This window comes from Caulobacter segnis (genome assembly GCF_019931575.1).
Taxonomy (GTDB): domain Bacteria; phylum Pseudomonadota; class Alphaproteobacteria; order Caulobacterales; family Caulobacteraceae; genus Caulobacter; species Caulobacter segnis_C.
Window position 1 is genome coordinate 2,201,501 of the sequence record NZ_CP082923.1, and the last position, 57,671, is coordinate 2,259,171.

A 57,671-nucleotide genomic window follows, 5' to 3' on the forward strand; every position below is an offset into this window, starting at 1 on the left:
TCGAGGACAAGCTGGGCGTGCGCCTGACGGGTCTGCAGCGCTTCGACGCCGGCTTCCTGGACAACCCGGGCACCAAGGAGGACGGGGTCAACGATTTCCGCACTCGCGGCCTGCGCGGCTCGCTGGTGTTCACCCCGGCCGAAGGGACCAAGCTGACCTTCCTGTCGGCCTATCAGGACAGCCTGCTGGACGACCAGACCTACCTGTCGCACGACTACGTCCGGAACACCGCGCGCGCCGAGCCGCAGGAGACCGACTTCTGGCTCAACAGCCTGCGCCTGGACCAGGACGTCGGCTTCGCCGACCTGACCCTGTTGGGTTCGACCAACCACAAGACCAACACCACGACCTATTCCTATCCGTACGCCTACGTGACCGGCGTCACGACGGGCTCGGGTTCGGCCTACAGCACTGGCGCGGCCAAGGCCGACATCGACACCTTCGAAGGCCGCCTGGCTTCCAAGGAGGACGACCGCCTGAAGTGGCTGATCGGCGCCAGCTACATGCGCGCCAAGAAGTCCAGCGCCGACCGCATCTACCAGCCCGGCGCGGCCGCCTACATCAACGCCCACCCCGGCGACTTCGGCGGCTACAGCGGTTCGGTCCTGGCCCCGAACGACGCGATCTACGGCTACATCTCCGACACCCTGAACAAGGACTTCGGGATCTTCGGCGAGGTGTCCTACAAGTTCACGCCGCAGTGGGAGATCACCGTGGGCGGCCGTTACTACGACACCAAGAACACGGCCACGATCACCAACGCCGCCGGCAGCCTGGGCGCGGGCAGCTACTCGCCGACCGCCTCGAGCTTCGGCACTTCGCAGAAGGAAGACGGCTTCACGCCCAAGGTCACCCTGGCCTTCCGTCCGCAGAAGGGCGTCATGGCCTACGCCACCTATTCGCGCGGCTTCCGCGTGGGCGGCCCGAACCCGAACGCGGCGATCCTGGCGGGCATCCCGACCAGCTACGGCAGCGACACGGTCGACAACTACGAGGCCGGCCTGAAGACCACCTTGCTGGAGAACCGCCTGTCCCTGGACATCTCGGTCTTCCATCTGAAGTGGAAGGACATCCAGGCCCGCCTGTTCACCGCCGCGCCGTACTACTATTCGTACGTGACCAACGCCGGCTCGGCCAAGGTCGACGGCGTCGAGTTCGCCGGCCAGTTCAAGGTCAGCCAGCACATCGCCTTCAGCAACAGCACCACCTATCAGGAAGCCAAGCTGACGACGATGCTGCCCGACAGCTTCGCGGTCGGCGGCGGCTACGCGGCAGGCACGACCCTGCCGGGCTCGTCCAAGTGGTCGACCTCGAACACCCTGTCGTTCGAGTTCCCCGAGGTCTCGCTGCAGCCCACCTTCGAGGTCGCCCACCGCTACCTCTCGAAGGCGCCGGTGGCGTTCGGCAATCCGAACACGCGCGGTAACTTCAACATCTTCGACCTGCGGGCCTCGATCGCCCCGACCGACAAGATCCGGGTGCTGGGCTTCGTCAACAACTTCACCAACGAATACGGCATTCTCAACGCGCCGTTCACGGACCAAGCCGCTCCGGCCTATTCGATCGTGCGGCCGCGGACGGCGGGCGTGCGCGTGGACGTGACCTTCTAACGACCGAGTAGCGAGTACCATGCGGCGAACCCTTCAAGCTTCGAAAGCGGTTCGCCGCGCCCTCCTTCTGACGACGGCCGTGCTCGCTGCAACGGGGATGGCGTCCCAGTCGTCGGCGGCGACGCCGGCGCCCGGGCTCAGCCTGGCGCCGGCGCGCACGCTGGATCTGTCGCTGAGCGAGGCGACCTGGATGCAGCCGGACGTCTCGCCCGATGGCAAGACGATCCTCTTCAACCTCCTGGGCGACATCTACGCGGTCGACGTCCTGGGCGGGCAGGCGCGGTCGGTGCTGACCGGCCAGGCCTTCGAGACCGCACCCGTCTATTCGCCCGATGGCAAGTCGATCGCCTTCGTCAGCGACCGTTCGGGCGTCACCAACCTGTGGATCGCCGACGCCGACGGCGGCCATCCGCGCCAGATCAGTCGCGAGGACAGGCTCACCGTCTTCGCCACGCCCGCCTGGGCCCCGGACGGCTCGGGCGTCTACGTCTCGCGCATGAAGCACCCGGTGCTGGCCTTCGAGTTGTGGCGTTTCCCGCTGGCCCAAAACGGGGAGGGCGGCGAGGGCAAGGTCATCGTGAAGGCCCAGCCGAACGGCGAGGACTGGGACAACCGCATCAACGCCATGGGCGCGGCGATCTCGGGCGATGGCCGCTACGCCTACTACGCCCGCAAGACCGGTCACACCTGGACCGAGAAGGCCCCGCCGAACTGGTCGATCGCCCGCCGCGACCTCAAGACCGACGCCGAGGACGTGATCATCCAGGGGCAGGGCGGGGCGATGAGCCCGGCCCTGTCGCACGACGGTCGCTTCATCGCCTATGCCAGCCGCTGGAAGAACCAGACCGGCCTGCGCCTGCGCGAGCTGGCGACCGGCGCCGACCGCTGGCTGGCCTTTCCGATTGATCATGACGGCCAGGAGCAAGGCTACTATGCCGGCTTGACGCCGCGCTTTTCCTTCACCGCCGACGACAAGGCGCTGATCGCCAGCGTCGAGGGCAAGCTGCGGCGCATCGATGTGGCCACCGGCGCGGCGACGCCGATCCCGTTCACGGTCCACGCCAAGGTCGACCTCGGACCCCTGACCCGCGTCAGCCAGGTCGAGGAGATCGGTCCGGTCCGCGCCCGCCTGATCCAGGCTCCCAGCGTCTCGCCGGACGGCAAGCGCTTCGCCTTCACGGCCCTGGGCGGCCTTTACGTCCAGGACCTGAAGCCGGGAAGCAAGCCGACGAAGGTGAAGGGCGCGCCGGACAAGGCGTTCCAGCCGCGCTGGTCGCCGGACGGCAAGGCGCTTGTCTTCGTCACCTGGGATCCCCGCGAGGGCGGGGCGATCTGGCGGGTTCCGGCGACGGGCGGCAAGGCCGCGCGCCTGACCGATGACGGCGCCTTCTACACCGAGCCGACCTTCTCGCCGGATGGTGCGGCGGTCGTGGCCCTGAAGTCCAGCCAATACGACCGACTGCGTCGCGCCAGCGAAGCCTCGCCGGAGTGGCCGACCGACATCGTGAAGCTACAGGCCGCCGGTGGGGCGCAGCAACTGGTGACCCACACCTCGGCCGCCCGCCTGCTGGCCTTCGGCGCCGATCCCAGGCGCGTGCGGTTCTATTCAGGCGCTGGCGTCCAGTCGGTCGCCGTGGACGACGGCGAGAAGCCGAAGGTCGAGTTCGTCGGTAAGACCCGCGCCTGGTCGCAATATGTCGGCGCCCAGGTCCCGGCCGAGGAGATCAAGCTCAACCCCGCCGGCGACAAGGCCATCGTCCGCACGGCGTCGGAGCTCTATCTGGTCGATGTCCCGACCGCGGCCGACGGCAAGACGCCCGAGGTCAATCTCGAGACGGCGACCTCAGGCGTCGTGAAGCTGACCCGGATCGGCGCGGATTTCTTCGACTGGGCTGATGGTGGCAAGTCCATCGTCTGGTCAGTTGGCGCGACCCTGCGGAAGATCGCCCTGGCCGATGTCGATCGCGCCTCGCCAGGCGCCAGCGAGGCCAAGGCCGTGGCGGTCAGCGCGCCGGTCGAGGTTCCGCGCGACACGCCCCAAGGCGCGATCGTGCTGCGCGGGGCCACGGTCGTCACCATGCGCGGCGACGAGGTGATCCCGAACGCCGACGTGGTCGTCTCGGGCAATCGCATCGTCTCGGTCGGCAAGGCGGGATCGGCGCCATTGCCCAAGGGGGCGGTGGTCCGTAATGTTTCCGGCAAGGTGATCACCCCCGGCTTCATCGACGCCCACGCCCACTGGTTCGACATTCGCCGTCAGATCCAGGATCCGCAGCCCTGGTCATTCCTGGTCAGCCTTTCGTATGGCGTGACCAGCAGCCTGGATCCGCAGACCTTCACCAACGACCAGTTCGTCTACCAGGACATGGCCGACGCCGGTCTGACCCTGGCGCCGCGCCTCTACTCGACCGGGCCAGGGGTGTTCACCGCCAGCCGCATCGACTCTCAGGCCGAGGCCGAGGACGTGCTGCGCCGGTACCGGGACGACTACCGGACGCGGAACATCAAGTCGTACATGGTCGGCGACCGCGCCCAGCGGCAGTACATGGTCGAGGCCGCCAAGGCCCTGGGCATGATGCCGACCACCGAGGGCGCATCCGACCTGAACCTCAATCTGACCCACGCCCTGGACGGTTTCTCGGGCAATGAGCACGCCCTGCCGGTGTCGCCGCTGCGCGAGGACGTCGTGCAACTGTTCGCCCAGTCGCGCACCAGCCTGGTGCCAACCCTGAACGTACTCTATGGCGGCGAGCCGCCGCTGTTCGACCTGATCATCACCCGCCGGCCGCAGGACGAGCCGCGCTTGAAGCGCTTCATGCCGCCGGGGATCATGGGGGCCAAGCTGGGCGACCGTCATTGGACGCCGCCGGAGAACATGTCCTACGCCAGCTTCGCCAGGGACGCCCTGGCCATCCAGCGCGCCGGCGGCGTCGTGGGTCTGGGCAGCCACAGCGAGGTCCAGGGCCTGGGCTTCGCCTGGGAGATGCAGCTGTTCGCCTCGGGCGGCGCGACGCCGCTGGAGACGATCCGCGCGGCGACCATGGGCTCGGCCGAGGCCATCGGCCGGACCCACGACATAGGCAGCCTGGAGCCCGGCAAGTTCGCCGACCTGCTGATCTTCGACGCCGATCCGCTGGCCGACATCGCCAATGTCGAGAAGCTGGGCCAGGTGATGAAGAACGGCCGGCTCTACGAGGCCGCGACGCTGGACGAGGTCTGGCCGGTCAAGCGGCCGCTGCCGAAGCAGTGGTTCGCCGACGAGGGGCCGACCGGCGCGAAGTAGCTAGCCCGCCGGGCTGAGGGAGATGTCGACCATGATCTCGGCCGAGATCGCCTCCAGCGCCGCCTGGACGTCCTCGGCCTTGAGGTGGGCCGGTAGACGCAGAATCGCGTCCATGTGGAAGAGCGGAGCGCCGGAATGGGGTTCTACGCTGATGCGGGTGTCGAAAGCCTCGATATTGGCCTCGAGACCGCTGAGGGTTCCCGTCACCTGATGGACGATGCCGGGGCGGTCCTGGCCGACCAGACTCAGGCGCACGGTGTCGCCTGTGGCATCCGCCGTCTCGACCGTGGGCGCGATCCGCACCTCCAGTCCCTGGGCGTCTACCTCGGCGACGGCCGCGCGCAGGCGCTCGACGTCGTCGGTCTCCAGTTCGACGAGGACGGATCCGACATAGAGGCCGCCCAGCCGGCTGAGATGGCTCTCCAGCCAGTTGCCGCCGGCCGACAGCACCGCGCGCGCCAAGGCCTGGGTCAGGCCCGGCCGGTCGCTTCCGATAACGCTCAGGATCATGGTCGCCATGGGCGCGAACGAGCCATGCCCGTCGGCCCCAGTCAATGCTCGGCGTCAGGACCGTTTGGCGCCGATCTCGTCCAGATAGTTGTAGATGGTGAACTTGGTGACCCCCAGGCGCGCGGCCACCCGTTCGACCGAGCCTCGGATCACGAACAGGCCGCGCTCGTGCATGATCGAGACGGCGGTCTTCTTCTCGGCCTTGGACATCCGTTCGACCGGGACGCCGGCGCCGTCGAGGGCCGAGACGATGATCTCCTCGATCAGGTCCTCGATATTGGTCTCGGCGCGCGGGGCGGGCAGGGGCGGCAGCACGGTCGGGATCAGCGCGCCCTGGATGTCGCGTTGAAGGCGCTCGATCGCGCCCATGTCGACGTTCACGCACAGCGCGGCCGCCGGCACGCCGTCGGCGTCGAACATGACGACCGAGGACGAGCGGAGCGACCGGCCGTCGCTGGCCTTGGACGTGTAGTTGGCGACGACGCGCACCTCGTTGGGATGGGCGGCGGCCTTGCTGGCCACGAGGGTGTCGAAGGCCTTGTCCTCGGCGGGGCCGGCGATAATCGCCGAGCCCACGTGGCGGCCGCTGACATGGCCGTTGATGATCTCGATGATCGAGGCCTCCGGTTGCCGCAGATTATGGACCACCACCTCGGTGTGCTGGTTCACGGCGCATTCCAGCGCCTTGGCCACGCCTTGGAGGACGCCCAGCAGGGCCTGTTCGTCGTGCACTGGAGCTGGATCCTTCATGCGAGCATCTGGTCGGGCCGGCTGGCGCGACCCTTCAACGAAACGTTGATATTTAAACCTTGGCTTGGGGTTAACACGATCGGCGATCCCGGTCGATCGTTGACGGTATGCTCCGATTTTGGCCGCTAGTGACCGGATTCACAGCGAAAAATGATCGGGGTCAAAGCTTTGTTTTGTAGATCAACAAAATGTTGAATGCGTCTTCGTTCTGTTGCAAAGCTCCTGGCGAACATTGATCTCGGGGAGGCGGCGCTCGCGCCATTCTCCACGTCTAGGGGGATTGCGATGCGCAACGGTTTGAAGCTTCTGCTGCTGGCGGGTTCGGGTGGCGCGTGCCTGTTGGCCGCTTCGGTGGTCCAGGCCCAGGAGGCCGCGAATGATGGGACGACGATGAGCGAGATCGTCGTGACCGCCCAGAAGAAGTCCGAGCGTTCGCTGGATGTGCCGGTGTCGGTGGCGACGGTGACCGGCGACAGCTTGGTGCAGCAGAACCTGGTGCAGCTGCGCGATTTCTATAACCGCGTGCCGGGCGTGTCGCTGAGCGGCGGCGGCACCGAGCAACGCGCCAACGGCGTGGCCATCCGTGGCGTCACCACCGGCGGCGGCACGGCCGCCACGGTCGCCTTCGTCCTCGATGACGTGCCGCTGACCTCGGGCGCGGCCTCGGCCCAGTCGCCGCTGATCGACATCGATCCGTCCGACCTGCAGCGGGTCGAGGTCCTGCGCGGCCCTCAGGGCACGCTGTACGGCGCTTCCAGCCTGGGCGGTCTGGTGAAGTACGTGACGGTCGGCCCCGACGCTTCCCAGTTCAGCGGCCGCGTCGAGGCCGGCGCCAACAACATCGCCGGCGGCGGCCTGGGCTATTCACTGCGCGGCGCGGTCAACGTGCCGATCGTGGAGGACAAGGTGGCGCTGCGCGTGAGCGCCTTCACCCGCCGCGATCCGGCCTATCTCGACAACATCAACGCGACGGCCCAGGGCGTCGACGTCAACAAGAACCGCGTGAAGGGCGGTCGCGCCGCGCTGCTGATCAAGCCGACCGAAGCGTTCTCGCTGGACCTGTCGGCCGTGCGCCAGCGCGCCCACTTCTTCGGCAGCCCGCAGGTCCGCGTCTGTCCGTCCTGCGGCACAGGCGCCTTTGCCGGGACGCCGACCTTCCAGCCGTATTTCGGCGACCTGACGCTGAACCTGGCGCCGACCAAGCGTGACGTCAGCTTCACGCTCTATCAGGGCCGCGCCAACCTGGACCTGGGCTTCGCCGACCTGACCTCGATCAGCGCCTTCGATCGCGTGAAGTCGGCCTCGGATCTCGACCAGACCAACACCTTCCGCTTCCTGCTGTCGGCCTTTTCGGCCGCCGGGGGCAGCGTCTCGCTGATCAACGCCGACGAGACCGAGAAATTCAGCCAGGAAATCCGCCTGGCCTCGAAGTCGGACGGGCCGCTGGAGTGGCTGGTCGGCGGCTTCTACACCCACGAGAAGATCGCGGTGGATCAGGTCCTGGTCGTCCATTCCGTAGGCGGGACCAGCACCACGGCCTACACCTCGGCCGCGCCGGCCAAGTTCGAGGAAAAGTCGGTGTTCGCCGACGCGACCTATCACTTTACCCCGAAGTTCGACGTGCAAGTGGGCGCGCGCTATTCGTCCAACGATCAGGACAGCGGCTCGACGACGACGGTCGCCACGCCGGCCCAGCGCTTCTTCGGCCCCAGCTCGTCGGAGCCGACCTCGAAGTCCTCGGATGACGCCTTCACCTGGCTGTTCACGCCCCGCTACAAGATCTCGCCGGACACCATGGCCTATCTGCGGATCGCCACCGGCTATCGTCCGGGCGGTCCCAACAGCTCGGGCGTTACGGGCATCCCGCTGTCGTTCAAGTCCGACAGCGTGGTGAGCTACGAGGCGGGCCTGAAGGGCGTGCTGCCAGGCCTGAACGCCACCTACGAGGCGGCCCTGTTCCAGATCGACTGGGACGACATCCAACTGCTGACCACTGACGTCGTCTCGCAGTTCACCTACTATACGAACGGTTCGACCGCCCGCAGCCGGGGCGTCGAGCTTTCGGGGCGCTGGTCGCCGGTCCGCGGCTTCTCGATCGACGGGGCGATGACCTATCTTGACGCTAAGCTGACCGACGCCCTGCGTTCGCCCGCCGGCGCCTCGCCGATCTACGGTGCGAAGGGGGATCGCCTGCCGGGTTCGGCAAAGCTCTCGGCTAGCCTGTCGACCGAGTACGACTGGTCGATCGGCCATGGCTTTTCGGCCTTCGCCGGCGCCAGCCTGGCCTATGTAGGCGAGCGCTACGCCGAATTCGCCAACGTCCTGCCGACCACCACCGGCAACACGGCCTATGGCGCGCGGGTGAAGCTGCCCTCGTACACGACCGTCGATCTGCGCGCGGGCGTCTACAGCGACGACTGGCGCCTGACCGCCTACCTGAAGAACGTCGGCGACAAGCGCGGCGTCGTCGAAGCGACCACGCGGGGCGGCACCAGTTCGCCGCAGGCCATCTTCCTGCAGCCACGCACCGTGGGCGTTTCCGTGTCCCGCAGCTTCTAGGCATGAAGCTCCTCGACGAAGCCGCTGTTCTGCGAGGTCTCGACATCGAGGGCTGCCGGACGGCGGTGCGGCGGGCGATGATCGCCCTGTCTGCGGGGGAGACCCGGCAACTGCCCCGCTCGATCATTCCGATCGGCGCGGGCCGGCTGTTCGGCCAAATGCCGGGCGCGCTGCTCTCGGACGGCTATTTCGGGGCCAAGCTGGTCAGCGTCTTCGCCGAGCCCGACCGTCCCGGGCGCACCGCGCACCTGGGCGTGGTGGTGCTGTTCGACGCCGAGAGCGGCCAGGCGGTATGCGTCGCCGACGCCGGCGCGATCACCCTGATCCGCACCGCCGCCGGCACGGCCGTGGCGACCGACGCCCTGGCGGTTCCGAACGCCGAGCGGTTGACGGTCATGGGCTATGGCCATCAGGCCAGCGCCCATATCGAGGCCCTGGCGCGCGTGCGGCCATTGCGCGAGGTCAGGGTCTGGGGCCGCTCGATCGAACGGGCCCAGGCGTTTTGCGCGGCGATGGCCGAGAAGACCGGCCTGGCGATGATCGCTGTCGCCGATCCTCGCGCGGCGGTCGCGGACGCCCAGATCGTCTGTACGGTCACGGGCGCGGTCGAGCCGATCCTGTTCGCCGACTGGCTGACGCCCGGGACCCATGTGAACCTCGTCGGCGCCAGCGTCGCTTCGGCGGCCGAGGCCGAGGCCGCTGTCGTCTCGGTCGGCCGCTATTTCGTCGAGAGCCGGGAGTCGGCTCGCAACGGCGCGGGCGAGTTCCTGCGCGCGGTCGCCGCCGGACTGGTCACCGACGACTGCATCCAGGCCGAGATCGGCGAGGTTTTGGCCGGAACCCGTCCGGGGCGCCAGTCGGACTCGGACATCACCGTCTACAAGTCCATCGGTCACGCCGTGCAGGACCTGGCGGCCGCGGCCTATCTTCACGAGCAGGCGCCATGACCCTTATCCACCGTCTCAGCGGCGTGACCGCCGCCCTGGTTCTGACCGCCTGGAGCGCGAGCGCCCAAGCCGATCCGTCGCTGGCGGTCCTGCTGAAGCCCAGCGCCATGGACGACGCCAAGGGCGCGGGGACGGTGGAGATCGAGATGCGGTTCTCGGCGCTGCCCGCCACCGCCGGCGCGCCGCTGCTGAGCCTACCCATCGTCATCGCCAATACGGCCACGATCGCCGAGACCCTGACCGGTCTGAAGGCGACCGACGCTGACGGAGACGTCCCTCTGACGGTGCGGGACGATCCGGCCCAGGGGCTGGTCTGGTCGCGCCACTGGCTAGCCGGCCGGGCCACGCGCGGGTCGGTCGTCGTGCGCTACGTCGCGCCTGTCGACAACACGCCGCCCAAGCGCGGCTCGGGTCCGCCCTACGCCCTGCGCACCGAGGGCGGCGGTGTCTCGGGCGTGGGCAACACCTTCGTCCTGCTGCCGGAGGAGAAGATCGCGCGGAAGATCACTCTGCGCTGGGATCTGGGCGCACTGCCCAAGGGTTCGACGGCGACTTCCAGCTTCGGGGAGGGCGATGTCGCCTTGCCCGACGGTCCCGTCGATCAACTGGCCTCGACCGTGTTCATGGCCGGGCCGATGAAGCGCGAACCGACCGTGGTGTCCGAGGCCGGCTTCTCGTCGGCCTGGCTGGGAACGCCGCCGTTCGATCCCGCGCCGCTGATGGCCTGGACCAACCGGCTGCACGGCTGGATGAGCGGCTTCTTCCGGGACAAGGGCGTCCCGCCGTACCGGGTGTTCCTGCGCTACAACCCGATCAACGCCGGTGGCGGCACGGCTCTGACGCGCTCGTTCCTGACCACCTATGGCGCCGACACCCAGGGCGACAGCCTGAAGGGCACGCTGTCTCACGAGATGGTCCACACCTGGACCGACTCCAATGCCGGCCAATGGTACGGCGAGGGCGTGGCGGTCCACTACCAGGGTCTGCTGCCGTTCCGCGCGGGGCTGCTGTCGCCCGAGGAATTCCTGGAAGACCTCAACGACACCGCGCGACGGTATTACGCCAATCCGCTGAACGACACGCCCGACCAGGAGATCGCGCCGCGCTTCTGGGAGGACACCCGCATCCGCGTGCTGCCCTACGACCGGGGCGGGCTCTATTTCGCGGTTCTGGACGGCCGCATTCGCCGCGCGACGGGCGGCAAGCGCTCGGTCGATGACCTCGTGCTGGAGATGAACCGCCGCTACGCCGCCGGCCAGACCACGGACGATGGGGCTTGGATCGACCTGGTCGTGAAGGAACTCGGCGAAGACGGTCGCAAGCTGCACCAGTCGATGCTGGCTGGCGCCCTGATGCTGCCCGAGCCCGACGACTTCGGACCGTGCTTCACGCGGACGACAGCCAAGGTCCGCCGTTTTGAGCTGGGCTTCGAGCCCAGGTCGCTGGTGGGGACCACCAAGACGATCCGGGGCCTTATCCCCGGTTCGGAAGCCGCCAAGGCCGGACTGAAGGACGGTGACGTCGTCACCTACGCCGTCGCCATGGACGGCGTGCAAGGGGACCCTTCGGCGACCCTGACCCTGAAAGTGACGCGCGACGGCAAGACCTTCCCGCTGACCTATCTGCCGCGCGGCGAGGCGGTCGCGGTCTATCAGTGGGCGCGTAAGCTGGGGACGGAGAGCCTGAAATGCGTCTACTGACCGCCGCGATCCTGGTCGCCGCCTTGGGTGGAACCGCTCACGCACAGGCGCCGGCGACCGTGAAGAACGGCTTCTCGCTGGCGGTGACGGGTGACCTGATCGGGCCCGAGAAGCCGATCACGGGTTACGGCGATCCCGGAACCCTGCGGATCCAGAAGCTGTTGTCGGGCGCCGACGCCGCCTTTGGCAACCAGGAAGGCGCGATCTTCGACCTCGACAAGTTCCCCGGCTATCCGGCGGCCCAAAACGGCGGGGGCACGCCGATCAACGACGCGGCCGTGGCCTTCGATCTGAAGGCCATGGGCTTCAAGATCATGTCGATGGCCAACAACCACGCCACGGACTTCGGCGTCGACGGCATGCTGGAGACCCATAGGTCGCTGGACGCCGCCGGCGTGGTTCATGCCGGCACGGGCGACAGCCTGACGGCGGCGCGCAGGCCGGCCTATGCGATGACGCCCAAGGGCGTGGTCGCCCTGGTGTCGTTCGCTGGCACCTATACCGACCTCTCGCTGGCCGCCGACGCCAATCCAGCCCGAGGCTTCCGCGCCCGTCCGGGTCTGGCGCCGTTGCGCTCACGCGAGCTGCAGCTCGTCACGGCCGACCAGATGCGGACGCTGCGCGGGATCGCCGCCCGCTCGGAAACGCCGGACGCCGCCAAGAATCCCGAGGTCTTCACCGCCGCCAAGACGGGCGAGGAGCTGACCATCGGTCGCACGACCTTCCGCGTCGAGGACCGCTCGGGGCTCAGCTACGATGTCAACGCCGACGACCGCGCCGCCGCCCTGGCCAGCGTCAAGGAGGCCCGGAGCAGGGCCGATCTCGTCGTGTTTTCGATCCACGCCCACGAGACGGCGTCGTCGGATCCCGAGGATGTTCGTCCGGCCGACTACATGGCGCCGCTGTTCCACGAACTGATCGACGCCGGCGCCGACGCGATCGTGCGCCACGGCCCGCATGCCCTGCTGGGCGTCGAGATCTACAACGGGCGGCCGATCTTCTACGGCATGGGCAGCCTGATGTTCCAGGTCGGTGACAAGAACCGGCAGTTCCGCGGCTTCACCCTGCCAGAAGCTTGGTACGACGGGGCCGTGGCGGTCAGCGAGTACCAGAATGGCCGCGTCGCGGTGATCCGCATCCATCCGTTCGTCCAAAACCTCGAGGATGATCGCCTGATCGGCACGCCCCGGTCGCCGTCGCACGACGAAGCCCAGCGGATTCTCAAACGCATCCAGGCCGCCTCGGTCCAGTTCGGTACGAAGATCGACATCGAGGGCGATGTCGGCGTGATCCGGGTGGCGGCGAAATGAAGCTGGCGCGACGGCAGGCGCTGGTCGGCCTGGGCGCGCTGGCCTTCGCCCGTCCGGCCTCCGCGCGCGCCGCCCAGACGCCGGACCTCGCCCTCTACCAGGCGATCCGCGACGAAGGACTGAAACACGGCCAGGCCATGACCTATGCGACCGGTCTGGTCGACGGCGTCGGCGCCCGCCTGATGGGCTCGCCGAACATGCGCCGGGCCTACGACTGGACGCTGGCGCGGATGCGCGAGATGGGGCTGAGCGATCCTCGCCTGGAGCCGATCGGACCGTTTGGCCTGTCGTGGCGACAGGTTCGCGCCTGGGCTCGAATGATCGCGCCCAGCGACGCCGCCTTCACCGCCGTGGCCTCGCCCTGGTCTGTGGCGACGAGAGGGGCGATAGAGGCGGAGGCGATCGCCGTGCGCCTGGACACCGACGAGGACCTGCGGGCCGCCAAGGGGCGTCTAGGCGGCAAGATCGTGCTGCTGGGGCCGCCGAAGACCCTGTCGGCTGCCGACCCCGCGATCGTTCGCTACACCGACGAGCAGGTCCTGAAGGGCGACGCCGCCGAGGCCGTGCGCGCCTACTACCGCACGGTCACGGAACGCCGCGTGCGTCAGGGGCGGGAAGGGCTGTTCAAGGCCCGGCGTAACGCTTTCCTGGCGGCCGAGCGCGTGGCGGCGGTGGTTCTCGACGGAGGCGGCGGCGAGCCCGACGTCATGGTGGTCGACGGCTCGGACCTGGGCGGCCGACCCTGGCTGACGGCCGAACGTCCGGTATTCCCCGTGCTGCACCTCGCGACCGATGGCTATGCCCGCTGCTGGCGTATGGTGGCGAGTGGCGTCCCGGTGCGCCTGGAGCTCGAGATCGTCACCGAGGAGGGCGACCCTGCCGAGCCGGGCTACAATGTGGTCGCCGAACTGCCCGGGACGGATGCGGCGCTGAAGTCCCAGATCGTGTTGGCCGGCGCGCATCTGGACAGCTGGGCGGCCGGCGCCGGCGCGGCCGACAACGGCGCGGGCGTGGCCGCCACTCTGGAAGCCGTCCGTATCCTGCGCGCCCTGGGCCTGAAGCCCGGCCGCACGATCCGCGTGGCGCTCTATGGCGGGGAAGAGCAGGGCCTGTACGGCTCTGAGGCCTATGCGCGCCGTCGCCTGGGCCATGTCCCGCGCTCGACCACGCCAGAGCAACTGGCCTTGCCGGTCGAGGGGCGCCGGACCAAGATCGGTCCGCTGGTCAAGGGACCGGAGTACGAGGACTTCTCCGTCGCCTTCAACCTGGACGGCGGCTCGGGGCGTATCCGGGGTGTCTTCACTGGCGGCGACCCGATGTTGGCCGCGCTCTATCGCGGCTGGATCGCGCCGCTGAAGGACCTGGGCGTGCTGGCGGTCTACGATGGGCCACATTGGCCCGCCGACCAGTCGACCTTCACCGAGATCGGCCTGCCAGGCATTTCGTTCCTGCAGGACCCGCTCGACTACGACGGCCGGGCGCACCACACGAACCTCGACACCCTGGAGCGTCTGTCGCCCGATGATCTGGCGCAGGCGGCGACCGTGCTGGCGATCTTCCTGATCAACAGCGCCAACGCCGACGAGAGGGCGCCGCGCCCCTGACGCCTACTTCAGGGCGGCCGGATCAACCTCGACGTGGCGGATGCCCCGCCGATTGACCGTGTAGGTGACGTGCACCTTGCCGTCGCGGGTCTGGATGATGGCCGGATAGGCGTAGCCATCCGGAACCGGTTGGCTTTCCAGCGTCAGCACCTCGCGCCAACTGACGCCGTCGTTCGAGATCGCGAGATTCAGCGGATAGCGGGGACCTTTGCCCGGCGTCTCGGGGCGCTGGCCCGCGTGGTTGTAGACCATCAGTTGGCGGCCGTCGGCCAAGGTCACGGCGTCCGTGCCGGAGTTCGGATTGGGCAGGTCGATCGTCGAGAGCGGGCTCCAGGTCCTGCCGCCGTCCTTCGACCAGGTCTGGGCCAGCGCGCCCTGGCGGGTGCGGGCTACGGCCTCGAGCGCGCCGCCGGGATGGAAGAGGATGCTGGGCTGGATCGCGTCGATCTTCAGCGGCGAGGCGACCGGGGCGGTCTTCGTCCAGGTGTCACCACCATCTTCGCTGCGCTCGAAATAGAGGCTCCAGCCGCCGCCGTCGGCCTGGGTCACGCCTTCGGACTGCTCCGAACTGACCGGCGAGAGCCAGGCGCCGTCGGGCAGGACCACGGGCTTGTTCTTGATCGGTCCCAGGATGCCGTCCGGCAGGCGGCGGGGCTTGCTCCAGGTGCGGCCGTCGTCGCTGGAGGTGATGACCATGCCCCACCAGGCCTGGGGGCTGGGACCGACCTTGTAGAACAGGAAGAGGTCGCCCTTCGGCGCCTGGAACAGCACGGGGTTCCAGGTCGGCAGGCGCGGCCCATCCGCCTGGACGCCATTGGCGAGTTCACGGGCTTCCTGCCACTGTCCGCCGAGGCGGCGGGCGAACCAGATGCCGACGTCGGGATTGCGCTCGTGCGTGCCGCCGAACCAGGCCGCCGCCAGGGTGCCGGCCGTGGTCTCAACGATGGTCGAGGCGTGAGACTGCGGGTAGGGAGCGTTCACATAGACCGGCTCGACCTTGAGGATCGCCTGGGGAGCGGCCGTGGCAGGCGCGGAGAGCAGGCAGGCGCCGACAAGGGCGAGCATGGATCCCGAACGACGAAGGGGTGACAGGGCGGCCATGGGTCCTCCTTGTTCCTTACGCAAAGCGACTTGCACTGAGCGGCGAAGCCCTCTGGTATCGGTAACGCGCATGGCCGCCTAGGTCCGAAGTAAGCGTCACGAGGGAAGAGGCATGGCCAGGTTGAACCGCAGGACCGTCGTGGGATTGGCCTTGGGCGCGGCCGGCGCGGGTCTGGCGGCCGGCGGGGCGATGGCTCGAGACACCGGCCTGGCGGCCGCCGACCTGCGCGTCGAATGGCTGACCCAGCCCGTTGGGATCGACACGCGTCGTCCGCGTTTCCGCTGGCTGCTGGGTGTGGACAAAACGCGGCGGGGCGTTTCGGCCGCCGGCGCGCGGGTCATCGTCGCCAGTTCGCCGGAACGCCTGGCCGCTCGGCAGGGCGATGTCTGGGATAGCGGACCTCGGAAAGGGGGGCGCCTGACGCTGGCGCCGGACAAGGACCTGATCCTGATGTTCCACACGCCGTACTGGTGGGCGGTCGAGATCGTTGACGCGGACGGCGCCCGGCGCTGGAGTCCGGCGGCCCGCTTCGTCACCGGCATCCTCGACGCCTCCGAATGGCGTGCGCGCTGGATCATGGCGCGGCCCGAGAAGGTGCGCGGGAACCATGTGCGGGGCGTGGACAAGACCCTGGCCGATCCTGCGGACACGGCCTTGCCCCTGCTGCGCAAGCGCTTCGATCTCCAGGGACTGCCCGCGCGGGCGGTGGTCTCGGTCAGCGGCCTGGGTCATTTCGAGCTGACGGTGAACGGCAAGCCCGTGACCGAAAGCGTGTTCAATCCGGGCTGGACGGCCTACGACCGCACGGCGCTGTACACGACCTACGAGGTCGGCGACCTGCTGCGGCCGGGCGCCAACATGCTGGGCGTGATGCTGGGCGGCGGTATGTACGACGTCGAGAAAATCCCTGGCCGCAAGTCCAAGTTCGTCGACAGCTACGGCCGCCCCAAGCTGCTGCTGCAACTGAGCCTGTACTACACCGACGGCCATGTGAAACACGTCGTCAGCGACGCCGACTGGCAGGTCACGGAGGGGCCGATCGTCTTCGCTTCGATGTTCGGCGGCGAGGACGTCGACGCGCGGCGCGAGCGGGTCGGCTGGAACCTGGCGGGCGCCGACGAGGCCGGCTGGCGACCGGCGCTGGCGGCTCCGCCGCAGAAGGCGCGGCTGAAAGCCCAGGGTGTTCCGCCGATCGTCGCTCATCGCCGCTTCCAGCCCGTGGCGATCACCGAGCCCAAGCCGGGCGTCTTTGTCTACGATCTGGGTGAGAACTTCTCCGGGCGTCCGGATTTGGTGGTGCGCGGGCCAGCCGGCGCCAAGGTGACGCTGACGCCCGCCGAGGTGCTGGGCGAGGACGGCCTGGCCTGGCAGCGCAGCTTCAACGCAGGTCCCGACCGCTGGGTGCTCTACAACTTCACCCTGGCCGGCCAGGGCGATGAGCGCTTCACGCCCCGCTTCAACTACCATGGCTTCCGCTACCTGCAGGTCGAAGGCGCGGCGCCGGCGGGACGGGTCGGCGTGGGCGTTCCGGAGGTCGTGTCGCTGACCGGCGAGTTCCTGCATGCGGACCTGCCTCAGGTCGGAATCTTCGACTGCGACGATCCCCTTTTCGTCCGCATTCATGGCCTGATCGAGCGGGCGGTGGTCAGCAACGCCTTCAGCGTCCTGACCGACTGTCCCCATCGCGAGAAGCTGGGCTGGCTGGAGCAGACCCACCTGAACGCGGCGACCATCCTCTACAATCGCGACGCCGCGACGCTGTACGAGAAGATGATCGGCGACATCGTCGACACTCAGCAGACCGACGGCATGGTTCCGGGCATCGCGCCCGAATATGTCGCCTTCCTGGAGCCCGACGGTCGCGATCAGGACGCGCGCAACTCGCCCGAGTGGGGCGCGGCGGTGGTGCTGAGCCCCTGGGCGGCTTACCGGGCCTACGGTGATCCCAAGGCGATGGCGGACGGCTATCCGGCCATGTGGCGCTACGTCGACTACCTGGCCTCGCGCGCCGACGGGCACATTGTCGATTTCGGCCTGGGCGACTGGTACGACGTGGGGCCGGGCAAGCTGGGCGCCTCGCAGCTGACCAGCCGGGCGCTGACGGGCACGGCGACCTACTACCAGGCGCTGGACGCCCTGGGGCGGGTCGCGCGCGTGCTGGGGCGGCCGGCGGACGAGGCCCTCGAGGCGCGCCGTCGGGCCGAAGCGGTCAAGGCGGCCTTCAACCGGCGCTTCTTCGATCCGACCGCCGGGACTTATGATCGCGGCAGCCAGACCGCCACGGCCATGCCGCTGGCCTTGGGCATGGTTCCCCCGGGGCGCGAGGGCCAGGTGCTGGACGCCCTGGTGCGGGCCGTGCGGGCCAGCAACGACGGCGTCACCGCAGGCGACGTCGGCTTCCACTATGTTGTGCGGGCCCTGACCGAGCACGGTCGCGACGACGTGCTCTTCGACATGATGTCGGTGAAGGACCGCCCCAGCTACGGCTACCAGCTGGCGCGCGGCGCCACCGCCCTGGCCGAGGCTTGGAACGCCGATCCGACCAAGTCGCTGAACCACTTCATGCTGGGCCACGGCGAAGGCTGGTTGTTCGGGGCCCTGGCCGGTGTCACCGTCGACTTCGCCGCGGAGCCAAACCGGGTGATCACCGTGGCGCCGAAGCCGGTCGGAACCGTCAACGGAGCGTCCGCGACCTATCGCTCGACCCTAGGCGAAGTGAAGAGCGCCTGGCGACGCGAGGGCGGTGTGATCGCGCTGGACGTCGATGTGCCGGCGGGCGCGCGGGCCACGGTGCTGTTGCCGACCAGCCGTCCGGACAAGGCGCTGGAGGCGGGACGGCCGGCGGCGAAAAGCCAAGGGGTCATCGCGGCGCGAAGCGTGAAGCAGGGTCTGGAAATGATCGTGGGATCGGGCGCCTATCGGTTCTCGGCGTCGGTCTGACGAAGCGCCGCTCAGGGAGGAGCAAGAAGAGCCATGAAGACGAAGAACCTCATCGCCACGACTCTGGGCTTCGCCGTCCTGGCCGGGGCCGCAGCCCTGGCCCAGACCAAGCCAGAAGACACTGAGGTCTGGACGCCGACGCCGCCCAAGGTCGCCCCGGCCAAGGACGCCGGCGGCGCGCCGTCGGACGCGGTGGTGCTGTTCGACGGGCGCGGCCTGGACCAGTGGGTCGCGTCCCAAGACAAGTCGCCGGCCGGCTGGACGGTCGCCGACGGCGTGATCATCGTGAACAAGGCGCGGGGGAACATCGAGACCAAGCGAAGCTTCCGCGACTACCAGCTGCATCTGGAATGGCGCATCCCGGCGGACATCGCCGGGGCGGGCCAGGCGCGGGGCAACAGCGGGGTCTTCCTGGCGTCGACGGGGCCGCGCGACCAGGGCTACGAGGTGCAGATCCTCGACAGCTACGAGAACGCGACCTACGTGAACGGCCAGGCGGGCAGCGTCTACAAGCAGCATCCGCCGTTGGCCAACGCCAGCCGCGCGCCGGGCCAGTGGCAGACCTACGACATCATCTGGCGCGCGCCGGTGTTCGGCGCGGACGGGGCGCTGGCCAAGCCCGCCACCGTGACGGTGATCCACAATGGCGTCTTGGTGCAGGACAACGCCGTCCTGGCCGGCGAGACGGTCTATATCGGCAAGCCGACCTACAAGGCCCACGGGCCCGCGCCGATCAAGCTGCAAGCGCACGGCGATCCCAGCGCGCCGATCAGTTTCCGCAACATCTGGGTGCGCGAGCTGGCGCCGCGGCCCTAGGCCGCCGGCGGCGCCGTGCTCTCGCGCACCACCAACTGGTGGGGCAGGGTGACGTTCTGCAAACTCGTGGCCCGGTTGGCCAGGATGTCGAGCAGCAGGCGCACGACCTCGTGGCCGATCTGCTCCTTCGGCTGGCTGACCGTGGTCAGCTGGGGGTGCAAGTACCGGGCGAAGCGGATGTCGTCGAAGCCGACCAGTGAGACGTCGGTCGGGCAGGTGAGGCCGCGTTGGCGGATCGCCTCCAGCGCGCCCATGGCCATCTCGTCGCTGAAGCAGAAGATCGCCGTGGGCCGGCCCGGCTCGTCCAGCAGTTCGCCGGCCTGACGCATGCCGGACTCGATCGAGAAGTCGCCGATGGCCATGCGCAGGGCGCTGGCGCGTCCGTGGCGCTGGGCCGCCGCCAGCACGCCGGTCAGGCGGTCGCTGCTGATCGGGCTGGCCAGCGGGCCCGTCACAACGCCGATCCGGGTGTGGCCCAGGCCGTAGAGGTGCTCCATGACCTCGGCGGCGGCGCGTTCGTTGTCGATGTGGGCGCTGGAGACCGCCAGGCCTGGCCGGAACTCGCAGCCGTTGACGATTGGCGTCTTGGGGCCCTTGGCCGCGACCATCTCGGCCAGGACGTCGGGCAGGCGATGGCCCAGGAAGATCAGGCCGTCGGCTTCCTTGCGGCGGAACATGGCCGCGTATTGCTCCTCGCGCGCCTCCTCGTGGCGGGTGTCACCCAGCAGCACCGAGTAGCCCGCGGCCAGGGCGGCTTCCTCGACGCCCCGGATCACCTGCGAGAAGAACGGGTTGGAGATGTCCGGCACGGTGACCAGGATCTTCTCGGTGCGCAGGGTGCGCAGGCTCTTTGCCGCGAAGTTCGGCTCGTAGCCGAGGCGCGCGACCGCCTCCATCACCTTGGTGCGGGTCGTCTCCAGCACCAGTTCGGGCGCGCTGAACACCCGTGAAACCGTCGCCGTGGAGACGCCCGCGTCGCGCGCAACATCTTGAATGGTCGCCATCGGCGGGACACTGGCGACTGGGCGGGCCCTTGGCAAGGCGCAGCTGTCGCGTCCGGATCGGCCTTTAGCTGGTTGCCGGTTTAGCGGACCCCTGTTATCGATGATTTCGATTACATCGGAGCGGAGGCGGCCCAAATGGGCCGAAACGGCCGCCCAAGCTGGTCGGGGAGGGCCAGAACCATGAAGACGAGCTTCCGGCTCTTCCTGATGATGGTGCTGCAACTGGCGATCTGGGGCGCCTGGGCGCCGAAGATCTTTCCCTACATGGGCATGCTGGGCTTCGCGCCGTGGCAGCAATCGCTGGTCGGCAGCTCGTGGGGCGTGGCCGCCCTGGTCGGCATCTTCTTCTCCAATCAGTTCGCGGACCGCAACTTCTCGGCCGAGCGCTTCCTGGCGGTCAGCCACCTGATCGGCGGCCTGGCCCTGGTCGGGACCGCGTTCGCGACCAGTTTCTGGCCCTTCTTCGCCTGCTACCTGATCTTCAGCCTGGTCTATGTGCCGACCCTGTCGGTGACCAACTCGATCGCCTTCGCCAATCTGCGCGATCCGGCCGCCGACTTCGGCGCGGTGCGCATGGGCGGCACGGTCGGCTGGGTGCTGGTCAGCTGGCCCTTCGTCTTCCTGCTGGGCGCCCATTCCTCGGCCGAACAGGTGCGGTGGATCTTCCTGGTCGCGGCGATCCTGTCGTTCGTCTTCGCCGCCTATTCGCTGACCCTGCCGCATACGCCGGCCCGCAAGGACGCGCCGGGGATCGACAACCTGGCCTGGCGGCGCGCCTTCAAGCTGCTGGCCGCGCCATTCGTGCTGGTGCTGTTCCTGGTCACCTTCATCGATTCCGTGATCCATAACGGCTACTTCGTCATGGCCGACGCCTTCCTGACTAATCGCGTTGGGATCGCCGGCAACCTCAGCATGGTGGTGCTGAGCCTGGGCCAGGTGGCCGAGATCCTCACCATGTTCTTCCTGGGTCGCGTGCTGGTCAGGCTGGGCTGGAAGATCACGATGATCATCGGCGTGCTGGGCCACGCCGCGCGCTTTGCGGTCTTCGCCTTCTTCGCCGACAGCATCCCGGTGATCGTGGCCGTGCAGTTGCTGCACGGGATCTGCTACGCGTTCTTCTTCGCCACCGTGTACATCTTCGTCGACGCGGTGTTCCCCAAGGACGTCCGCTCCAGCGCCCAGGGTCTGTTCAACCTGTTGATCCTGGGCGTCGGCAACGTGGTCGCCAGCTTCCTCTTCCCGTCGCTGATCAGCCGTCTCAGCGCTGGCGGGACGGTGGACTACACCAGTCTGTTCCTCGTCCCGACCGGCATGGCCTTGGCGGCCGTGGTCCTGCTGGCCCTATTCTTCCGTCCGCCGTCGCGTGGTCCGGTCGCCGAGACCGATGACGTTCCCGCCACCGCCAGCCCGGCTCAAGTCTAGTCCCATGCAAAAGGAAAGCCTCGTGCGCTCAACCGCTTACGAAACCCGAGCCGCCGCCCTTTCGCGGCGCGGACTGCTGGCCGCCGGCGCGGCCACCCTTGGCGCGGCCTTCGCCGGCGCGGCCGCTGCGGCCGAGACGCCGTTCTTCCAGCGCCACAAGCTGCCCGTCGGCATCCAGCTCTACAGTCTGGGTCCGGACCTGGCGAAGGAGCTGGACGCCCAGCTCGCCACGGTGGCCAAGATCGGCTTCAAGTCGGTGGAACTGGCCGGCTATCTCGGCCGCACCCCGGCCGAGCTGCGCGCCGCCTTCGACAAGGCCGGACTGGTCGCCCCCAGCGCCCACATCTCGCCCAAGGGTCCGAACGGCTTCAGCGGCGATCTGGCCAAGCTGGCCGACGAGCTGCACGTGATCGGGGTGAAGTCGGCGATCATGCCGATCCTCTACATCCCGGACCGCTTCACCGGCGCGGATCTGCGCCAGGCCGGCGCCCAGATGACCGCCGACGACTGGAAGTGGAACGCCGACTTCCTGAACGAGAAGGCCGCCGTGCTGAAGAAGGCCGGCATCGTCAGCGGCTACCACAACCACAATTTCGAGTTCGCGCCGCTGGGTGACACGAATGGCATGGAGATCCTGCTGAAGGGCACGGATCCGAACCTGGTCACCTTCGAGATGGACGCCGGCTGGGTCACGGCCGCGGGCCAGGACCCGTTCGCCCTGCTGAAGGCCTATCCGGGCCGCTTCACCCAGATGCACGTCAAGGACATCAAGCCGACCACCAAGGCCAATTTCGTCCTGCAGCAGGATCCGACCGAGGTCGGCGGCGGCATGATCGACTGGAAGAGGCTGCTGCCTGCCGCCTATGGCACCGGGGTCCGGGGTTTCTACTACGAGCAGGAGCCGCCGTTCGCCCACGCCCGGCTGGAGTCGGCCAAGATCAGCTACGACTACCTGGCCAAGGTGGTCGCCTGATGAGCCTGCGACTGGCCATGGTCGGCGGCGGACCGGGCTCGTTCATCGGGCCCGTGCACCGCATGGCCGCCGAGCTGGACGGCCGCATCCGACTCGTTGCCGGGGTATTCAGCCGCGACCCGGCCAAGAACGCCAAGGCGGCCGCCGACTGGGGCGTCGCGCCTGACCGGGTCTATCCGGATCATCACGCGATGATCGCGGCCGAACGGGCGCGGGGCGATGGTGTCGACCTGGTCTCGGTCGTCACGCCCAACCACCTGCATTTCGACGTTTCGGCCGCCGCGCTGCGGGGCGGCCTGCATGTGATCAGCGACAAGCCCGCGACCCTGAACCTGGCCCAGGCGCGGGAGCTGGCCGAGGTGGTCGCCGCCTCGGGCAAGCTCTATGGCCTGACCTACACCTACACCGGCTATCCGATGGTCCGCGAGGCGCGCGAGATCGTGGCGCGCGGCGATCTGGGCGCCGTGCGCAAGGTGGTCGTCGAGTATTCGCAGGGCTGGCTGTCGAAGCCGCTGGAGCGCGACGGCGACAACAAGCAGGCCAGTTGGCGAGCCGATCCCGCCCAGTCGGGCGTCGGCGGCTGCATCGGCGACATCGGCGTGCACGCCTTCAACATCGCCGAGTTCGTGACCGGCGTTCGCGTCGAGCGCCTGTGCGCCGACGTCTCGACCATCGTGCCCGGGCGAGGCCTGGACGACGACTGCAATGTGCTGCTGCGGTTCGAGGGCGGCGCGCGGGGCGTGCTGATCGCCTCGCAGGTCTCGGCCGGCGCGCGCAACGGCCTGACCCTCAGCGTCTATGGCGAGAAGGGCGGCCTGACCTGGTCGCACGAGGATCCCAACTTGCTGACCCTGGACTGGCTGGACGGCCCCAGCCAGGTGCTGCATGCCGGCTCGGGCTATCTGGGCGCGGCCGCCCGCGCTGTGACGCGGCTGCCGACGGGACATCCGGAAGGCTTCATCGAGGCCTTCGCCAACATCTATCGCGACTTCGCCGACGCCATCGCGAGCGGCCAGGGCGGCGGGTTCGTGCCCGACATCGCGGAGGGCGTGCGCGGCATGGCCTTCGTCGAGCGCGCCGTGGCGGCCAGCCGGGACGACGCGGGCTGGGTCACGCTTGAAGGAGCAGGGCGATGAAGACGCTCAAGGGGCCGGCCATCTTTCTGGCCCAGTTCATCGGCAGCGAGCCGCCGTTCGACAAGCTGGAGACTATGGCCAAGTGGGTCGCGGAGCTCGGCTATGTCGGCGTGCAGATGCCGACCGGCGGCGCGGACTCGTTCTTCGACCTGGCGCTGGCGGCGGAAAGCCAGACCTATTGCGACGACATCGCCGGCCTGCTGGCCGGACATGGCCTGCGGATTACCGAGCTGTCGACCCACCTGCAGGGCCAACTGGTCGCGGTGCATCCGGCCTATGACGAGCTGTTCGACGGCTTCGCCCCGCCGGAGCTGCGCGGCAAGCCCAAGGAACGCCAGGAATGGGCCGTGGGACAGGTCAAGGCCGCCGCCGTCGCCAGCCGGCGCCTGGGGCTGAAGGCCCACGCCACCTTCTCGGGCGCGCTGGCCTGGCCGTACTTCTATCCTTGGCCGCAGCGGCCCGCGGGCCTGGTCGAGGAAGCCTTCGCCGAATTGGGCCGCCGCTGGAAGCCGATCCTGGATGTCTTCGACAACGAAGGCGTCGACGTCGCCTACGAGATCCATCCGGGCGAGGACCTGCACGACGGCGCGACGTTCGAGCGGTTCCTGGACGAGGTGGGCGGCCACCCGCGCGCCAACATCCTCTACGACCCCAGCCACTTCGTGCTGCAGCAGCTGGACTATCTGGCCTACATCGATCGCTATCACGAGCGGATCAAGGCCTTCCACGTCAAGGACGCCGAGTTCCGGCCGACGGCTCAGTCGGGCGTCTATGGCGGCTATCAGGGCTGGGTCGATCGGCCGGGGCGTTTCCGTTCGCTGGGCGATGGCCAGGTGGACTTCAAGGCGATCTTCTCCAAGCTGGCCCAGTACGACTATGACGGCTGGGCGGTGCTGGAATGGGAGTGCGCCCTCAAGCATCCCGAGCAGGGCGCCCGCGAAGGCGCGCCGTTCATTCGCGACCACATCATCCGGGTCACGGACAAGGCGTTCGACGATTTCGCCGGCAGCGGGTCCGACGCCGGCCGCAATCGCCGGCTACTGGGCCTGTAGGCCACCGCCCTTTCTGACGGAGAGCACCCTCGATGAAGTTCCAGCTTACGCTCGCCGCCATCGTGGCCGGGGCAATCCCGGCCGCCATGGCGACCAGCGCCGTCGCCGCGCCCTCGGGGCAGCAGGTGTTCGAGCAGCGCTGCACGGTCTGCCATTCGTTGCAGCCCCAGCCGGGCAAGATGGGCCCGCCGCTGGCCGGGGTCGTCGGTCGCAAGGCCGGGACCGCGCCCGGCTTCGCCTACAGCGCCGCGATGAAGGCCTCGGGCATCACCTGGACGCCTGACCAGCTGGACGCCTTTATCAAGGCCCCAGGCAAGACTGTGCCGGGGACCAAGATGCTGCTGGGCGCGCCGAACGCCGACGACCGCGCCGCCGTGATCCAGTATCTGGGCTCGCTGAAGAAATAGCCCTTGGAAGCTCTGACGGCGCCTAGAGCATTTCCCGATCCGGATGGATCGGTGAAATGCTCCAAGTTTTTGATTTAGAGCCCTTTTTATCCGACTGATCGTTTCGATCAGGTCGGAAAGGGCTCTAGCGCGCCGTCAGCTCCTGGATCTGGATGTCCTTGAACTCGATCGGGTGGCCCTCGCTCTGCAGGGCGATGTAGCCCTCGGTCACCGGCTGGGCACCGCGCGCCAGGATGTAGGGCTTGGCGCCGCCCGCGACGGTGTCGTCGGGATCCAGGGTGGCGTCCGCATAGTGGTGGACCGCCACGCCGTTGATCTTCTGGGTGATCTCGCCGTTCGGCAGGACGTCGAGTTCGGCCTGGACCCAGGTCCCGTTCGGGATGGTCGGGGCGTTGGCGGGGACCGTGCAGTGCTCTTTGACCTTGGCGCCGTCGATGGTGATGGTGATCCCCGGCGTACAGACCGCGCCGGTGGGACGGGGCGCGTCGCCATCCTTGCCGAGCAGCTGGAACTCGACCGAGACCGGGAAGGGCTGGTCGACCGTCATGCTTTCCGGGCTCTGGCTGAGAAACATGATCCCGCTGTTGCTGCGCGCCCAGGCCGGCGTGTCCGGCAGGCCGCCTTCGGTGAGGAAGCGGTAGGTCAGGCGCAGGCGATAGGCCTTGAACGGGGTCTTGTAGAACAGGTGTCCGAACTGGCCGTCCAGCTTGTCGTAGCCGGCGTAGGACACCCGGATCGCGCCATGGTCGACCACGAAGGTGTCGCGATAGTTCTCGCCGGCGGGATGCTTGGCGACCTTCGGCGTCCAGCCGTTCAGGGTCTTGCCGTCGAACAGGGGGCGCCACGGCCCGGCCTTGGGCTCCTGGGCGCTGGCGGCGACGCTCGCGCAAAACGCCAGGCCGCCCAGCAGCAATCCGGCGGCGAGGCGGCGAGTCCGAACGGTTGGTCTGCTCATGGTGTCCTTGTTCCTCCCTGTGACACGACGATTTTGACGTGAAATGCCGAGCTTTCTTGCAATGTAACCCATTTCATGGAAGCCTCCAGGCAAGAATGAAGGGGTCGCCGAGGTCGGGGCGTCGCGTTGCTTAAAGCTTCCGGCGTGGTCCATCGAGCGTCCGCGCAAGGGAGCGAACATGGCCAATCTGAACGGCCGCGCGCGTCGAAAGAACACGTACGACGCCATCGTGGTGGGTAGCGGTATTACCGGCGGCATAGCCGCCAAGGAGCTGACCCAGAAGGGCCTCAAGGTTCTGGTCCTGGAGCGGGGGCGCATGGTCCGTCACCTCGAGGACTATCCGACCGCCGTCCTCGATCCCTGGCAGACAAAGTACCCGCAGGGACAGCTGCCGCAGGCCGAGCTGGCCGCGCACTATCCGGTGCAGCGCCGCACCAACTACACGATGACGGAATACACCCAGCACTTCTTCGTCCGCGACGACGAGAACCCGTATTCCGAGGAAAGCCGCTTCGACTGGATCCGGGGCTATCACGTCGGCGGCCGCTCGCTGACCTGGGGGCGCCAGAGCTATCGTCACAGCCCGATCGACTTCGAGGCCAACGGCCGCGAGGGGATCGGGGTCGACTGGCCGATCCGCTACGAGGACCTGGCTCCCTGGTACGAGCACGTCGAGCGCTTCATCGGCGTGTCAGGCCAGCGCGAGGGCCTGGCCCACTTCCCCGACGGCCACTACCAGCCGCCGATGGAAATGAACTGCGTAGAGAAGGCCTTCAAGGCCAAGTCCGAGGCGCGCTTTCCCGAGCGCCGGGTCTCGATCGGCCGGGCGGCGCACCTGACCGAGCCGACCGAGGAGCAGCTGAGCCTGGGTCGCACCAAGTGCCAGTTCCGCAACATGTGCATCCGCGGCTGCCCGTTCGGCGGCTACTACAGCTCAAATTCCGGTGGGCTGGTGGCGGCGGAACGCACCGGCAACATGGTGATCCGGCCCAACTCGATCGTCACCGAGCTGATCTATGACGAGAAGGCGGGCAAGGCGACCGGCGTGCGCATCCTGGACGCCGAGACGAAGAAGGACGAGGAGTTCTACGCCGACGTCGTGTTCCTGTGCGCCTCGGCCTTCAACTCGACCTGGATCATGATGAACTCGACGAGTTCGCGGTTTCCCAATGGTTTCGGCAACGCCAGCGACCAGCTGGGCCGCAATGTCATGGACCACCATCTGGGCGTGGGCGCGACCGGCGAGGCGCCCGAGTTCGCCGACATGTATTATTCGGGGCGGCGGCCGAACGGCATCTACGTGCCGCGCTTCCGCAACCTGGGCGACGCGGCCACCAAGCGCAGCGACTATCTGCGCGGCTTCGGCTACCAGGGCGGCGCCTATCGGGCGGGCTGGGACCGGGATCTGGGCAATCGCGCCCAAGGCGCCAAGGGTTTCGGCGCGAGCCGCAAGGCCGCGCTCAGCCAGCCTGGTCCTTGGACCATGGGGCTGGGCGGTTTCGGCGAGATCCTTCCCTACGAGGACAACCGCGTCACCCTGAACCGAGACGTGAAGGACGCGTTCGGCCTGCCGACCCTGACATTCAACGTCACCATCCGCGAGAACGAGATCGCCATGCGCCGCGACATGCAGAATGCGGCGGCCGAGATGCTGGAGGCGGCGGGCTTCAAGAACGTCCAGGGCAAGGATGGCGGTTACGCGCCAGGCCTGGGCATCCACGAGATGGGCACCGCCCGCATGGGGCGCGATCCCAAGACCTCGGTGCTGAACGCCCACAACCAGGTCCACGAGTGCAAGAACGTCTATGTCACCGATGGCGCGGCCATGACCTCGGCCTCGTGCGTGAACCCGTCCCTGACCTACATGGCGCTGACGGCGCGGGCCGCCGACCATGCGGTCAAGGCTCGCAAGCGGGGAGACCTGTGATGCTGAACCGACGCGATGCAATCCGTGGCTTGGCCCTGGCGGTCGGGGTTGGAGCTTCCGGCTGGGCCGAGCGCGCCCTGGCCGCCGCCGCGCCCGCCCCGGCCCTGACCTGGACCCCTACCGCCCTGACGCAGGACCAGGCCCGGCTGCTGGACGTGGTCGCCGAGCTGATCATCCCGGCGACGGACTCCCCCGGCGCGCGCGCGGCCGGCGTGCCGCAGTTCATCGACCGCGCGGTCGGCGACTACTACGAGAAGAGTCAGGTGGAACAGCTGCTGGGCGGGCTGGCGCGCATGGACGCCGACGCCCGCGCGGCGCATGGCGACGCCTTCGTCGCGCTGGCTCCCGAGCATCAGGTCGCGCTGCTGACGACCTATGACCAACAGGCTGGTGTCGCGCGAGGCCAGAACCAGTCCCACTTCTTCACGGCGCTGGAGGACATGGTGACGGTGGGCTACTTCACCTCCGAAGCCGGCGCGACCATGGCCTTGCGGTATGATCCCGTTCCCGGCGCGTACCACGGTTGCGTGCCGCTCTCCGAAGTCGGCCGAGCCTGGGCGACGCGCTAGTCGAGCAGTCGCAGGAAGTTGACCAGCGGCGGGGCGATGTCGTCGCCGCGCCAGGCCAGCCCCGTCTCCAGCTCGGGCGCCTGGCCCGCCAGCGGAACGTAGCGGACGCCGGTCCGAGCCAGGTTGCGCAGGGACGCCGGCACCAGGGCGATCCCCAGGCCGCTCGACACCAGGCTGATGATCGTCTGCATCTGGATGGCCTCCTGGACGATCCGCGCCCGTCCGCCCAGGGCGGTGAAATAGCCGGTGACCAGGTCGTGGAAGGCCGGGGCGACCTGTCTGGGGAACAGGATCAGCGGCGAGGCCAGCACCTCATCGGGGGACAGCGCCTCGGCGTCGCCGATGCGTCCGGAGTCGATCCAGGCGCTTGGAACAGCGGCCACTAGAGGTTCGCGCAGCAGCCGGCGATAGCTCAACGACAGTGGCAGCGGCTGTTCGGCCGACGGGATGATGATGCCCGCGTGCCGCTCGCCGTTCACCAGCGCGGGCAGCTGCACGTCGCTGGTGGCTTCGACCAGCTGGATCTCGACATTGGGGAAAGCCTGGGAATACCGCCGCACCAGGGACGGCAGGACGCTGTAGTCGGCCGTGCTGACGAACGACAGCGACAGCCGTCCGGTCTGGCCGTCGCGGATGCCGCGCGCGAGGGTGGGCAGGTCGTCGAGGCTGGACAGGACCTCCAGCACGTGCGGCAGCCACTGCTCGCCCAGCGGCGTCAGCCGCACGTTGCGCTTGGTGCGGGCGAACAGCGGGGCGCCCAGCACACGTTCCAAGCTCATGATCGACTGGCTCAGCGGCGGCTGGGTCATGTGCAACCGTTCCGCGGCGCGACCGAAATGCAGGGTTTCGGCCACGGCGGCGAAATGGCGGAGTTGCCGAACGTCCATTTGATATCTCGCACGACTTAGTGCGCTCTTACTAATATATTTTGCGGACGGATTGAATGGCCGTAAAAGACCACACCGCCGACATTGAGATTTCCCATGCCTCCCTATCGCTCTCGCACCTCCACCCACGGCCGCAACATGGCTGGCGCTCGGGGCCTCTGGCGCGCCACCGGCATGAAGGACGAGGACTTCGGCAAGCCGATCATCGCGGTGGCCAACAGCTTCACCCAGTTCGTCCCGGGGCACGTGCACCTGAAGGACCTGGGCCAGCTGGTCGCTCGCGAGATCGAGGCCGCCGGGGGCGTGGCCAAGGAATTCAACACCATCGCCGTGGACGACGGCATCGCCATGGGCCACGGCGGCATGCTGTACTCGCTGCCCAGTCGCGAGCTTATCGCCGACAGCGTCGAGTACATGGTCAACGCGCACTGCGCCGACGCCATCGTCTGCATCTCGAACTGTGACAAGATCACGCCCGGCATGCTGATGGCCGCCATGCGTCTGAACATTCCGGTGGTCTTCGTCTCGGGCGGTCCGATGGAGGCCGGCAAGGTGCAGGTGAAGGGCGCGATCCGGGCGCTGGACCTGGTCGACGCCATGGTCGTCGCCGCCGACGACAAGTACACCGACGAGGAAGTGACCGCGATCGAGAAGGCCGCGTGCCCGACCTGCGGCTCGTGCTCGGGCATGTTCACGGCAAACTCGATGAACTGCCTGACCGAGGCCCTGGGTCTGTCGCTGCCTGGCAACGGCTCGGTCCTGGCCACCCACGCCGACCGGGAAGCCCTGTTCAAGGAAGCCGGCCGCCTGATCGTCGATCTCTGCCAGCGCTGGTACGAGCAGGAAGATCCCACGGCCCTGCCGCGCGGCATCGCCACGCGGGCGGCGTTCGAGAACGCCATGAGCCTGGACATCGCCATGGGCGGCTCGACCAACACTGTGCTCCACTTGCTGGCCGCCGCCAGCGAGGGCGGGGTCGATTTCGGCATGGCCGACATCGATCGCCTGTCGCGCCGCGTGCCGTGCCTGTCCAAGGTGGCGCCGGCCAAGGCCGACGTGCACATGGAGGACGTCCACCGCGCCGGCGGGGTCATGGCCATCCTGGGCGAGCTGGAGCGCGGCGGCTTGATCGACGCCACCCAGCCGACCGTCCACGCCACGACCATGGCCGAGGCGCTCGCCCGCTGGGACATCGGCCGCACCAACAGCGCCACCGCCCATGAGTTCTTCCGCGCCGCGCCGGGCGGCAAGCCGACCCAGATCGCCTTCAGCCAGGCGGCCCGCTGGGAGAGCCTGGACCTGGATCGCGAGAAGGGCGTCATCCGCTCGGTCGAGCATCCCTTCTCACAGGACGGCGGCCTGGCCGTGCTGTTCGGCAACCTGGCGCCCGAAGGCTGCATCGTGAAAACCGCCGGGGTCGACGACTCGATCCTGACCTTCAAGGGCGCGGCGCGCGTGTTCGAGAGCCAGGAGACCGCCGTCAGCGGCATCCTCGGCGGCCAGGTCAAGGCCGGCGAGGTCGTGGTCATCCGCTACGAAGGTCCCAAGGGCGGTCCGGGCATGCAGGAGATGCTGTACCCGACCACCTATCTGAAATCGAAGGGCCTGGGCGCGGCCTGCGCCCTGATCACCGACGGCCGATTCTCGGGCGGCACCTCGGGGCTGTCGATCGGCCACGTCTCGCCGGAAGCGGGCGAGGGCGGATTGATCGCCCTGGTCGAGACCGGCGACTCCATCCTGATCGACATCCCCAACCGGGGCATCACACTTGAGGCCTCGGACGAGGTCCTGGCCCAGCGCCGCGCCGCCCAGTTGGCGCGCGACAAGGACGCCTGGAAGCCCGCCGATCGCAAGCGCGAGGTCAGCCCGGCTCTGCGCGCCTACGCCGCCATGACCACCAACGCCGCCCGCGGCGCGGTGCGTGACGTGTCCCAGGTCGAACGTTCGAACTGATCGGGCGGGCCCCGGCGGCGCGTGTCGCCGGGGCCTTGCGCGGCAACGGATTCGCGTCTTCCGGCACGGCGAAAAGTTCTGGAGACGCGCCCGGAAAATCTGCGCCGGAGCCGACGGGCGATCGACGTCGCGCGACCCTAGATGAGGGGCGAGGGCGGCCGGGATGGAGGCCAGGATCCGACCGTTGGATCAGCCCTTCAGTCCCGGAGGGTTTCATGTCTTTCTCGCCAGCCGAAGATGCCGTGGATGCGGTCCATCCAGAGGCGGAACGTCCCGCCGTGTGGGCGGCGGTCGGCGCCCTGACCTTGGGTGTCTTCGCCCTGGTGACCTCTGAATTCCTGCCCGCCAGCGTCCTGACGCCCCTGGCGCGAGACCTGGGCGTCAGCGTCGGCGCGGCCGGCCAGGCGGTGACCGCCACCGCCGTGGTCGGAGCCTTCGCCGCCCCGCTGGTCCCGGTCCTGACCGGACGTCTGGACCGCCGCCTGGTCATGTGGGGCCTGATGGCGCTGCTGAGCCTGTCCAATCTGCTGACGATCTTCGCCGCCAATCTGCCGACTCTGTTGGTCGCCCGCGTGCTGCTGGGCGCCAGCCTGGGTGGGTTCTGGTCGATGGCCGCCGCCCTGGCCATTCGGCTGGTGCCGCCTTCCGGCATTCCCAGGGCGATGTCGCTGATCTTTACCGGCGTGTCGGTGGCCACCGTCTCGGCCGCGCCGATCGGCGCCTATGTCAGCGACACCCTGGGCTGGCGCGCGGCGTTCGTGATCGCCGGCGTGGTCGGCGCGGCGGCCCTGCTGACGCAGCTCCTAACCCTTCCGCGCCTGGCCCCGACCTCGGTTCCGCGCCTGGCGGGTCTGGTCGAGGTCGGGCGCCGGCCCGCCGTGGCGACGGCGTTGCTGGGCGTGCTGCTGGTCATCTCCGGCCACTTCGCCGGCTTCACCTATGTGCGCCCGGTGCTGGAGCAGATCGCCCATCTGGACGTGAAGGCCATTTCGCTGACCCTGCTGGCGTTCGGCGTGGCGGGTTTCTTCGGCAATCTGGCCGGCGCGGCCCTGGTTGGACGCGATCCGCGCCTGTCGGTTCTGAGCGGCGCGGCGCTGATCGCGGTGGCGGCCTTGGCCATCGTGCTGCTGGGGCGGTTCGGGCTGATCACAGCCGCCGCTCTGACCTTGTGGGGTTTCGCCTTCGCCATGCTGCCGGTCGGGTTCCAGTCCTGGGCGACCTCGGCGGCCCCAGATCAGGCCGAGCTGGCCGGCGGCCTGCTGACCTCGACCTTCCAGGTCGCCATCGCCGCAGGCGCGGTGCTGGGCGGCGTGCTGGTGGACCGGATGGGGCCGCTGAGCGCGCCGGCCTATGCGGCGGTGGCGGCCGTCGCGGCCGCTGGTCTGGTGCTCACGCTGCGCCGTCGAGCGGCGCGTGCGACGCCGGCGGCCCCGAAGGTCGCTTGCGAGGCCTGCTCCTGAGGCTCAGCCCAGGCTGGAAAGCGCCCGGTTCCAGGCCACTAGCGCCGGACCGGGCGCGAACGCCACCTCATCGGCCGTGACGATGAAGATCGTGTGGGTGGCGGCGTCGACGACCTGCTCGACGGCGCAGACGGCGCTGGCCAGCCCGCCCCGATAGATCGGCGCGCTCGGTTCGCGACGCCAGCGCTCGGGCGTGAAGCGTTCGGCCGCCCGGCGGCTGCTGGCGAACCGCAGCGCCTCGTCCTGGTCGGCCGAACCCAGAAGGGCGACGCCCAAATGCGGGCGGGTCAGCAGCGCGTCGTGACAGCCGGCTTGCTTGCGCACGCAGAACAGGAACCGGGGCGGCTCGACCGACAGGCCCGTGATCGAACTGACCAGCAGGCCGCGCGGGGTATCGCCGTCCCAGCAGGAAACGATGGCGACGCCGCTCGCCAGGTGCGCCAGCACCTCCTTGAAATCGACGGGAGATGTCGAGATCGATGGCGAGGGCGGAGCGGCGTCGTAGGGAGCCATCAGCTCAGCTCGCGGCCTTGGCCAGGCGCAGGTCACGCTCGGCGACCCGCGGACGGACCAGCGGGATCAGGTCGCGGCCATAGGCGATCGCGTCCTCCACCGGGTCGAAGCCCCGGATCAGGAAGGTCGAGACGCCCAGGTCATAGTAGTCCAGCAGGCTCTCGGCGACCTGTTCGGGCGTGCCCACCAGGCCCGTCGAGTTGCCCTGGGCGCCGGTGACGGCGGCGACGCCGGTCCACAGACGCTTGTCCAGGCGCGAGCCCTGGGCGGCGGCGTCCAGCAGACGCTGCGAGCCGGCGTTGGGCGGTCGGTGGCCGGTGGTGGCCAGGCCCGCGGCTTCACGCAGGGCCTTGGCGCGGGCGACGATATCGTCGGCGCGCTTCCAGGCGGCCTCCTCGGTGTCGGCGATCACGGGGCGCAGCGACAGCGAGAACCGCACTTGGCGGCCGTGTTTGGCGGCGGCCGCGCGGACGCGGGCGATGGTCTCGCGCACCTGGGCCTGGGTCTCGCCCCACAGGGCATAGATGTCCGCGTGCTTGCCGGCCACCGGGATGGCCGCGTCGGACGAGCCGCCGAAATAGATCGGGATGTGGGGCGCCTGCAGCGGCTTCACCGCGCCGAAGCCCTGGTCGACCTTGTAGTACTTGCCCGCGTAGTCGAACGGCTTGTCGCCGGTCCATTCGGCGCGGACGATGTCCAGGTACTCGCTGGTGCGGGCGTAGCGCTCGTCCTTGGTCAGGTGGTCGCCGTCCTTGGCCAGTTCCTCGTCCGAGCCGCCGGTGATGATGTGCACCGCGACGCGGCCGCCGGTGAAGTGGTCCAGCGTCGCCAGCTGGCGCGCGGCCAGCGTCGGCTGGGTGAAGCCGGGACGGTGGGCGATCATGAAGTTCAGTTTCTTGGTCACCGAGGCGGCGTGAGCCACGACCAGTTGGCTTTCCGGGCCGGTCGAGTGGAAGGCCACGAGGGCGCGGTCGAAGCCGCCTTCCTCGTGCACGCGGGCGGTCTTCTCGACGTACGAGACGTCGATGGCCGGGCCGGTCGGCGGATGGATCTCGGACGCGTGCTGCGTGCCGATGAAACCGATGAATTCGACGCTCATGGCGGGCTCCAGTCTTGTCGGGTTGATCCTAGGGGACGGCCTCGCCCGGCGATGAGCGAGGAGTTCTCAAGCGATTTATGCTGACGGCTCATCAGGCCGTGGCGCTTCACGCGGTGACGGGCGCGGCCTCCTTGCGAAGAGCGCGGACGACGGAGGGGCGGGCGAAGGCGCGGGCGGCCTTGGCGCTCCAGGCGGGATATTTTCCAGTGTCGATCTGGCGGCGCTCGGCCCAGCGCCAGATCACCAGGGCGTAGGCGTCGACGGCGCTGAAGCCGTCGCCCAGCAGCCAGGGGCCGGGGCCCTGGGCCAGGCGCTCGATGTCGGTCAGGGTGCGGGCGAAGCGCGCCTCGCCGGGCGTGGCCAGGGCCGCCTTGATCGCCTCGTCATCGGCGTAGCGCTCAGGGCGGGCGATCTGGGCGAAGGCGACGTGCACGGTGCTGGCGAACCAGCTCATCACCTCGTAGGCCTTGGCCAGCTTAAGCGGATCGGCCAGCGGCAGGAGCTCGCTGTGCGGATAGCGGTGGGCCAGGTAGGTGAGGATGGCCAGGACCTCGGTCACCGGCTGACCGTCGACCACCAGGGTCGGCACCCGGCCGCGCGGATTGACCTTGAGGTACTCGGGCTTGCGCTGGTCGCCGGCCGCTAGGTCCAGTCGGTTGGCGCCGTACGGGAGGTCGATCTCCTCCAGCGCCACCAGAGGGGCGAGGGATGAAGAACCGGGGGCGAAATAGAGCTGGAGAGTCATCGCCTGGCCTCAGATCACGTAGAAGCCGTGCGTGCCGTCGCGGGCCAGCTGATCGACCAGGCCGAACTCCCAGTCTAGATAGGCCTGCATCGCCTCGGCGGCGTTGTCCGTGCCCTCGTAGGGGCGCTTGTAGACGTCCGTCGGGGCGTTGGCGGCGCGGGTCAGGCCGGCCTCGACCGCGCGGCCGGCGGCGATCCAGCCCTCCGTGCCGCCGGCTAGCACCCGGATCGGACGATCGGTCACTTCCTCCAGCTCCGCCGCCGCCAGGGCGGCCAGCGCACCGTCGGGCGAGGTCAGGACGATGGCCTTGTCCTTAGGAAGCTGCTTCAGCGCCTCGGGCAGCTGGGCGCGGATGGCGAACCAGGCGCCCGGCACGTGGGCCTTGCGGTGGCGCGGGCTGGGGGCGAGGTCGACCACCACGACGGCCTCGTCGGCGATCGCCTGGGCCAGGTCGCGCGGCGACAGGGTCTCGACGCCGGGCAGGGCCGGGAGCCGCGCGGTCCAGGCGCCGGTCTCGAGCGCGGTATCGAAGCCCCCACTTGGTGCGAAAGGCTCCAGCACGAACACCTCCCAACCCAACTGGGCCAGCCACGAGGCGGTCATGTCGGCGCGCGGACCCAGGTCGTCGGCCAGGACGATGCGGCCGCCGCGCACGGGGGCGAAGACGTCGGTCTCCTGCACGAGCTGCCCGCCGGGCGCGGAGCGGAAGCCGGGCAGATGGCCGGCGGCGTACTCCTCGGGCGTGCGGACGTCGAAGCGGTAGAGGGTGCGGTCCTGGTCCTTGGCCAGGTCGGCCAGGCCCTGGGTGTCCAGGCGGCGGACGCCGGCGCGATAGGCGACGTCGCGGGCGCGGGCGCGGGCCTCCTCCAGCGTCTGCTCGCGCACCTCCGGGAACTTGCGCGACTGGCCGTGCTCCAGCGTCTGCTGAGCCAGGGTCCAGCCGATGGTGCCATTGCGCAGCGCGAAGACCGGGTTGGGCAGGCCGGCGTTCACCAGCGACTGGGCGCCGATCAGGCTGCGGGTTCGGCCGGCGCAGTTGACGATGATGGTGGTCGCGGGATCGGGCGCCAGCTCGCGGGCCCGCAGGACGAGTTCGGCGCCCGGCGTGCTGATGCCGCCGGGGATGCTCATCACCGCATATTCCTCGAACCGGCGGGCGTCGAGGATCACCTGGTCGGCCTTGGCGTCGATGCGCGCCTGGACCTCCTGGGCGGGCAGAGACGGGGTGTGCCGCCGCGCCTCGACCAGTTCGCCGAACGCCTTGCTGTAGGAATTGACGTCCTGGAACAGCTCGTAGCCAGTCGCGCGCCAGCCGCCGAGACCACCCTCCAGCGCATGGACGTTGGTGTAGCCCAGTGTCACCAGGCGTTCGCCGGCGGGCGCGACCAGGCCCTCGCCGTCGTCATAGAGGACGATCTTGGTGTCCTGGCGCGGGACGCGGTCCAGGATCTCGACCTCTAGCCGGGAGAGCGGCAACTGGGAGGCGAACAGGGGGTGCGCTTTGGCAAATGGGTCTTCCTCGCGCAGGTCCAGCAGGGCGATCTCGCGCCGGGCGATCAGGTCGCGGCGGACCTCTTGTGGGGTGACGACGGACAAGGTCATTCGGCGGCTCCATAGGCCAGGGCGCTGGCGCGATCGAACAGGAGGGGCGGTGGGACGTCGGCGTAGCCGGAGATGAAGGTCTTGGCCTTGCCCTCGGCGTCGTAGGTCGAGCGCTTCACCGTCCCGATGTCGGCGCCGTAGACGTGGATGCTGATCGAGGTGCGGTCGTCGAAGGCGTTGGTGACGCGGTGGATGTCGCCGACCGTTGGCGAGACCGCCTCGATCTGGCCGGGCTCCAGGCGATGGGCCACGCCGACCGCCGCCAGGGTTTCGCCGCGCCGTTCATAGGCTTGCGACAGCTCGGCCCCGCGCAGCACGCCCACCAGGCCCCACACGGTGTGATCGTGCACGGGCGTGGACTGGCCCGGACCCCAGACGAAGCTGACCACCGAGAACCGGCCGGCCGGGTCTCGGTGCAGCAGGTACTGCTGGTAGCGGATCGGATCCGGCTGGCTCTGCGCCTCGGGCAGCCAGTCGTCATTGGTAACCAGTTCGGCCAGCAGGACGCCGCCCTCCCGCAAGATCACGGCCTCGTCGCTGGTCTGGTCCAGCAGGTGGGAGAGGTCAGCGACGAAGTCGGAGAGACGGTGAGGGCGATGCTGGCTCATGGGGTCACAGCGCGTATTTGAGGGTGACGAGGACGGTCCGGGGATCGGGGTAGTTCAGCAGGTAGATCGCGGTGGACGGCGTGTAGGTGGAGCTGACCGGCTTCTGGGAATTGAGGATGTTGCGGACCGACAGGCTGACGGCCCAGCGCGGGTCGGGTGTCGTCCAGGTCGCGACCCCGTTCAGGAAGCCTTGCGAGGGGATGTTGTTCTGACCGCCGGCGGAGGGGGTCGCGCTGGTGACGATCCCGCTCTGCCATTGGGCGTTCAGGCCCAGGCGCAGCGCGCCCGGGATGTCGACCGGGAGATCGTAGGTCACGCCGCCGGCCAGGCTCCAGCGCGGCGAGTTCAGCAACCGGTTGCCGTCAGCGTTCACGCCCGCGCCGCCGGCGCCCTTGTAGTCGTCGTAGATCGCGTACAGCCAGCCGACGTTGAACTGGGCGCTGAGCCGCTCGGTCGGCCGCGCCTCGGTCTCCAGTTCGACGCCGTAGGTATGGGCCTTGCCGGCGTTGCCGCGACGACTGCCGACATAGGCCGGGTCGTAGAACGAGACCTGCAGGTTCTGGTAGTCGTTGTAGAAGGCGGCGAGATTGGCGCGCAGGCGCTGGTCCAGGAGCTGGGTCTTCAGGCCGGTCTCGTAGGTGGTGACGTCCTCCGGCGCGAAGGGCAGGATCGCCAGGTCCAGGCGCGTGGCGCGGTTGTCGAACCCGCCCGACTTGAAGCCCTTGGAGTAGCTGACGTACTGCAGGACGTCGGGCGTCCATTGGTACTGGGCCGACAGCTTGGGCGTGATCGCCGACCAGGTCTTGTCTGCGCTGCCCTTGATCGATTGGCCTGTCACCTGGCCCGCCAGGTTCAGCACCTTGTTGTCGAAGACGAACGCCTTCTCCTCGTTGGTCCAGCGCAGGCCGCCGGTCAGGGAGAGTTGCGGGGTCGCCTTCCAGGTCGCCTCGCCGAACACGGCGTAGGCGTCGGTGTTGGTGATGTTGTGGGCGCGGGCGAAATTGTAGTTGCCGGGCGTGACCGTCGGGTCGGTGTTCTGGGCGTTGCGGCGGCTGTAGCCGTCGCGCTGCACGAAGAACCGCTCGTGCAGATAGAACAGGCCGCTGGTGAAGGTCACGTCGCCGAAGTCGCCGTTCAGCTGGACTTCCTGGGTGACGTACTGATCGTTGTAGTGGATCAGGTTCTTCTGGATCAGCGCCGCTTCGCCGTCGTTGTCGTAGTTGACGGGGTTGAGGTTGAAGCCGCCATAGGCGGTGATCGACTTCAGCTTCAGGCGCTCGGACAGCGCGTACTGGACGCGTAGCGAGCCGCTGATCTGGTCCAGGTCCTGGGTCGGCTCGACTTCCGAATAGGAGCGGTCCTTGCGGAACACGCCGCCGGGCTGGTTCACCGGAATATAGCTGCGGGTGTCGCTGCGGTCGCGCAGGGCGTTGACCGTCAGCAAGACATCCACGGGCTCGCTCGGCGTCCAGCGCAGCTTGGCGCGGAAGGCGTCCAGATTGATGCGGTTAACGTCATGGCCGAGCGTCGGATCGTAGGCGGTCCCGTCGCGCTTGTGGTGGATGTAGGACAGGCTGCCCGACAGCTTGTCGGCGACCAGAGGGCCCTCGATCAGGGCGCGGACGTCGACGGCGCCGTAGTTGCCCAGGCCGACTTCCGCCTTGGCGCGCAGGGCCTGGCCCGGATCGCGAGTGATGATCCGCAGGGCGCCGGCGCTGGAGTTGCGGCCGTACAGCGTGCCCTGGGGACCGCGCAGCACCTCGATCCGTTCCAGGTCGTTGAACTCGACCATCGAGCCGATCTGGCGTGGGATGTAGACGTCGTCGACATAGACGGCCAGCACCGGCTCCTGGATCGGATCGGCCTCGCCGACGCCGCGCAGGGCATAGGTCTGGGTGGTGTGGCTGATCGTAACCCGGCTGATCGAGAGGTTCGGGATCTGGCCCGACAGGTCGCGGATGTTGTCGATCTTGCGGTCGGCCAGGACCTGCTGACCGAAGGCCGAGATGGCGATGGCGGTCTTCTGCAGGTCGGTGGCGCGACGTTCGGCGGTGACGATCACCTGCTCGACGGCGGGCGCGGCGCCGTCGGCGTTGGCCTCGGGCGCGGTCTCGGCCGCTCGGGCCGCGCCGGTGATCGCCAAGGCCGAGCTGAAGAGCAGCAGGTCGCGCAGATATAGTCTAGGCATTCTATTTATCCCCGATTTATTTCGTAGGGATTTGTCATCTGCGAGGTCTGTGCTCAACGAATATAAAATTCACAACAGGATAGATTTGCTCATATCGTGAATTCTGAACTTATCTATTTGTGATTCTAAGTTTTCTTGAGAAATGGCGTCAGCCGGCCGTCCCAGAGAGGCTTGACGTCCACCTTGCCGGGAATGACCTTGGCCGCCGCGAAGGCGTCCGCCACCGCCTGTTGCGAGGCGATCGCCGCGTCGCTGATCGGTTCCAGGATGTAGGGGGAACTGCGCTCGCGGAATTCCTGCTCGTAATAGGCCTGCTTGACGCCGGTGGCCTCGGTGCGGGCCTGGGCCCAGCGCGCGCCATCGGCGTTGATCCAGTCGAACACCTGGCTGTAGCGCTGGACGTAGTCGCCGATGGCCCGCAGCCGCGTCGGGTCGTCCAGGGCGTCCTGGGAGGCGGTGATCAGGTAGTTGCCCGAGAGGATTCCCTGGGCGTTGGTCAGCACTCGCGCCCCGGCCTCGCGGGCCTGGTAGACGATGACGCCGTAGATGATCCAGGCGTCCAGCGATCCGCTTTGGAAGGCGGCCAGGCCGTCCTGGGGCGACAGCGCCACGGGCGTGACGTCGGCCCAGGCCAGGCCGGCTTTCTCCAGCAGGCGCAGCAGGATGTAATGCGAGGTCGTGGCCTTCACATAGCCGATGCGCTTGCCCTTCAGCTGGGCGAAGTCCTGGACGGGCGACCCCTTGGGCACGAGCACGACCTGGTTGTTCACGTCGCCGCGCAGCACGCCGACGATGCGGACAAGGTTGCCCGGATGGCCGGCGACGAAGATCGGTGGGATCTCGCTCATGCCGCCGAAATCCAGCGCCTTGGCGTTGATCGCCTCGGCGATCAGGTTGCCGCCGGCGAACTGGGTGCGGGCCAGCTTGTACGGCGGTGGCGCGATCCCGGCCTTGTCGAAGAAGCTCTCGGGATTGCCGCGATAGGTCGCCACCCGCAGGGTCAGGTCCGACAGGTCGCCGGAGGGCGTCTGGGTCTTGGGCGAGCAGGCGGCGAGTCCGGCGATGGACAGGCCCCCGAGCATCAGGCCCCGGCGGGACAGGGAAAAGTCGGTCATCAGTCGAACAGGTCCGGCTCTTCTTCGGTGACGACGTCCCAATAGGGCTGGAAGGCCCAGACGCCGCCCGTCTCCGTGCCGACCTGGCCGGCGGTGTGCTTGGCCACCTCGGGTGGCATCGGCTTGGTCGGGCCAGCGGCCTCGGCCAGGAGCTGGGTCTGGCAGGCGTTCTCGAGCGCGAGATAGCGCCATACCGCCGCCTCGACCGACTGGCCGACGGTCAGGATGCCGTGGTTCTGCAGGATCACCGCCTTCTTGGGGCCCAGCGCCTTGGCGATCTTCTGGCCCTCGCTGGTGTCGAGCACGACGCCGGAGAACTCCTCGAACAGGGCGTGATCCTCGTAGAAGGCCGCCGAGTCCTGGGTCAGCGGATCCAGCAGGCGGCCCAGGGCCGACCAGGCCTTGCCGTAGAGGGAGTGCGAATGGGCGGCCGCGACCACGTCGGGGCGCGCCTCGTGCAGCTGCGAGTGGATGGCGAAGGCGGCGCGGTTCAGGCGGGGCGGGACCTTGGCCGGCGGCTGGACGATCTCGCCGTCATGGCTGACCAGCATCAGGTCCGAGACCTTGATCCGGCTGAAATGGACGCCGAACGGATTGACCCAGAAGTGGTCGGTCAGCTCGGGATCGCGGGCGGTGATGTGGCCCGCGCCGCCCATGTCGAAGCCGTAGCGGCCGAACAGACGATACGAGGCCGCCAGGCGCTGCTTGCGATACAGGCGCTCGGCCTCGACCGTCGGCTGGCGCGGGATCTCGCGGGTCCCGAATTCGGGCAGGATAGTCTCGATCTTGGCGGGGTGCGGCGCGGCGGACGCGAAGTCCTTCGCCGAGGGGATGGCGGTCATCCGTTGAGGTCCTTCAGTAGCCGCGCGACAGGTCGACGACGCCGGCCAGGGGCGCGCCGGACCGGAAGCGGGCCAGGTTCTCGGCGAACTGGGTCGCCAGGTTGATGCGGGTGTCGGGCGTGTGCACCGAGGTGTGCGGCGACAGGCGCACCTTGGGGTGGCCATAGAACGGATGGGCGTCCGGCAACGGCTCGGGGAAGGTGACGTCCAGGCTGGCGCGGCCGACCCGGCCCTCGTCCAGCGCCGCCAGCAGCGCCTCGTCGTCGATCAGGGCGCCGCGAGCGATATTGATCAGGTGCAGGCCAGGCTTGGCGTGCAGCAAGAGGTCGCGATTGACGATCCGCTCGGTCTGCGGCGTCGCCGGCGCGGCGAGGACCACGTGGTCACTGCGCTCGAACAGGGTCTTGAGGTCTGCCACCCGCTCGACGCCCGGCACGGGAATGGGGGCGTCAGAGCGACGGACGGCCAGGACGTTGATCCCCAGCGCCTGGGCGCGTGGGGCCAGGGCCTCGCCGATCGCACCGAAGCCGACCAGGCCCAGGGTCGAGCCGGCGACCAGCTTCAGCTGCTGCGGCGCCCAACGGTGAGCGCTGTCGATCCAGATGTCGGGCAAGCGCTTGGCCTCGGCCAGGATCGCGGCCAGGGCGAACTCGGCCAGGGCGACGGCCGACGAGCCGCGCGCCGAGGTGACGACGGGCCCCTCGAACAGCCAGTCCGGATAGAAGTCGATGCCGACCGAGACCAGCTGCACCCAGCGCACGTCGAACGGCCAACCGGGCGGCGGCCGGTCGGGCAGGACGCCGCCGGCTTTCCGGAACGGCGCGGCGACCAGCACCTTGGCCCGTGGCGGCAGGGGCGTGGTCAGACCCGGCGGAACGGCGACGATGTCGGCGTCGGCGACGTGCTGGGCGAAGACGCTGTTGAACACCTCGGGCAGTTGGCTGGCGACGACGATGCGGCTCATCTGGCGACCCCCGAAGCAGCCGGGGAGGCGAACGCCGCGCGGCCGGCGCTGGTCAGCACGACATCGGCCTGGGGCGTGTGGACGCGGCCGCACAGGACGTCGCGGTGGTGGCGCTCCAGCGGATTGAGGCGTGTCAGGCCCGGATTGCCGGTCAGCTTCAGGGCCTTCTCGACGACGGTAATCGCGTTCTCGGTGACCAGGTGCTTGACCAGGCTGGCCTCGACGCCGTCGACCTCGCCGCGCGCGGCGGTGTCCAGCAGGACGCGGTTGGACAGCAGCAGGCCGTCGATCTCGCCGACCGCTTCCTGGAAGCGGGGCAGGGTCGAGAGCGTCGCGCCCAGGTTGGCCGGCTTGCGATTGGCCAGGAACTCGACCAGCCAGTCTCGGGCAGCGCGGGCGACGGCGTCGTAGATGGCCGAGGTCAGCACCGCCGACCAGGCCGCGAAGCTGGCCGGATAGGGCGGCGGCGCGCCGACGGGCTGCGGGTCCAGGGCGTGGTCCAGCGGGACCAGAACGTCCTCGAACACCACGTCGTGGCTGGCGCTGGCGCGCAGGCCCAGGTGATCCCAGGTTTCTTCGATCACCACGCCCGGGCTGTCGGCGCGGACCAGCCAGCCGCCGACCAGAGGTTCGGCGTCGTCGCTGCGGGCCCAGACCACGAACCAGGTCAGGTTGGTCGAGCCCGTCGAGTAGATTTTTCGGCCGCTGATCCGCCAGCCTTCGGGCGTGCGGCGGGCGATGGTCGCCGGCAGGCCGCCACGGGCGGGCGTGCCGAGGTCTGGTTCGACCCGCAGGGCGTTGATCAGGGCGCCGTGCTCGATCGCCTCGCCGATCACCCGCTGCTTCAGGTGCTCGGGCCAGCCCGAGCGGCCCTCGACCGAGGCGTGGAACAGGTACTGCATGACCAGGACCAGCGCCGTCGCCGGTTCGCCCCGGGCCACGGCGGAAACCACCTTCAGCGCCGTCGGCAGGTCGGCTTCCAGCCCGCCCAAGCGCGCGGGTGCGGTCAAGGCCAACAGGTTCGCCGCGTGCAGGCGACGGAAGTTGTCGGCCGGAAAGCTGGCCTCGCGATCATGCTGGGCGGCCGTGTCGGCGAACGCTTCTGTCAGGCCCGGCAGGATCGTATCGAGGTCGGGTAATTTCGCCTGTGCTTCAAAGCGATGCGCCGGCGCGTTCACAGCACGACCTCGCCGGTCGGGAAGGCCACCAGATGACCTTCGCCGTGCGCCGGGGCGCTCTCGACGCCCAGGTGGCCCAGCAGGCGGCGACGGATGATCTGGAAGCGGGCGTCCGGGGCGCGGGGGCGCTCCAGATCGATGCGCTCCTCGGCGGCGATGCGACCCTTGTCCAGCACCAGCACGCGGTCGGCCAGGGCGATGGCCTCGTCGACGTCGTGGGTGACCAGCAGGACGGCGGGAGCGTGCTCGCGCCACAGCGACAGGACCAGCTCGTGCATCTTCAGGCGGGTCAGGGCGTCCAGCGCCGCGAACGGCTCGTCCAGCAGCAGCAGGCCGGGTTCGCGGACCAGGGCGCGGGCCAGGGCGGTGCGCTGCGCCTCGCCGCCCGAGAGCGTGCCGGGCCAGGCGTCGAGGCGATGACCCAGGCCCACCTCCTTCAGCGCCGCCTCGGCGCGGATCCGGACGTCGGCGCCCGAAAGACCCAGCGCGACGTTGCGCCAGACCTTCTTCCACGGCAGCAGCCGGGCGTCCTGGAACACGACCGCGCGAGCATCAGGCGTCTTCACGTCCTGGCCCGTGGCGGAGTCGAGGCCGGCCAGGGTGCGCAGCAGGGTGGTCTTGCCCGAGCCGCTGGCGCCCAGCAGGGCGACGAACTCGCCCGGCGCGATCGACAGGTCCAGGCCGTCGATGACGGTGTTTTCGCCGAAGCGGCGGACGAAGTTCCTGAGCTGTACGGCGGGCTCGGCGGCCTGTTCGACGGAGCGGGATACGGCCGGGCGGCGCAGGCGCGGTTGCGGGGTGGCCATGGTCATTGCTCCACGAGGCTGGGGCGCCACGCCAGCGCCTTGCGCTCCAGCGTGCGGACGAGAGCGTCGGCGCCGAGGCCGAGCAGGGCGTAGACGACCAGGCAGACGACGATGATGTCGGTCCGCATGAAGTCGCGAGCGTTGTTGACCAGGTAGCCGAGGCCGGCCTGGGCGTTGATCTGTTCGGAGATCACCAGCACCAGCACCGAGACGCCCAGGGCGTAGCGCAGGCCGACGAAGAACGAGGGGAGGGCGCCGGGCAGGATCACCTCTCGCACCAGGCTCCAGCCCTTGAGGCCGAAGCTGCGGGCGGCCTCGACCAGGCGGACGTCGACGCCCCGGATGCCGGCGAACAGGTTGAGATACAGCGGGAAGGTCGCCGAGACGGTGATCAGCAGGATCTTCGGCGTCTCGCCGATGCCGAACCAGACGATGAACAGCGGCGTCAGGGCCAGCACCGGGATGGTCCGCTTGATCTGCATCAGCGGGTCGACCAGCGTCTCGCCCCAGCGCGACAGGCCAGACACCAGGCCCAGGGTCACCGCCACGACCAAGGCTATGCTCAAGCCCGCGCCGGCCCGGGCCAGCGAAACCAGCAGGTTCTTGGGCAGCTCGCCCGAGGCGGTCAGGGTCCAGAAGGTCTCCAGCACCGTGGACGGCGCGGCCAGCACCCGCGGCGGGATCACGCCGGCGCGCGCGCCCAGCTCCCACAAAGCCAGCAACAGGACGGGAGAAAGCCAGCGGGCTCGGGCCAGATCGGGCCACCGCCACGGCCTAGCTTCAGAAATTCTGTAGGTCGTCGCCAGAGACACTGCGGTCCTCTCTCGTCGGAAACCGTTGCGACGCAAGCGCCGCGGGTCCACAGAGAAGGACGTTGAATTCCTACTTGATCAATAGACTTATCCTCACATAGCTTATTAGCAAATCTCAAGAGGCCGCCGATGGTGACCAACCTGCCGACCGAACTGCTGCGGAGCTTCGTGGCGATCGTCGACTCCGGCTCGATGCTGCGCGCGACCGAGCGGGTGTTCGTCACCCAGTCGGCGCTGAGCCTGCAGATGAAGCGCCTGGAGGAGACGGTGCTGACGCCGCTGTTCCATCGGGAGGGGCGGCGGCTGGTGCTGACGCCCGCCGGCCAGACCCTGCTGCCCCGGGCGCGGGAGATCCTGGCCCTGAACGACCGGGCGGTGGTGGCGCTGACGGGCGACGCCCTGGCCGGGCCGGCGCGGGTCGGCGTGGTGCAGGACTTCGCCGAGACCCTGCTTTCGGGCGTTCTGGCGCGGTTCGCTCAGCTCAATCCCGACACCCAGCTGCAGGTGCGGGTGGCGGGGTCGCCAGAGCTCCTGGGCCTGCTGGAGGCCGACCGATTGGACGTGGTGCTGTGCATGGGCGCGGCGGATGACCCCCGCGCCGCCCGCGTGGTGCCGATGGTCTGGCACGGCGAGACGGTGCTGGCCGAGAGCGACGTCCTGCCGATCGCCATCCTGGAATCGCCGTGCCGCTTCCGCGACGCCACCCTGGCGGCGCTGGAGCGTGACGGGCGGCCGTTTCGGGTGGCGCTGGAGACGCCCAGCCTATCGGCGCTGCGCGCGGCGGTGCAGGCGGGCTTGGCGGTGACCTGCCGCACGTCGCTGTTCCTGCCGGACCGCGCGCCCCTGGCCAGCAACCGCCTGCCGCCGCTGCCGGACGTGGCCTATGTCCAGCGGACCAACGACACGCCTCACGCCTCGATCGCCAAGCTGGCCCAGCTGATCCACGCCGCGGCGCTGGACCTCTAGGCGCCGACGGCGGCCAAGACGCCTTGCGCCACCCTGACCGTCTGGCCGCGGATGTCCGGCACGGCGGTGATCTCCCACGACGCGCCGCGCGAGGCCGGGCCGACGGCCAGCAGGGTCGGCGAGGCCTGGCCCGACACGTCGCGCACCCGGCTGTCGTCATCGACATCGAACCCCAGACGCAGCGGATCGGGGCGGGCCAGACCCCGGCGGACCAGGTCCTGAATCAGCGGATCGGTCGAGGCCAGCACGTCGCTGGTCGGGCCGGTGCAGTTGATCACCGAGGCGGCGCGGAAGACATAGCCGCCCTGTTCATTACGGCCGCGCCACCGGCAGAGGGCGAAACCGTCGGGTTGCAACGCCACGCTCCGGATCTTGCCCGCGGCCAGGGTCAGCTGGCCCGTGGCGCGCATGGCGCCGATGCGGCGGGCGACGAGGGGCGCCAGGCGATGGCGATGGATCTCCCAGAACGGGCGGGCATGGCGCAGGAAGGCCTGCTTCTCGGCCACGCTCCAGTTGCGCCAAAGCGCCTGGGTCACCGGGCGGGTCGCGTCGATGGCGGTGCGCCAGCCGTATCGCGCCGCCGCCGCCCGTAGCCAGGCGAACGCCTCCAGCGGGGAGAGGGTCTCGGGCGGCGGCGCGGGCAGGACCAGCGGCGGCGCGCCATCGTGTTCCAGCGGCGCCAGGCCGCGCCGCGACAAGGCCAGCATCGGCCGGCCGTGCTGGGCGTCGTTCAGCGACAGGGCCACGTCGACCATGGTCAGGCCCGTGCCGATCAGCAACACTGGTCCCGGGGGCAGGTCGGCCGCGTTCCAGCGCCAGGGATCGGCGACATAGGCTTCGGACGCGGCGAAGGCGGCGCTGATCCCGGGCGGCCGGGCCGGCGGCGGATTGCCCAACGCCAGCACGACGGCATGGGCGGTGACCGAGCGGCCCATGGCGCATTGCAGCCGCCAGCCGTCGCCGCCCAGCTCCAGCCCGACGACCGCGTCCGGCGTGACCACCAGGCGTCCGGCCCCGGCGGGGCCCTCGGCGATCTCGGCGACCTGGCCCTGGATGTAGCGCCCATAGTCGGCGCGGGTGGCGAAGTCGGCCGGGCCCAGGCCGAACTTCTCCCGGCTCAGCCAGCGCACGAAGTGTCCGGGATCGTCCGGCCAGGCGCTCATATTGCCCGCCCGTACGTTCAGGCGGTGGCCGGGATTGTGGGTGGCGTAGGCCGCGCCGAGCCCGACCGGCGTGCGACGCTCGAACAGGATCACCTTCGCCTGGGCCGACCGGCGCAGGATGTTGAGGGCCGTCATGACTCCGCTGAACCCCGCGCCGACGACGGCGATGACGGGCGCTGGCTTTGGGGGCATGGAAAACTCTATGAAATTGATAGGATTTTCTCGACGATCACTCGCCAACTTGCAAGCCGCCTTGGCGGATATGTGTTCCGCAAATGCCGCTTATTGTGAGGCGCGATATATAAAACTCTGAATTTGTTCAGAGAAATACTCGGTCGCGGCGAGGCGAACGCGCCGCCATGGTCGCGCCGTTCGATCCAAGCCGCCCCAGGGCCGGGGGCTTCCGACATTCGAGTCCATCAAACGACGCCCATCTGCATTGGGCGCGGGGGTAGACCTTTGACCTTGCTGCGAGCGCGGACGGTTGTCCGACAGAGTCCCTTCAAGCCGACCTTCCAGACCGCCTTGCTGACCTGCGCCTCGATCCTGGCGCTGAGCGGCGGCGTGGCCCGTGCGGCCGATGCGACGCCCGCGCCCGTCGCCGACGCCGAGGGCTCCACGGCCGTGGACAGCGTCATCGTCACCGGCGTGCGCGGCGCCCGCCGCACGGTCGCCGACAGCCCCGCGCCCGTCGACGTGATCGGCGGCGAGCAACTCCTGGCCACCGGCAAGGTCGGCCTCAAGGAGGTGCTCAACACTCTGATCCCGTCGTTCAACCTGCCGGGCATCAATGGCGGCGGCACCTCGTGGACGGTGCGGGCCATCACTCTGCGCGGTCTGAACGGCGACCAGGCCCTGTTCCTGGTCAACGGCAAGCGCCGTCACACCACCTCGCTGATCAATAACCTGGCCCGCGTCGGCCGGGGCGGGGCGCCCGTCGACCTGGACTTCATCCCGGCCTCGGCCATCGAGCGCATCGAGGTGCTGCGCGACGGGGCCTCGGCCCAGTATGGCTCGGACGCGATCGCCGGCGTGGTCAACATCATCCTGAAGGACGATTCCGAAGGCGGCTCGTTCAGCTACACGGGCGGCCAGAACTATGTCGGCGACGGCGACACCCGCGCCGCCACGATCAACTGGGGCCGGCCGCTGGGCGACAAGGGCGGATTCCTGTACCTCGCGCTGAACTGGAAGAACAACGAGGCGGCCAACCGCGCCGCGCCCTCGCGCGCCCAGTACATCTACCAGCCGACCGTGACGACTGTCGGCGGCGTCACCACCGTCACACCCGATCCGCGCGACGCCACGGCCGATCGCTACTCTTGGGGCCAGAGCTACGGGCCGGGCGAGGAGGACATTCTCGCCGCGTCCTACAACGCAGAACTGCCCTGGCATGACCTGAAGCTCTATTCGTCGGGCACGCTGAGCCATCGCTCGTCCAAGAAGAACACCGGCAGCTTCCTGCCCAACCTCGCGCCGGTGGCCGGGGTCACCGCCGGCCGGCCGCTGAACCGCAACTCGCTGCCCGAGGTTTATCCCGACGGGTTCAATGCTTATCGCCGGATCTTCGAGCTGGACTTCCAGACCAGTTTCGGCGCGCGCGGCGAGACGGCCGGCTGGGCCTGGGACCTCTCGACGACCCTGGCCCAGGATCACGCCCAGCTGGACGGCGAGAACACGCTGAACGCCACCCTGGGTCCGTCCAGCCCGACCTACTTCCACCTGTCGACCCACGAGTTCCGGCAGTGGACGAACAATTTCGACGTCACCCGCGAGGTCTCGGGCTGGCTGAAGAATCCGCTGCAAGTCTCGTGGGGACTTGAGCATCGCTACGAACGCTTCCTGATCGAGGCGGGCGACGAGGCCTCCTACATCGTCGGCGACTACGTCATTCCGGCGGGCCAGCCGTTCGCCGGACTGCGGCCCAATCCGGGCTTGGCGTCCTATGCCGGCACCGCGCCGGAGGACGCCGGCTCGATCCATCGCCACAGCGGCGCGGCCTATGTCGATCTCGGAACGGACATCACCGACACCTGGTACGTCGGTATCGCCGGTCGCTACGAGAAGTACGGCAAGGGTGTGGGCGACACGGCCAGCGGCAAGCTGACGACGCGATGGGAGTTCCTTCCGGGCTACGCCGTGCGGGCCACGGTCAGCAATGGCTTCCGCGCCCCGTCGCTGGGCCAGACCCTGTTCGCCACCTCGACCAACAACGGCAGCCTGTGCCCGGCGGCCCCGAACAACGTCTTCCGCGGCGCGCCCTGCACGCCCGGCGAATACCTCACCTTCCCGACCAAGGTCCTACGCACCGACAGCGCCGAGGCGAAAGCCCTGGGCGCGGAAACGCTTAAGCCGGAAACCTCGACAAACTACAGCTTCGGCGTCACGGCCGAGCCGGTCGCGGGCCTGCGCTTGACCCTGGACGCTTACGAGATCCAGATCGACGATCGCATTGTCGACACCAGCAATCTCGACCTGTCGGTGGCCCAACTGGCGTCGCGGGCCGACCTGGCGCCGCTGCTGGCGCGCTTCCCGCAGGGACTGACGGCGACCTACTACACCAACGCCGTCTCGACCCGGACCACCGGCGTCGACTTCGTCGGCGAGTATGGCTTCGACCTCGGCGGCCTGGGCCGATTGAACCTCAACGCCGCCTACGCCTTCAACAAGACCAAGATCACCAAGCTGAAAGCGACGCCCGCCGTGCTGACGGCGGTGAACCCCAACCTCGTTCTGTTCGACCGACAGAAGATCTCCGACCTCACCGTCGGCACGCCGCGCGAGAAGATCATCATCGGGGCCCAGTGGTCGCGCGGCGACTGGAGCGCCAGCCTGCGCAACACCCGCTATGGCCGCTACACCGAGGCTGGGACGTCTGCGAGCCTGGACCGCACGTTCAGCCCCAAATGGGTCACCGACCTCGACATCGCCTGGCAGGTCCGGCCGTCGACCAACATCGCCATCGGGGCCAACAACCTGTTCGACGAACACCCCGACAAGATCGGGATCGTCAACGCCGACCAGGGCACGGGCCAGTTCGGCATCTTCTCGCCCTTCGGCATCACCGGCGGCTACTACTACGCCCGCCTGACCCAGAGCTTCTGAGGGAGGGCGCGATGGATCGACGCCAGCTACTGATCAATCTGGCCCTTGGCGGGCTCACGGTCTCCGGTCTGGCCGCCTGCTCCGGAGCCGAGAGCGGCCAGCCGGTCCTGAAGGTCGGCAGCCAGCGCGGCGGCACCAAGGCGGTGCTGATCGCGTCCGGTGCGCTGGAGGGCGTTCCCTACAGGATCGAGTGGAGCGAGTTTCCCGCCGCCGCCCCGCTGCTGGAGGCCGTGGGCGCGGGCGCCGTGGACCTGGGCGAGGCGGGCGATGCGCCGTTCCTGTTCGCCTATGCCGGCGGGGCCAGGATCAAGGCCGTGCAGGCGGGCCGCAGTGGCGGCTCGTCGACGGTGATCCTGGTGCGCAAGGATTCGCCGATCGCCTCGCCCGCCGACCTGAAGGGCAAGAAGATCGCGACGGGACGCGGCTCGATCGGGCATTACCTGCTGCTCAGGGTGCTCGAGAACGCGGGCCTCAAGCCCACCGACGCCTCGATCGTCTATCTCAGCCCTGGCGACGCCAAGGCCGCCTTCACGGCCGGCTCGATCGACGCCTGGGTGACCTGGGGCTCCTACGTGGCCCTGGCGCGCCTGCACGACGCGGCGAGGATCCTGGTCGACGGCGAGGGGCTGCTGGGTGGTTTCGGCTACGAGGCCGCCAGCGAGAGGGCGATCGCCGAAAAGCGGCCGCAGATCGAAGACTTCCTGCGCCGCCTGGCCAAGGCCCGGCGCTGGGCGGCGGACAATCCGGACGCCTTCGGCAAGGTGCTGGCCAAGGAGACGGGCCTTTCGGAGGAGGTCGCTCTCTATACGGTCCGCCAGTACCGCATCCTGCCCGCGCCGCTGGGCGAGGACTCCGTGAAGGAGGCGAGGGCGGTGCTCGATCGCTTCCGGGCGGCGGGCGCGGTCAACACGACCCGCGATCCGGCGGCCGCCTTCGACGCCTCGTTCAACGGGGCGCTGGCGTGAGCGAACCGCTGACCCTGGCGACCGACGTGCTGGTCATCGGCGGCGGCCTGGCCGGCGCCTGGGCGGCCGTGGCGGCCGCTCGCGAAGGCGCGACTGTCGTCCTGGTCGACAAGGGTCGCTGCGGGACCAGCGGCGTCACCGCCACGGCCGGTCCCGGTCACTGGTGGGTTCCGCCCGAACGCCGCGAGGCGGCGGTGGCCGACCGGCTGCAGCGCTCGCTGGGTCTGGGCGACCCGGACTGGATGCGTCGGATCCTGGACCTGACCTGGACCAGCCTGCCGGGCCTCGCCGACCACTACGCCTTCTCGACCGACGAGCGGGGCGAGGCGCAGTACCGCGCGTTGCGCGGGCCGGAATACATGCGGGCCATGCGCGCCTACGCCCTGGCGGCGGGCGCGCGGATCCTTGACCACCATCCGGCTCTGCAACTGCTGCGTCACGGCGACGGGTCGATCGCCGGCGCGGCCGGCGTCGCCCTGCGCGGCGAGCGGCCGTGGACGATCCGGGCGGGGGCGGTCGTGCTGGCCGCTGGCGGCACCGCCTTCGCGTCGCGCCTGCTGGGTTCGGCGACCAATACGGGCGACGGCCTGCTGATGGGCGTCGAGGCCGGGGCCGATCTCTCGGGCATGGAGTTCACCAACTACTACACCGCCTCGGTGGCCGGCACGAACATGGCCCGGTCGATGGCCTACAGCTTCGCCCGCTGGTTCGACGCCGACGACAACGAGCTGGACATCCCGAACGGCCCGAACGTCACGCCGCTTCTGGCGCGGGCCCTGTTGAAGGGGCCGCTGTTCTGCCGACTGGACCGGATCCCCGAGGACATTCGGGCGATCATGCCTGAAGTGCAGCCCAATTTCGTCTTGCCGTTCAAAAGGCTTGGCGTCGAAACCTACCGTGATCGCTTCGAAGTGACGCTGCACGCCGAAGGCACGATCCGGGGTATCGGTGGGCTGCGCGTCGACGACGATGACTGCCAGACCGCCGTGCCCGGTCTCTACGTCGCCGGGGACAACGCCAGCCGCGAGCTGGTCACCGGCGCGATCTCGGGCGGCGGCGCGGTTAACTCGTCCTGGGCGCTGTCGTCGGGACAGTGGGCCGGCGCGGCGGCGGCGCGGCGCGCGCGTTCGACCGGCGCGCGCGAGACGGATCTGGTGATCGCCACCGGCCAGGCTGGCCTGACGCCCCGCCGCAACGCCGGGGCGTTTGACGTCCCCGGCGCCGTCCAGGCGGTGCGCGAGGAACTGAACGCCTACGACAAGAACATCTTCCGCCGAGGCGACGCCCTGGCCGCCTCGCTGGCGCGCCTGGACGGGATCTGGCGCGAGCTGGCCGATCACGGCCGGGCCCAAGGCCGCGCGGGCCTGCGGCTGCGCGAGACCGCCGCCCTGGTCGCCGCAGGACGCTGGAGCAAGGCCGCGGCCCTGGCGCGCCGCGAAAGCCGGGGCATGCATCGCCGGGAGGACGCGCCCGGCCTTGATCCGCGCCTTTCCAGCCGCCAGCGCGCTCAGGGCCTGGACCGGGTCTTCACGCGGTTCGAGCCAATCGCCGCGCAGGCGGAGGTCGCCTGATGATCGAGGTCGTCATCGAGGATCGTTGCGGCGGCTGTGGCGACTGCGTCGACGCCTGTCCCAGCGACGTCCTACGGCTGGGCGAGGGCGGCAAGGCGGTGATCGCCGCCCAGGCCGACTGCCAGACCTGCCTGCTGTGCGAACTCTACTGCCCGACCGACGCCCTTTTCGTCTGGCCCGAGGTCGAGCGGATCGCCGGGATTACGGCCGAGCAGGCCCTGGCATCGGGCCAGGTGGGCGCGTTCCGTCGCGACCACGGCTGGGGCGAGCACGCGGCCACCCACACCAACCAACACTGGCGGATGGGGGCGATCTTCGAGCGCGCCCGCCTGCAGGCGATTGAACTCGCCGCCGCCAAGACCGCTCGACCCGAGGAAGGACGCTCGTCATGAGCCTCAAGAGCCTGAAGGACCGCCTCGCCGACCTGCACGCCGAGCGCGAACGCACGTGGGATCCGGCCCAGCTGAAGATCAACATCGACCAGCGACGGACGCTGGTGGAGACCGCCGACCCGTCGCGATGGGTCAAGGTCGGCGAGCGCCTGGAGTCGTTCACGTTGCTGGACGTGGAGGGCGGGGAACTGTCGCTGGAGGCGTTGATCCAGCGCGGCCCGGCGGTGCTGGTGTTCTTCCGCTTCGCCGGCTGCCCGGCCTGCAACATCGCCTTGCCGTACTATGAGGAGGCGCTGGCGCCGGGGTTGCGCGACCTGGGCGCGACCCTGGTGGCCATCAGCCCGCAGGTCCCAGAGCGCCTGGGCGAGATCCGGACCCGCCATGGCCTGTCGTTCAAGGTCGCCACGGATCCGGACAACGGCCTCGGCCGTCGCTTTGGCATCCTCTACACGGCCGACGAGGCCAGCCAGGCCGCGCAACGCGCCAAGGGCGCCTTCATCGGCGAGACGACCGGCACGGGAACCTGGGAACTGCCCCAGCCCGCCGTCGTCGTCATCGACCACGAGCGGGTCGTCCGCTTCGTCGATGTGAGCCCCGACTGGCTGGTCCGCACCGAGGCCGACCCCGTCCGCGAGGCCGTCCGCGACATCACCCTGGTTCCCGCCGAATAGATCGGAGCTTTCAATGTCTTCTCCCGAAACCCTTGGGCGTCAGCTGAAGCTCGGCTTCATCCTGCACGGCGTCGGCCCCGGCTGGGGCGATTGGCGTCACCCGGACGCCCAGCCCAACGCCAGCACCAACTTCCAGTTCTACAAGCGCCAGGCCCAGGTGGCCGAGGCCGGCAAGTTCGACTTCCTGTTCGTGGCCGACAGCGTCTACATCACCGAGAAGTCCAGCCCGCACTACCTGAACCGCTTCGAGCCGCTGACCATCCTGTCGGCCCTGGCCGGCGCCACGAACAATATCGGTCTCGTGGCCACCCTGACGGTCAGCTACAGCGAGCCGTTCAACGTCGCCCGCCAGTTCGCCTCGCTGGATCACATCAGCGGCGGCCGCGCCGGCTGGAACGTCGTCACCTCGTGGCTGGAGGGCAGCGCCGCCAACTACAGCCGCGACAAGCACTACGCCCACGACGTCCGCTACCGCCTGGCGGGTGAGTATCTGGACGTGGTCCAGGGCCTTTGGGACTCGTGGGAGGACGACGCCCTGACCTTCGACAAGAAGGGCGGGCAGTTCTTCGATCCGGCGAAGCTCCATACCCTGAACCACAAGGGCGAGTTCTTCTCGGTGAAGGGGCCGCTTAATATCAGCCGCTCGCCGCAGGGGCAGCCGGTGATCTTCCAGGCCGGGGCGTCCGAGGACGGCAAGGCCTTCGCCGCGCGCCGGGCCGACGCGATCTTCGTCTCGCACGAGGAGATCGACGCGGCCAAGGCCTACTACCAGGACATCAAGGCCCGCGCCGCGAGCTACGGCCGCGACCCGGACCAGCTGCACGTGCTGCCCGCCGCCCGGCCGGTGGTCGGCCGTACGCCCGACGAGGCCGAAGCCCTCTACAAGGAACTCACCGAGCTGGTGTCGCTGGACAACGCCCTGTCGATGCTGGCTCGGCCGTTCAACGAGTACGACTTCAGCCAGCACGATCCCGACGGCCCGTTCCCGCTGGAAGCCGCCGCGTTCGGAGCCAATTCCAACCAGAGCGCGGTCAACCGCATCGTCGCGGCGGTGAAGGACGAGAACCTGACCCTGCGCCAGGCGGCCCTGCGCTTCGCCACGCCGCGCGGCCACTTCGTCGGAACGCCCGAGCAGGTCGCCGACAGCCTGCAGCAATGGTTCGAGGAACGCGGCGCCGACGGCTTCGTGCTGTTCGAGAGCCTGCCGGGCCAGCTGGAGGCCTTCGTCGAGCTGGTCGTGCCGATCCTGCAGGCGCGGGGGCTGTTCCGCACCGAGTACGAAGGCTCGACCTTCCGCGAGAGCTTGGGGCTGGATGTCCCGGTCAACCGCTACGCCGGGGCGTTGGCGGCCGCCGAGTAACATCGCGCCGGCGTGTTCGAGGCAGGAGCCGGTCGGTCCTCCCGGACCGACCGGCTTTGTCGTTCTAGAAGTCCGCCGAGATCGTGAACTGGATCGTCCGGGGCGGGGCCGGACGGAAGCTTGCAGCGGTGTTCACCGTCGTGCTGATCGTGCCCAGATAGTCCTTGTCGAAGATGTTATCGACATTGACCCGGGCCTTGACCTGGCTGAACGGGCCGGCCGCGAAACCGTCGCCGATGTCGATATAGGCGTTGACGATCGTGTAGCCGCCGACCTTCTCGCTGTTGACGAAGTTGGTGAAGCGGCTCTCCAGATGGCGGGCCGAGACATTGACCAGCAGGCCGTCGAACGGCTCGAGCGTGACGCCGGTCGTGAACACCCAGTCGGGGAAGTCCGGCACCTTCTTGCCGGCGATCGCCAGGGTGGTCGCCGCGGCCGTGGTGCTGGCGCGGTAGTTCAGCACGTCGTCCTGGAACTTGGCGTCGTTGTACGAGACGTTGGCGTTGAAATAGGCCTTGCCGTCGAAGACTTCCGGTTTCCACTGGCCGCTGAACTCGACGCCCTTGGCCTTCACCGCCCCGACGTTCTGGTAGAAGGTCTCGGTCACGCCGCCGCCGCCCGGAACCAGGGATGCGAACGACTGCAGGCGGTTCTTGAACTCCGTCTGATAGGCCACGATCGAGGCGTTGAACGTGCGGTGGTTGGCGCGGTAGCCGAGCTCCCAGTTCGTGGAGGTCTCGGGCTCGGGACCAGTGACGGTCGGGCTGGCGGCCGAGAAGATGTCGTCGGCGCCGCGCGGCAGGGCCATGTTCTCGGAGTACGAGGCGAAGACCTGGTCACGACCTGTCAGGCTGTAGACCGCGCCGACCTGCGGCAGGAAGCTGTCCTTCCAATTGTCCTTCAGGATCGGGTGGCGGCCGTTGATATAGTCGTTCGGATTGCGATAGCCGGCGATCTTGTAGTCGATGTCGGTGGCCTTGAAGCCCAGCTCGACCTTCAGCTTGGCTTCCAGCAGGGTCAGGGTGTCCTTGACGAAGAACTGCTTGGTCTCGCGCAACGACTTGTAGTCGCGCTGCGCGTGAACCCGCTCATTGAACAGCGGCGCGCCGTCGGGATTGCCGTTCTCGACGTTGTAGCGGTTCTGGGTGCGGTGATAGTCGTCGTTCTCCAGCCAGAGGCCGGCTTCGATCTTGTTGAAGCCCAAATGCCAGGCGACCTTGCCGGTGATCCCCTTGCGGATGCCGTCGATGCCGGAAAGCCCGTACTGGATGCCCTTGGGCGCGACGATGCCCGCCACCTTGCCGACCTCAGCGTTGTAGCTGGCCAGCGAGGTGGCGTAGGCCTCGGGGGAGACGCCGTAGCCGCCCTTGTCCTCGTAATAGGCCGTGGTGGTCAGATCGAAATTGTCGGTGATCGGCGTGTTCAGCGTCAGGCCGTACAGGTGGTCCTTCCGCTTGTTGACCGCGAACTTGTAGTACTGGGCGTAGTTGGCGTTGGAATAGGTGGGGCCGCCCGCCACCGCCGGCAGGTTGGTCGCGCTCTGGGTGGTGCCCGCCGCGCCCGGGGTCGGCACGATCCCCAGATAGGCGAAGTAGCGGCCCGATCGCCCGAACACGTCGCCAGCCGTCCCATTGTACTGGGCCAGGGTGATCGACGGGCTGTCATAGTCGAAATAGTCGTTGTGGACGGTCTGGAAGCTGATGTCGCCGCCGTTGGGCAGGGCGTACTTCAGCTTGCCCTCGAAGTGCTTGCGGTCGATCGTGCCCGGGCCGCGCCACAGGTCGCCCTTGATCCACGAGCCGCTGGCATAGCCCGAGAAGCCGCCGTGCTCGCCTGTCTCCAGGCGCAGGAAGCCGCGGCGCAGGTTGTCGCTGCCCAGGGTGCCGCTGATCGCGCCGCCGGCCTCCTTGGCTGGGGCCTGGGTGAAGTAGTCGACGATCGGGCCCAACGAGGCATAGCTGGGCAGGGCGACGTCGCCCGCGCCGGCCGATGCGGTGACGCGCAGCAGGTTCTCGTTGTCGACATAGCGATAGATCGGGCTGCCGCCGAACTGGTCGCTACGGCCCATCGGGATGTTGTCTAGCAGGAAGCCGATCTGCTGGAAGTTGAAGGCGCGGACCGAGACCGAGT

The 57,671-nt window shown here is 68.9% G+C and carries 45 protein-coding genes (2 of these 45 running past the window's edge); 25 read left to right on the plus strand and 20 right to left on the minus strand.

Features of this window, described 5'->3' with window-relative positions; all coding sequences use genetic code 11:
- Together K8940_RS10210 and K8940_RS10215 are read left to right on the plus strand one after the other, a co-directional pair.
- Positions 1-1,610: the 3' portion of a TonB-dependent receptor gene (locus K8940_RS10210; RefSeq protein ID WP_223395252.1), read on the plus strand. It extends 625 nt beyond the left edge of the window; the window shows 1,610 of its 2,235 coding nt (coding positions 626-2,235); its start codon lies off the left edge, out of view; it ends in the stop codon at positions 1,608-1,610.
- 97 nt (positions 1,611-1,707) lie between these two features.
- Positions 1,708-4,893, plus strand: a complete 3,186-nt coding sequence (locus tag K8940_RS10215; RefSeq protein WP_223395254.1) for an amidohydrolase family protein — start codon at positions 1,708-1,710, stop codon at positions 4,891-4,893.
- Here K8940_RS10215 and K8940_RS10220 read toward each other — a convergent pair whose 3' ends face one another.
- Together K8940_RS10220 and K8940_RS10225 are read right to left on the minus strand one after the other, a co-directional pair.
- Entirely contained in the window at positions 4,894-5,403 is a 510-nt protein-coding gene (locus K8940_RS10220) for a glycine cleavage system protein R (protein WP_223395256.1), read from the minus strand.
- 54 nt (positions 5,404-5,457) lie between these two features.
- Positions 5,458-6,153: a transcriptional regulator gene (locus K8940_RS10225; RefSeq protein WP_223395259.1), complete on the minus strand. Its 696-nt coding sequence runs from the start codon at positions 6,151-6,153 to the stop codon at positions 5,458-5,460.
- 285 nt (positions 6,154-6,438) lie between these two features.
- Between K8940_RS10225 and K8940_RS10230 the strand changes: the two genes are divergently transcribed.
- The 5 genes from K8940_RS10230 to K8940_RS10250 are packed head-to-tail and all read left to right on the plus strand — an operon-like array spanning position 6,439 to position 14,273.
- On the plus strand, positions 6,439-8,712 hold the full coding sequence (locus K8940_RS10230; protein WP_223395261.1) for a TonB-dependent receptor: 2,274 nt from the start codon (positions 6,439-6,441) through the stop codon (positions 8,710-8,712).
- Positions 8,713-8,714: 2 nt separating this feature from the next.
- Positions 8,715-9,659 (plus strand): ornithine cyclodeaminase family protein, encoded by a 945-nt coding sequence (locus K8940_RS10235; protein ID WP_223395262.1) that lies wholly within the window; start codon positions 8,715-8,717, stop codon positions 9,657-9,659.
- Positions 9,656-11,359 (plus strand): hypothetical protein, encoded by a 1,704-nt coding sequence (locus tag K8940_RS10240; protein WP_223395263.1) that lies wholly within the window; start codon positions 9,656-9,658, stop codon positions 11,357-11,359. Before K8940_RS10235 ends, K8940_RS10240 begins: the two co-directional genes overlap by 4 nt.
- Positions 11,347-12,669, plus strand: a complete 1,323-nt coding sequence (locus K8940_RS10245; protein WP_223395264.1) for a CapA family protein — start codon at positions 11,347-11,349, stop codon at positions 12,667-12,669. The genes K8940_RS10240 and K8940_RS10245 overlap by 13 nt, the downstream gene beginning before the upstream one ends.
- Positions 12,666-14,273, plus strand: a complete 1,608-nt coding sequence (locus K8940_RS10250; RefSeq protein WP_223395265.1) for a M20/M25/M40 family metallo-hydrolase — start codon at positions 12,666-12,668, stop codon at positions 14,271-14,273. The genes K8940_RS10245 and K8940_RS10250 overlap by 4 nt, the downstream gene beginning before the upstream one ends.
- Positions 14,274-14,276: 3 nt before the next feature.
- Here K8940_RS10250 and K8940_RS10255 read toward each other — a convergent pair whose 3' ends face one another.
- On the minus strand, positions 14,277-15,338 hold the full coding sequence (locus tag K8940_RS10255; protein ID WP_223395266.1) for a sialidase family protein: 1,062 nt from the start codon (positions 15,336-15,338) through the stop codon (positions 14,277-14,279).
- A 148-nt stretch (positions 15,339-15,486) separates the two neighbouring features.
- On the opposite strand from K8940_RS10255, the gene K8940_RS10260 reads away from it, so the two are divergent.
- Together K8940_RS10260 and K8940_RS10265 are read left to right on the plus strand one after the other, a co-directional pair.
- On the plus strand, positions 15,487-18,315 hold the full coding sequence (locus K8940_RS10260) for an alpha-L-rhamnosidase (RefSeq protein ID WP_223395267.1): 2,829 nt from the start codon (positions 15,487-15,489) through the stop codon (positions 18,313-18,315).
- Between the two features lie 33 nt (positions 18,316-18,348).
- Complete coding sequence (locus K8940_RS10265; protein WP_223395268.1) at positions 18,349-19,131, plus strand: DUF1080 domain-containing protein; 783 nt, start codon at positions 18,349-18,351, stop codon at positions 19,129-19,131.
- Here the strand turns inward: K8940_RS10265 and K8940_RS10270 are convergent.
- Positions 19,128-20,135, minus strand: coding sequence for a LacI family DNA-binding transcriptional regulator (locus K8940_RS10270; RefSeq protein WP_223395270.1), 1,008 nt, complete (start codon positions 20,133-20,135; stop codon positions 19,128-19,130). The two genes, K8940_RS10265 and K8940_RS10270, sit on opposite strands and share 4 nt — an antisense overlap.
- Positions 20,136-20,315: 180 nt before the next feature.
- On the opposite strand from K8940_RS10270, the gene K8940_RS10275 reads away from it, so the two are divergent.
- From K8940_RS10275 to K8940_RS10295, 5 genes are read left to right on the plus strand one after another with little or no spacing between them, the layout of a single operon-like run.
- Entirely contained in the window at positions 20,316-21,557 is a 1,242-nt protein-coding gene (locus K8940_RS10275; protein ID WP_223395272.1) for an MFS transporter, read from the plus strand.
- Between the two features lie 4 nt (positions 21,558-21,561).
- Entirely contained in the window at positions 21,562-22,530 is a 969-nt protein-coding gene (locus tag K8940_RS10280) for a sugar phosphate isomerase/epimerase family protein (protein ID WP_223395274.1), read from the plus strand.
- Positions 22,530-23,666, plus strand: a complete 1,137-nt coding sequence (locus K8940_RS10285) for a Gfo/Idh/MocA family protein (RefSeq protein ID WP_223395276.1) — start codon at positions 22,530-22,532, stop codon at positions 23,664-23,666. Before K8940_RS10280 ends, K8940_RS10285 begins: the two co-directional genes overlap by 1 nt.
- On the plus strand, positions 23,663-24,718 hold the full coding sequence (locus tag K8940_RS10290) for a sugar phosphate isomerase/epimerase family protein (RefSeq protein ID WP_223395278.1): 1,056 nt from the start codon (positions 23,663-23,665) through the stop codon (positions 24,716-24,718). Before K8940_RS10285 ends, K8940_RS10290 begins: the two co-directional genes overlap by 4 nt.
- Positions 24,719-24,750: 32 nt before the next feature.
- Complete coding sequence (locus tag K8940_RS10295) at positions 24,751-25,125, plus strand: c-type cytochrome (protein ID WP_223395280.1); 375 nt, start codon at positions 24,751-24,753, stop codon at positions 25,123-25,125.
- Between the two features lie 124 nt (positions 25,126-25,249).
- Here the strand turns inward: K8940_RS10295 and K8940_RS10300 are convergent, their stop codons facing one another.
- Positions 25,250-26,152: a DUF1080 domain-containing protein gene (locus tag K8940_RS10300; protein WP_411675592.1), complete on the minus strand. Its 903-nt coding sequence runs from the start codon at positions 26,150-26,152 to the stop codon at positions 25,250-25,252.
- A gap of 106 nt (positions 26,153-26,258) precedes the next feature.
- On the opposite strand from K8940_RS10300, the gene K8940_RS10305 reads away from it, so the two are divergent.
- Both K8940_RS10305 and K8940_RS10310 read left to right on the plus strand, forming a co-directional pair.
- Positions 26,259-28,007, plus strand: coding sequence for a GMC oxidoreductase (locus K8940_RS10305; protein ID WP_223395282.1), 1,749 nt, complete (start codon positions 26,259-26,261; stop codon positions 28,005-28,007).
- Positions 28,007-28,576: a gluconate 2-dehydrogenase subunit 3 family protein gene (locus K8940_RS10310; protein ID WP_223395283.1), complete on the plus strand. Its 570-nt coding sequence runs from the start codon at positions 28,007-28,009 to the stop codon at positions 28,574-28,576. The genes K8940_RS10305 and K8940_RS10310 overlap by 1 nt, the downstream gene beginning before the upstream one ends.
- Here the strand turns inward: K8940_RS10310 and K8940_RS10315 are convergent.
- Positions 28,573-29,463, minus strand: a complete 891-nt coding sequence (locus K8940_RS10315; RefSeq protein WP_223395284.1) for a LysR family transcriptional regulator — start codon at positions 29,461-29,463, stop codon at positions 28,573-28,575. The two genes, K8940_RS10310 and K8940_RS10315, sit on opposite strands and share 4 nt — an antisense overlap.
- 96 nt (positions 29,464-29,559) lie before the next feature.
- Here K8940_RS10315 and ilvD point away from each other — a divergent pair, with 96 nt between their 5' ends.
- Complete coding sequence (gene ilvD / locus K8940_RS10320; protein ID WP_223395285.1) at positions 29,560-31,416, plus strand: dihydroxy-acid dehydratase; 1,857 nt, start codon at positions 29,560-29,562, stop codon at positions 31,414-31,416.
- Positions 31,417-31,631: 215 nt separating this feature from the next.
- Complete coding sequence (locus K8940_RS10325; protein ID WP_223395286.1) at positions 31,632-32,876, plus strand: MFS transporter; 1,245 nt, start codon at positions 31,632-31,634, stop codon at positions 32,874-32,876.
- Between the two features lie 3 nt (positions 32,877-32,879).
- On the opposite strand, the gene K8940_RS10330 is transcribed toward K8940_RS10325, so the two are convergent.
- The 12 genes from K8940_RS10330 to K8940_RS10385 form a co-directional block, all read right to left on the minus strand.
- The gene (locus K8940_RS10330) at positions 32,880-33,389 is read right to left on the minus strand and encodes a flavin reductase family protein (protein ID WP_223395287.1); all 510 of its coding nucleotides are present in this window, start codon (positions 33,387-33,389) and stop codon (positions 32,880-32,882) included.
- Positions 33,390-33,393: 4 nt separating this feature from the next.
- Positions 33,394-34,488 (minus strand): LLM class flavin-dependent oxidoreductase, encoded by a 1,095-nt coding sequence (locus K8940_RS10335; protein WP_223395288.1) that lies wholly within the window; start codon positions 34,486-34,488, stop codon positions 33,394-33,396.
- 106 nt (positions 34,489-34,594) lie between these two features.
- Positions 34,595-35,233 (minus strand): glutathione S-transferase family protein, encoded by a 639-nt coding sequence (locus K8940_RS10340; protein ID WP_223395290.1) that lies wholly within the window; start codon positions 35,231-35,233, stop codon positions 34,595-34,597.
- A gap of 9 nt (positions 35,234-35,242) precedes the next feature.
- Positions 35,243-36,835 carry a rhodanese-like domain-containing protein gene (locus tag K8940_RS10345; RefSeq protein ID WP_223395291.1) on the minus strand — a complete coding sequence of 531 codons (1,593 nt, stop codon included), beginning with the start codon at positions 36,833-36,835 and terminating at the stop codon, positions 35,243-35,245.
- Positions 36,832-37,443, minus strand: a complete 612-nt coding sequence (locus K8940_RS10350; RefSeq protein ID WP_223395292.1) for a cysteine dioxygenase — start codon at positions 37,441-37,443, stop codon at positions 36,832-36,834. The genes K8940_RS10345 and K8940_RS10350 overlap by 4 nt, the downstream gene beginning before the upstream one ends.
- A 4-nt stretch (positions 37,444-37,447) precedes the next feature.
- Positions 37,448-39,631: a TonB-dependent receptor gene (locus K8940_RS10355; protein WP_223395293.1), complete on the minus strand. Its 2,184-nt coding sequence runs from the start codon at positions 39,629-39,631 to the stop codon at positions 37,448-37,450.
- A gap of 125 nt (positions 39,632-39,756) precedes the next feature.
- Positions 39,757-40,746, minus strand: coding sequence for an ABC transporter substrate-binding protein (locus tag K8940_RS10360; protein ID WP_223395294.1), 990 nt, complete (start codon positions 40,744-40,746; stop codon positions 39,757-39,759).
- On the minus strand, positions 40,746-41,588 hold the full coding sequence (locus K8940_RS10365) for a class II aldolase/adducin family protein (RefSeq protein WP_223395295.1): 843 nt from the start codon (positions 41,586-41,588) through the stop codon (positions 40,746-40,748). The genes K8940_RS10360 and K8940_RS10365 overlap by 1 nt, the downstream gene beginning before the upstream one ends.
- A 13-nt stretch (positions 41,589-41,601) precedes the next feature.
- Positions 41,602-42,552, minus strand: coding sequence for a D-isomer specific 2-hydroxyacid dehydrogenase family protein (locus tag K8940_RS10370; protein ID WP_223395296.1), 951 nt, complete (start codon positions 42,550-42,552; stop codon positions 41,602-41,604).
- The gene (locus K8940_RS10375) at positions 42,549-43,730 is read right to left on the minus strand and encodes an acyl-CoA dehydrogenase family protein (RefSeq protein WP_223395297.1); all 1,182 of its coding nucleotides are present in this window, start codon (positions 43,728-43,730) and stop codon (positions 42,549-42,551) included. The genes K8940_RS10370 and K8940_RS10375 overlap by 4 nt, the downstream gene beginning before the upstream one ends.
- Positions 43,727-44,536: an ABC transporter ATP-binding protein gene (locus K8940_RS10380; protein WP_223395299.1), complete on the minus strand. Its 810-nt coding sequence runs from the start codon at positions 44,534-44,536 to the stop codon at positions 43,727-43,729. The genes K8940_RS10375 and K8940_RS10380 overlap by 4 nt, the downstream gene beginning before the upstream one ends.
- Before the next feature lie 2 nt (positions 44,537-44,538).
- Positions 44,539-45,348, minus strand: a complete 810-nt coding sequence (locus tag K8940_RS10385; protein ID WP_411675593.1) for an ABC transporter permease — start codon at positions 45,346-45,348, stop codon at positions 44,539-44,541.
- A gap of 129 nt (positions 45,349-45,477) precedes the next feature.
- On the opposite strand from K8940_RS10385, the gene K8940_RS10390 reads away from it, so the two are divergent.
- Positions 45,478-46,314 (plus strand): LysR substrate-binding domain-containing protein, encoded by an 837-nt coding sequence (locus tag K8940_RS10390; RefSeq protein WP_223395301.1) that lies wholly within the window; start codon positions 45,478-45,480, stop codon positions 46,312-46,314.
- Here the strand turns inward: K8940_RS10390 and K8940_RS10395 are convergent.
- Entirely contained in the window at positions 46,311-47,669 is a 1,359-nt protein-coding gene (locus tag K8940_RS10395; protein WP_223395302.1) for an FAD/NAD(P)-binding protein, read from the minus strand. The two genes, K8940_RS10390 and K8940_RS10395, sit on opposite strands and share 4 nt — an antisense overlap.
- A 267-nt stretch (positions 47,670-47,936) precedes the next feature.
- On the opposite strand from K8940_RS10395, the gene K8940_RS10400 reads away from it, so the two are divergent.
- The 6 genes from K8940_RS10400 to K8940_RS10425 are packed head-to-tail and all read left to right on the plus strand — an operon-like array spanning position 47,937 to position 55,541.
- Positions 47,937-50,582: a TonB-dependent receptor plug domain-containing protein gene (locus K8940_RS10400; RefSeq protein ID WP_223395303.1), complete on the plus strand. Its 2,646-nt coding sequence runs from the start codon at positions 47,937-47,939 to the stop codon at positions 50,580-50,582.
- 11 nt (positions 50,583-50,593) lie between these two features.
- On the plus strand, positions 50,594-51,547 hold the full coding sequence (locus tag K8940_RS10405; protein ID WP_223395304.1) for an ABC transporter substrate-binding protein: 954 nt from the start codon (positions 50,594-50,596) through the stop codon (positions 51,545-51,547).
- Complete coding sequence (locus K8940_RS10410; protein WP_223395305.1) at positions 51,544-53,118, plus strand: FAD-dependent oxidoreductase; 1,575 nt, start codon at positions 51,544-51,546, stop codon at positions 53,116-53,118. Before K8940_RS10405 ends, K8940_RS10410 begins: the two co-directional genes overlap by 4 nt.
- Positions 53,118-53,510 carry a ferredoxin family protein gene (locus K8940_RS10415; protein ID WP_223395306.1) on the plus strand — a complete coding sequence of 131 codons (393 nt, stop codon included), beginning with the start codon at positions 53,118-53,120 and terminating at the stop codon, positions 53,508-53,510. The genes K8940_RS10410 and K8940_RS10415 overlap by 1 nt, the downstream gene beginning before the upstream one ends.
- The gene (locus K8940_RS10420) at positions 53,507-54,181 is read left to right on the plus strand and encodes a peroxiredoxin-like family protein (RefSeq protein WP_223395308.1); all 675 of its coding nucleotides are present in this window, start codon (positions 53,507-53,509) and stop codon (positions 54,179-54,181) included. Before K8940_RS10415 ends, K8940_RS10420 begins: the two co-directional genes overlap by 4 nt.
- A gap of 13 nt (positions 54,182-54,194) precedes the next feature.
- The gene (locus K8940_RS10425) at positions 54,195-55,541 is read left to right on the plus strand and encodes an LLM class flavin-dependent oxidoreductase (protein ID WP_223395310.1); all 1,347 of its coding nucleotides are present in this window, start codon (positions 54,195-54,197) and stop codon (positions 55,539-55,541) included.
- 64 nt (positions 55,542-55,605) lie between these two features.
- Here the strand turns inward: K8940_RS10425 and K8940_RS10430 are convergent, their stop codons facing one another.
- Positions 55,606-57,671 carry the 3' portion of a TonB-dependent receptor gene (locus K8940_RS10430; protein ID WP_223395311.1) on the minus strand. The gene runs 331 nt beyond the window's last position, so 2,066 of the gene's 2,397 nt are visible here — the last part of the coding sequence; its start codon lies off the right edge, out of view — the gene reads right to left on this strand; its stop codon occupies positions 55,606-55,608.

Excerpts from the sequence above, each read along its gene's own strand:
- K8940_RS10325 (WP_223395286.1), top strand. The coding sequence starts at position 31,632 with ATGTCTTTCTCGCCAGCCGAAGATGCCGTGGATGCGGTCCATCCAGAG.
- K8940_RS10285 (WP_223395276.1), top strand. The coding sequence starts at position 22,530 with ATGAGCCTGCGACTGGCCATGGTCGGCGGCGGACCGGGCTCGTTCATC.
- K8940_RS10265 (WP_223395268.1), top strand. The coding sequence starts at position 18,349 with ATGAAGACGAAGAACCTCATCGCCACGACTCTGGGCTTCGCCGTCCTG.
- ilvD (WP_223395285.1), top strand. The coding sequence starts at position 29,560 with ATGCCTCCCTATCGCTCTCGCACCTCCACCCACGGCCGCAACATGGCT.
- K8940_RS10350 (WP_223395292.1), bottom strand. The coding sequence starts at position 37,443 with ATGAGCCAGCATCGCCCTCACCGTCTCTCCGACTTCGTCGCTGACCTC.
- K8940_RS10365 (WP_223395295.1), bottom strand. The coding sequence starts at position 41,588 with ATGACCGCCATCCCCTCGGCGAAGGACTTCGCGTCCGCCGCGCCGCAC.
- K8940_RS10390 (WP_223395301.1), top strand. The coding sequence starts at position 45,478 with ATGGTGACCAACCTGCCGACCGAACTGCTGCGGAGCTTCGTGGCGATC.
- K8940_RS10220 (WP_223395256.1), bottom strand. The coding sequence starts at position 5,403 with ATGATCCTGAGCGTTATCGGAAGCGACCGGCCGGGCCTGACCCAGGCC.
- K8940_RS10260 (WP_223395267.1), top strand. The coding sequence starts at position 15,487 with ATGGCCAGGTTGAACCGCAGGACCGTCGTGGGATTGGCCTTGGGCGCG.
- K8940_RS10330 (WP_223395287.1), bottom strand. The coding sequence starts at position 33,389 with ATGGCTCCCTACGACGCCGCTCCGCCCTCGCCATCGATCTCGACATCT.
- K8940_RS10280 (WP_223395274.1), top strand. The coding sequence starts at position 21,562 with ATGCAAAAGGAAAGCCTCGTGCGCTCAACCGCTTACGAAACCCGAGCC.
- K8940_RS10250 (WP_223395265.1), top strand. The coding sequence starts at position 12,666 with ATGAAGCTGGCGCGACGGCAGGCGCTGGTCGGCCTGGGCGCGCTGGCC.
- K8940_RS10370 (WP_223395296.1), bottom strand. The coding sequence starts at position 42,552 with ATGAGCCGCATCGTCGTCGCCAGCCAACTGCCCGAGGTGTTCAACAGC.
- K8940_RS10295 (WP_223395280.1), top strand. The coding sequence starts at position 24,751 with ATGAAGTTCCAGCTTACGCTCGCCGCCATCGTGGCCGGGGCAATCCCG.
- K8940_RS10405 (WP_223395304.1), top strand. The coding sequence starts at position 50,594 with ATGGATCGACGCCAGCTACTGATCAATCTGGCCCTTGGCGGGCTCACG.
- K8940_RS10315 (WP_223395284.1), bottom strand. The coding sequence starts at position 29,463 with ATGGACGTTCGGCAACTCCGCCATTTCGCCGCCGTGGCCGAAACCCTG.
- K8940_RS10425 (WP_223395310.1), top strand. The coding sequence starts at position 54,195 with ATGTCTTCTCCCGAAACCCTTGGGCGTCAGCTGAAGCTCGGCTTCATC.
- K8940_RS10225 (WP_223395259.1), bottom strand. The coding sequence starts at position 6,153 with ATGAAGGATCCAGCTCCAGTGCACGACGAACAGGCCCTGCTGGGCGTC.
- K8940_RS10240 (WP_223395263.1), top strand. The coding sequence starts at position 9,656 with ATGACCCTTATCCACCGTCTCAGCGGCGTGACCGCCGCCCTGGTTCTG.
- K8940_RS10355 (WP_223395293.1), bottom strand. The coding sequence starts at position 39,631 with ATGCCTAGACTATATCTGCGCGACCTGCTGCTCTTCAGCTCGGCCTTG.
- K8940_RS10345 (WP_223395291.1), bottom strand. The coding sequence starts at position 36,835 with ATGACCTTGTCCGTCGTCACCCCACAAGAGGTCCGCCGCGACCTGATC.
- K8940_RS10395 (WP_223395302.1), bottom strand. The coding sequence starts at position 47,669 with ATGCCCCCAAAGCCAGCGCCCGTCATCGCCGTCGTCGGCGCGGGGTTC.
- K8940_RS10275 (WP_223395272.1), top strand. The coding sequence starts at position 20,316 with ATGAAGACGAGCTTCCGGCTCTTCCTGATGATGGTGCTGCAACTGGCG.
- K8940_RS10215 (WP_223395254.1), top strand. The coding sequence starts at position 1,708 with ATGGCGTCCCAGTCGTCGGCGGCGACGCCGGCGCCCGGGCTCAGCCTG.
- K8940_RS10270 (WP_223395270.1), bottom strand. The coding sequence starts at position 20,135 with ATGGCGACCATTCAAGATGTTGCGCGCGACGCGGGCGTCTCCACGGCG.
- K8940_RS10290 (WP_223395278.1), top strand. The coding sequence starts at position 23,663 with ATGAAGACGCTCAAGGGGCCGGCCATCTTTCTGGCCCAGTTCATCGGC.
- K8940_RS10415 (WP_223395306.1), top strand. The coding sequence starts at position 53,118 with ATGATCGAGGTCGTCATCGAGGATCGTTGCGGCGGCTGTGGCGACTGC.
- K8940_RS10420 (WP_223395308.1), top strand. The coding sequence starts at position 53,507 with ATGAGCCTCAAGAGCCTGAAGGACCGCCTCGCCGACCTGCACGCCGAG.
- K8940_RS10360 (WP_223395294.1), bottom strand. The coding sequence starts at position 40,746 with ATGACCGACTTTTCCCTGTCCCGCCGGGGCCTGATGCTCGGGGGCCTG.
- K8940_RS10245 (WP_223395264.1), top strand. The coding sequence starts at position 11,347 with ATGCGTCTACTGACCGCCGCGATCCTGGTCGCCGCCTTGGGTGGAACC.
- K8940_RS10340 (WP_223395290.1), bottom strand. The coding sequence starts at position 35,233 with ATGACTCTCCAGCTCTATTTCGCCCCCGGTTCTTCATCCCTCGCCCCT.
- K8940_RS10310 (WP_223395283.1), top strand. The coding sequence starts at position 28,007 with ATGCTGAACCGACGCGATGCAATCCGTGGCTTGGCCCTGGCGGTCGGG.
- K8940_RS10255 (WP_223395266.1), bottom strand. The coding sequence starts at position 15,338 with ATGCTCGCCCTTGTCGGCGCCTGCCTGCTCTCCGCGCCTGCCACGGCC.
- K8940_RS10335 (WP_223395288.1), bottom strand. The coding sequence starts at position 34,488 with ATGAGCGTCGAATTCATCGGTTTCATCGGCACGCAGCACGCGTCCGAG.
- K8940_RS10230 (WP_223395261.1), top strand. The coding sequence starts at position 6,439 with ATGCGCAACGGTTTGAAGCTTCTGCTGCTGGCGGGTTCGGGTGGCGCG.
- K8940_RS10305 (WP_223395282.1), top strand. The coding sequence starts at position 26,259 with ATGGCCAATCTGAACGGCCGCGCGCGTCGAAAGAACACGTACGACGCC.
- K8940_RS10300 (WP_411675592.1), bottom strand. The coding sequence starts at position 26,152 with ATGGGTTACATTGCAAGAAAGCTCGGCATTTCACGTCAAAATCGTCGT.
- K8940_RS10380 (WP_223395299.1), bottom strand. The coding sequence starts at position 44,536 with ATGGCCACCCCGCAACCGCGCCTGCGCCGCCCGGCCGTATCCCGCTCC.
- K8940_RS10235 (WP_223395262.1), top strand. The coding sequence starts at position 8,715 with ATGAAGCTCCTCGACGAAGCCGCTGTTCTGCGAGGTCTCGACATCGAG.